The sequence below is a fragment of the Allobosea sp. 10L417 genome (assembly GCF_056395485.1).
In genome coordinates this window covers 1-55,157 of sequence record NZ_JBFTJP010000010.1, presented here as the reverse complement: position 1 = coordinate 55,157, position 55,157 = coordinate 1, and the positions used below count along the sequence as shown (strand labels likewise).

Annotated in this window: 53 protein-coding genes, 1 tRNA gene and 1 pseudogene (1 of these 55 running past the window's edge); 34 read left to right on the top strand and 21 right to left on the bottom strand. The window is 66.4% G+C overall.

Going from position 1 to position 55,157, the window contains the following annotated elements:
• The 4 genes from AC1DE3_RS21755 to upp form a co-directional block, all read left to right on the top strand.
• Positions 1–83: the 3' portion of a Thivi_2564 family membrane protein gene (locus tag AC1DE3_RS21755; protein WP_091855869.1), read on the top strand. 79 nt of this gene lie to the left of the window's left edge; only the last 83 of its 162 coding nucleotides appear in the window; its start codon lies off the left edge, out of view; its stop codon occupies positions 81–83.
• A 102-nt stretch (positions 84–185) separates the two neighbouring features.
• Positions 186–1,448 (top strand): GTP cyclohydrolase II, encoded by a 1,263-nt coding sequence (locus AC1DE3_RS21750; protein ID WP_441510944.1) that lies wholly within the window; start codon positions 186–188, stop codon positions 1,446–1,448.
• A 28-nt stretch (positions 1,449–1,476) separates the two neighbouring features.
• Positions 1,477–2,694, top strand: coding sequence for a URC4/urg3 family protein (locus AC1DE3_RS21745; protein WP_441510945.1), 1,218 nt, complete (start codon positions 1,477–1,479; stop codon positions 2,692–2,694).
• A gap of 37 nt (positions 2,695–2,731) precedes the next feature.
• Positions 2,732–3,373, top strand: coding sequence for a uracil phosphoribosyltransferase (gene upp / locus AC1DE3_RS21740; protein ID WP_441510946.1), 642 nt, complete (start codon positions 2,732–2,734; stop codon positions 3,371–3,373).
• A gap of 146 nt (positions 3,374–3,519) precedes the next feature.
• Here upp and AC1DE3_RS21735 read toward each other — a convergent pair whose 3' ends face one another.
• From AC1DE3_RS21735 to AC1DE3_RS21700, 8 genes are all read right to left on the bottom strand, one after another.
• A complete protein-coding gene (locus AC1DE3_RS21735; protein WP_441510947.1) occupies positions 3,520–3,945 on the bottom strand; it encodes a DUF1236 domain-containing protein in 426 nt (141 codons plus the stop codon).
• A gap of 125 nt (positions 3,946–4,070) precedes the next feature.
• The gene (locus AC1DE3_RS21730; RefSeq protein WP_476852781.1) at positions 4,071–4,502 is read right to left on the bottom strand and encodes a DUF1236 domain-containing protein; all 432 of its coding nucleotides are present in this window, start codon (positions 4,500–4,502) and stop codon (positions 4,071–4,073) included.
• A gap of 239 nt (positions 4,503–4,741) precedes the next feature.
• A complete protein-coding gene (locus AC1DE3_RS21725) occupies positions 4,742–5,716 on the bottom strand; it encodes a tripartite tricarboxylate transporter substrate-binding protein (protein ID WP_441510949.1) in 975 nt (324 codons plus the stop codon).
• 65 nt (positions 5,717–5,781) lie between these two features.
• Entirely contained in the window at positions 5,782–7,293 is a 1,512-nt protein-coding gene (locus AC1DE3_RS21720; RefSeq protein WP_441510950.1) for a tripartite tricarboxylate transporter permease, read from the bottom strand.
• A 3-nt stretch (positions 7,294–7,296) separates the two neighbouring features.
• Entirely contained in the window at positions 7,297–7,815 is a 519-nt protein-coding gene (locus tag AC1DE3_RS21715) for a tripartite tricarboxylate transporter TctB family protein (protein WP_441510951.1), read from the bottom strand.
• Positions 7,815–8,798 (bottom strand): LysR family transcriptional regulator, encoded by a 984-nt coding sequence (locus AC1DE3_RS21710; protein WP_441510952.1) that lies wholly within the window; start codon positions 8,796–8,798, stop codon positions 7,815–7,817. The genes AC1DE3_RS21715 and AC1DE3_RS21710 overlap by 1 nt, the downstream gene beginning before the upstream one ends.
• A 127-nt stretch (positions 8,799–8,925) precedes the next feature.
• Positions 8,926–9,852 carry a DMT family transporter gene (locus AC1DE3_RS21705; protein WP_476852780.1) on the bottom strand — a complete coding sequence of 309 codons (927 nt, stop codon included), beginning with the start codon at positions 9,850–9,852 and terminating at the stop codon, positions 8,926–8,928.
• Between the two features lie 73 nt (positions 9,853–9,925).
• Positions 9,926–10,588 (bottom strand): glutathione S-transferase family protein, encoded by a 663-nt coding sequence (locus tag AC1DE3_RS21700; protein WP_441510954.1) that lies wholly within the window; start codon positions 10,586–10,588, stop codon positions 9,926–9,928.
• 335 nt (positions 10,589–10,923) lie between these two features.
• On the opposite strand from AC1DE3_RS21700, the gene mgtE reads away from it, so the two are divergent.
• On the top strand, positions 10,924–12,291 hold the full coding sequence (gene mgtE, locus AC1DE3_RS21695; RefSeq protein WP_476852779.1) for a magnesium transporter: 1,368 nt from the start codon (positions 10,924–10,926) through the stop codon (positions 12,289–12,291).
• 10 nt (positions 12,292–12,301) lie between these two features.
• Here the strand turns inward: mgtE and AC1DE3_RS21690 are convergent, their stop codons facing one another.
• The gene (locus AC1DE3_RS21690) at positions 12,302–14,014 is read right to left on the bottom strand and encodes a GGDEF domain-containing protein (RefSeq protein ID WP_441510956.1); all 1,713 of its coding nucleotides are present in this window, start codon (positions 14,012–14,014) and stop codon (positions 12,302–12,304) included.
• 170 nt (positions 14,015–14,184) lie between these two features.
• Positions 14,185–17,130, bottom strand: coding sequence for a sensor histidine kinase (locus tag AC1DE3_RS21685; RefSeq protein WP_476780568.1), 2,946 nt, complete (start codon positions 17,128–17,130; stop codon positions 14,185–14,187).
• Positions 17,131–17,353: 223 nt separating this feature from the next.
• On the opposite strand from AC1DE3_RS21685, the gene AC1DE3_RS21680 reads away from it, so the two are divergent.
• The 5 genes from AC1DE3_RS21680 to AC1DE3_RS21660 all read left to right on the top strand — a co-directional run bounded on the left by AC1DE3_RS21680 (position 17,354) and on the right by AC1DE3_RS21660 (position 19,999).
• Positions 17,354–17,752, top strand: a complete 399-nt coding sequence (locus AC1DE3_RS21680) for a phasin (protein ID WP_441510958.1) — start codon at positions 17,354–17,356, stop codon at positions 17,750–17,752.
• Between the two features lie 90 nt (positions 17,753–17,842).
• Positions 17,843–18,781: a phasin family protein gene (locus AC1DE3_RS21675; protein WP_441510959.1), complete on the top strand. Its 939-nt coding sequence runs from the start codon at positions 17,843–17,845 to the stop codon at positions 18,779–18,781.
• A gap of 151 nt (positions 18,782–18,932) precedes the next feature.
• Positions 18,933–19,009, top strand: a tRNA-His gene (locus AC1DE3_RS21670).
• Between the two features lie 184 nt (positions 19,010–19,193).
• Positions 19,194–19,622, top strand: a complete 429-nt coding sequence (locus AC1DE3_RS21665; protein ID WP_441510960.1) for an Hsp20 family protein — start codon at positions 19,194–19,196, stop codon at positions 19,620–19,622.
• Between the two features lie 110 nt (positions 19,623–19,732).
• On the top strand, positions 19,733–19,999 hold the full coding sequence (locus AC1DE3_RS21660) for a BQ00720 family protein (protein ID WP_441510961.1): 267 nt from the start codon (positions 19,733–19,735) through the stop codon (positions 19,997–19,999).
• Positions 20,000–20,020: 21 nt separating this feature from the next.
• On the opposite strand, the gene AC1DE3_RS21655 is transcribed toward AC1DE3_RS21660, so the two are convergent.
• Positions 20,021–20,797: an alpha/beta hydrolase gene (locus AC1DE3_RS21655; RefSeq protein WP_441510962.1), complete on the bottom strand. Its 777-nt coding sequence runs from the start codon at positions 20,795–20,797 to the stop codon at positions 20,021–20,023.
• A 107-nt stretch (positions 20,798–20,904) separates the two neighbouring features.
• On the opposite strand from AC1DE3_RS21655, the gene AC1DE3_RS21650 reads away from it, so the two are divergent.
• Positions 20,905–22,122 carry a glycosyltransferase family 4 protein gene (locus AC1DE3_RS21650; protein WP_441510963.1) on the top strand — a complete coding sequence of 406 codons (1,218 nt, stop codon included), beginning with the start codon at positions 20,905–20,907 and terminating at the stop codon, positions 22,120–22,122.
• A 117-nt stretch (positions 22,123–22,239) separates the two neighbouring features.
• Positions 22,240–22,782 (top strand): translation initiation factor IF-3, encoded by a 543-nt coding sequence (infC, locus tag AC1DE3_RS21645; RefSeq protein ID WP_441468974.1) that lies wholly within the window; start codon positions 22,240–22,242, stop codon positions 22,780–22,782.
• Between the two features lie 60 nt (positions 22,783–22,842).
• Here infC and AC1DE3_RS21640 read toward each other — a convergent pair whose 3' ends face one another.
• Positions 22,843–23,439: a TetR/AcrR family transcriptional regulator gene (locus tag AC1DE3_RS21640; protein ID WP_441510964.1), complete on the bottom strand. Its 597-nt coding sequence runs from the start codon at positions 23,437–23,439 to the stop codon at positions 22,843–22,845.
• Positions 23,440–23,540: 101 nt separating this feature from the next.
• On the opposite strand from AC1DE3_RS21640, the gene AC1DE3_RS21635 reads away from it, so the two are divergent.
• Positions 23,541–24,749, top strand: coding sequence for an MFS transporter (locus AC1DE3_RS21635; protein WP_441510965.1), 1,209 nt, complete (start codon positions 23,541–23,543; stop codon positions 24,747–24,749).
• Between the two features lie 24 nt (positions 24,750–24,773).
• Here AC1DE3_RS21635 and AC1DE3_RS21630 read toward each other — a convergent pair whose 3' ends face one another.
• Positions 24,774–25,799 (bottom strand): amino acid ABC transporter substrate-binding protein, encoded by a 1,026-nt coding sequence (locus tag AC1DE3_RS21630; RefSeq protein WP_441510966.1) that lies wholly within the window; start codon positions 25,797–25,799, stop codon positions 24,774–24,776.
• 270 nt (positions 25,800–26,069) lie between these two features.
• On the opposite strand from AC1DE3_RS21630, the gene rpmI reads away from it, so the two are divergent.
• Both rpmI and rplT read left to right on the top strand, forming a co-directional pair.
• The gene (gene rpmI, locus AC1DE3_RS21625) at positions 26,070–26,270 is read left to right on the top strand and encodes a 50S ribosomal protein L35 (protein ID WP_066718776.1); all 201 of its coding nucleotides are present in this window, start codon (positions 26,070–26,072) and stop codon (positions 26,268–26,270) included.
• A 28-nt stretch (positions 26,271–26,298) separates the two neighbouring features.
• Positions 26,299–26,673, top strand: coding sequence for a 50S ribosomal protein L20 (gene rplT, locus AC1DE3_RS21620; RefSeq protein ID WP_265052281.1), 375 nt, complete (start codon positions 26,299–26,301; stop codon positions 26,671–26,673).
• Positions 26,674–26,733: 60 nt separating this feature from the next.
• Here rplT and AC1DE3_RS21615 read toward each other — a convergent pair whose 3' ends face one another.
• Entirely contained in the window at positions 26,734–27,510 is a 777-nt protein-coding gene (locus AC1DE3_RS21615; RefSeq protein WP_476780573.1) for an LOG family protein, read from the bottom strand.
• Between the two features lie 112 nt (positions 27,511–27,622).
• Between AC1DE3_RS21615 and pheS the strand changes: the two genes are divergently transcribed.
• The 7 genes from pheS to AC1DE3_RS21580 all read left to right on the top strand — a co-directional run bounded on the left by pheS (position 27,623) and on the right by AC1DE3_RS21580 (position 36,094).
• Positions 27,623–28,705, top strand: coding sequence for a phenylalanine--tRNA ligase subunit alpha (gene pheS / locus AC1DE3_RS21610; RefSeq protein WP_441510967.1), 1,083 nt, complete (start codon positions 27,623–27,625; stop codon positions 28,703–28,705).
• Between the two features lie 28 nt (positions 28,706–28,733).
• Complete coding sequence (locus AC1DE3_RS21605) at positions 28,734–29,915, top strand: ceramide glucosyltransferase (protein WP_441510968.1); 1,182 nt, start codon at positions 28,734–28,736, stop codon at positions 29,913–29,915.
• Between the two features lie 26 nt (positions 29,916–29,941).
• Positions 29,942–32,365, top strand: a complete 2,424-nt coding sequence (pheT, locus tag AC1DE3_RS21600) for a phenylalanine--tRNA ligase subunit beta (RefSeq protein WP_441510969.1) — start codon at positions 29,942–29,944, stop codon at positions 32,363–32,365.
• Between the two features lie 189 nt (positions 32,366–32,554).
• The gene (locus tag AC1DE3_RS21595) at positions 32,555–33,466 is read left to right on the top strand and encodes an alpha/beta fold hydrolase (RefSeq protein WP_441510970.1); all 912 of its coding nucleotides are present in this window, start codon (positions 32,555–32,557) and stop codon (positions 33,464–33,466) included.
• Positions 33,463–34,539, top strand: a complete 1,077-nt coding sequence (locus AC1DE3_RS21590) for a tartrate dehydrogenase (RefSeq protein WP_476852778.1) — start codon at positions 33,463–33,465, stop codon at positions 34,537–34,539. Before AC1DE3_RS21595 ends, AC1DE3_RS21590 begins: the two co-directional genes overlap by 4 nt.
• Before the next feature lie 88 nt (positions 34,540–34,627).
• Positions 34,628–35,332, top strand: a complete 705-nt coding sequence (locus AC1DE3_RS21585) for a TerC family protein (protein WP_441510972.1) — start codon at positions 34,628–34,630, stop codon at positions 35,330–35,332.
• Between the two features lie 21 nt (positions 35,333–35,353).
• Positions 35,354–36,094: a TerC family protein gene (locus AC1DE3_RS21580; RefSeq protein ID WP_441510973.1), complete on the top strand. Its 741-nt coding sequence runs from the start codon at positions 35,354–35,356 to the stop codon at positions 36,092–36,094.
• Positions 36,095–36,097: 3 nt separating this feature from the next.
• On the opposite strand, the gene AC1DE3_RS21575 is transcribed toward AC1DE3_RS21580, so the two are convergent.
• Positions 36,098–36,715 carry a 4'-phosphopantetheinyl transferase family protein gene (locus AC1DE3_RS21575; RefSeq protein WP_441510974.1) on the bottom strand — a complete coding sequence of 206 codons (618 nt, stop codon included), beginning with the start codon at positions 36,713–36,715 and terminating at the stop codon, positions 36,098–36,100.
• A gap of 126 nt (positions 36,716–36,841) precedes the next feature.
• Here AC1DE3_RS21575 and AC1DE3_RS21570 point away from each other — a divergent pair, with 126 nt between their 5' ends.
• The 4 genes from AC1DE3_RS21570 (at position 36,842) to AC1DE3_RS21555 (ending at position 39,855) form a co-directional block, all read left to right on the top strand.
• Positions 36,842–37,555, top strand: coding sequence for an AzlC family ABC transporter permease (locus AC1DE3_RS21570; protein WP_441510975.1), 714 nt, complete (start codon positions 36,842–36,844; stop codon positions 37,553–37,555).
• Positions 37,542–37,859, top strand: a complete 318-nt coding sequence (locus AC1DE3_RS21565; protein ID WP_476852777.1) for an AzlD family protein — start codon at positions 37,542–37,544, stop codon at positions 37,857–37,859. The genes AC1DE3_RS21570 and AC1DE3_RS21565 overlap by 14 nt, the downstream gene beginning before the upstream one ends.
• Before the next feature lie 126 nt (positions 37,860–37,985).
• Positions 37,986–38,858, top strand: a complete 873-nt coding sequence (locus AC1DE3_RS21560; protein ID WP_441468778.1) for a branched-chain amino acid aminotransferase — start codon at positions 37,986–37,988, stop codon at positions 38,856–38,858.
• Positions 38,859–38,874: 16 nt separating this feature from the next.
• Positions 38,875–39,855: an NAD(P)H-dependent flavin oxidoreductase gene (locus AC1DE3_RS21555; RefSeq protein WP_441510977.1), complete on the top strand. Its 981-nt coding sequence runs from the start codon at positions 38,875–38,877 to the stop codon at positions 39,853–39,855.
• A 3-nt stretch (positions 39,856–39,858) separates the two neighbouring features.
• Here AC1DE3_RS21555 and murJ read toward each other — a convergent pair whose 3' ends face one another.
• On the bottom strand, positions 39,859–41,385 hold the full coding sequence (gene murJ, locus AC1DE3_RS21550) for a murein biosynthesis integral membrane protein MurJ (protein WP_441510978.1): 1,527 nt from the start codon (positions 41,383–41,385) through the stop codon (positions 39,859–39,861).
• 115 nt (positions 41,386–41,500) lie between these two features.
• On the bottom strand, positions 41,501–42,532 hold the full coding sequence (locus tag AC1DE3_RS21545) for a glycosyltransferase family 2 protein (RefSeq protein ID WP_441510979.1): 1,032 nt from the start codon (positions 42,530–42,532) through the stop codon (positions 41,501–41,503).
• 123 nt (positions 42,533–42,655) lie between these two features.
• Here AC1DE3_RS21545 and AC1DE3_RS21540 point away from each other — a divergent pair, with 123 nt between their 5' ends.
• The gene (locus AC1DE3_RS21540; RefSeq protein ID WP_441510980.1) at positions 42,656–43,489 is read left to right on the top strand and encodes a ChbG/HpnK family deacetylase; all 834 of its coding nucleotides are present in this window, start codon (positions 42,656–42,658) and stop codon (positions 43,487–43,489) included.
• A gap of 120 nt (positions 43,490–43,609) precedes the next feature.
• On the top strand, positions 43,610–45,295 hold the full coding sequence (locus AC1DE3_RS21535) for a methyl-accepting chemotaxis protein (RefSeq protein ID WP_441510981.1): 1,686 nt from the start codon (positions 43,610–43,612) through the stop codon (positions 45,293–45,295).
• Between the two features lie 69 nt (positions 45,296–45,364).
• On the opposite strand, the gene AC1DE3_RS21530 is transcribed toward AC1DE3_RS21535, so the two are convergent.
• Positions 45,365–45,964 carry a superoxide dismutase gene (locus AC1DE3_RS21530; RefSeq protein ID WP_441510982.1) on the bottom strand — a complete coding sequence of 200 codons (600 nt, stop codon included), beginning with the start codon at positions 45,962–45,964 and terminating at the stop codon, positions 45,365–45,367.
• A 288-nt stretch (positions 45,965–46,252) separates the two neighbouring features.
• On the opposite strand from AC1DE3_RS21530, the gene AC1DE3_RS21525 reads away from it, so the two are divergent.
• Positions 46,253–47,611: a hypothetical protein gene (locus tag AC1DE3_RS21525; protein WP_441510983.1), complete on the top strand. Its 1,359-nt coding sequence runs from the start codon at positions 46,253–46,255 to the stop codon at positions 47,609–47,611.
• Here AC1DE3_RS21525 and AC1DE3_RS21520 read toward each other — a convergent pair whose 3' ends face one another.
• Positions 47,612–49,783 carry a S9 family peptidase gene (locus AC1DE3_RS21520; RefSeq protein ID WP_441510984.1) on the bottom strand — a complete coding sequence of 724 codons (2,172 nt, stop codon included), beginning with the start codon at positions 49,781–49,783 and terminating at the stop codon, positions 47,612–47,614.
• 334 nt (positions 49,784–50,117) lie between these two features.
• On the opposite strand from AC1DE3_RS21520, the gene AC1DE3_RS21515 reads away from it, so the two are divergent.
• The 3 genes from AC1DE3_RS21515 (at position 50,118) to AC1DE3_RS21505 (ending at position 51,900) form a co-directional block, all read left to right on the top strand.
• Positions 50,118–50,534 (top strand): Ros/MucR family transcriptional regulator, encoded by a 417-nt coding sequence (locus AC1DE3_RS21515; RefSeq protein WP_441511190.1) that lies wholly within the window; start codon positions 50,118–50,120, stop codon positions 50,532–50,534.
• A gap of 206 nt (positions 50,535–50,740) precedes the next feature.
• Positions 50,741–51,106: a helix-turn-helix domain-containing protein gene (locus AC1DE3_RS21510; RefSeq protein WP_441510985.1), complete on the top strand. Its 366-nt coding sequence runs from the start codon at positions 50,741–50,743 to the stop codon at positions 51,104–51,106.
• Positions 51,103–51,900, top strand: coding sequence for a DUF6456 domain-containing protein (locus AC1DE3_RS21505; RefSeq protein WP_476852776.1), 798 nt, complete (start codon positions 51,103–51,105; stop codon positions 51,898–51,900). The genes AC1DE3_RS21510 and AC1DE3_RS21505 overlap by 4 nt, the downstream gene beginning before the upstream one ends.
• Before the next feature lie 6 nt (positions 51,901–51,906).
• Here the strand turns inward: AC1DE3_RS21505 and AC1DE3_RS21500 are convergent, their stop codons facing one another.
• Together AC1DE3_RS21500 and AC1DE3_RS21495 are read right to left on the bottom strand one after the other, a co-directional pair.
• Positions 51,907–52,335 carry a SufE family protein gene (locus tag AC1DE3_RS21500; RefSeq protein WP_441510987.1) on the bottom strand — a complete coding sequence of 143 codons (429 nt, stop codon included), beginning with the start codon at positions 52,333–52,335 and terminating at the stop codon, positions 51,907–51,909.
• 103 nt (positions 52,336–52,438) lie between these two features.
• On the bottom strand, positions 52,439–52,705 hold the full coding sequence (locus AC1DE3_RS21495) for a hypothetical protein (protein ID WP_441510988.1): 267 nt from the start codon (positions 52,703–52,705) through the stop codon (positions 52,439–52,441).
• Between the two features lie 325 nt (positions 52,706–53,030).
• Between AC1DE3_RS21495 and AC1DE3_RS21490 the strand changes: the two genes are divergently transcribed.
• Entirely contained in the window at positions 53,031–54,833 is a 1,803-nt protein-coding gene (locus tag AC1DE3_RS21490) for a sensor histidine kinase (RefSeq protein WP_441510989.1), read from the top strand.
• 14 nt (positions 54,834–54,847) lie between these two features.
• A pseudogene (locus AC1DE3_RS21485) lies at positions 54,848–55,157 on the top strand (hypothetical protein); the annotation flags it as partial.

Here is a 55,157-nt window from a genome sequence, read left to right as displayed (position 1 = left end):
ACGGGCAGATCAAGAATGTCGTGCAGATCATCGTCATTGTGATCGGCATCATCTCTCTGCTGCGCTATCTCGCTGTTTTCTAAGGCGATTGACGGCGTCCACGCGCTGGTACAGACTTCTTGAGGTCCAGAGGGCCCCGGACGCTCCCGTCCCGGGGCCCTTCCTGTTTCAGGGCGAGACCTGCGATGAACGCGCCGAACCGTAACGGCCATATCAGGCTGACCTCCCATCCCGAGCCCGGCAGCGCTGCCGTGCGCTTCCCGATCCGGTGGGGCGCCCCCACCGCCGCCGAGCGCGGCCCGATCATCGCCTCGACCACCAACCCGGCCGACCGCAACGTCATCGGCGCCCATGGCGGCTCCTATTCGGTCTACCGCGCGCTGGCGATCTCGGCCCGTGCGATGAACCCCTCGCAGCGCCCGGACCTGACCAACACCTATCCGACGGCCGAGATTTCGCCGCAGCCGCAATGGGCCGATCCGAAGAAGATCGTTTCGCTCGATCCCTTCGGCCATACCGTGGCGAAGGATTTCGGCAAGCTGATCGGGGAGGGCATCGACATCCGCCCCTCGATCGCGATCACCAAGGCCAGGCTCAACCTGCCCGAGATTCTCGCCGCCATGGGCGCGCATCGCCTCGCCGCAGACGGCAACATCCTGCATCCGTCGGGCGACATCTCCGTCACCAAGATCGCGGTCGATCCGGTCTGGTATCTGCCGGGCATCGCCGAGCGCTTCGGCGCCACCGAGAACGAGTTGCGGCGCACGCTTTTCGAGCAGACCGGCGGCATGTATCCCGAGCTGGTGACGCGGCCGGACCTCAAGGTCTTCCTGCCGCCGATCGGCTCGATCACCGCCTATGTCATGGGCGAGGTCTCCGCGCTCGCCGACCCAAAGAAGCGCATCGCCTGCCGCGTCCATGACGAGTGCAACGGTTCAGACGTCTTCGGTTCGGACATCTGCACCTGCCGGCCCTATCTCATCCACGGCATCGAGGAATGCGTGCGGGAAGCGCAGAGCGGCGGCGTCGGCCTGATCGTCTACAACCGCAAGGAGGGCCGGGCGCTCGGCGAAGTCACCAAGTTCCTCGTCTACAACGCGCGCAAGCGCCAGGAGGGCGGCGATTCCGCCGCGACCTATTTCGAGCGCACCGAATGCGTCGCCGGCGTGCAGGATGCCCGCTTCCAGCAGCTCATGCCGGATGTGCTGCACTGGCTCGGCGTCACCCATATCGACCGGCTGATGTCCATGTCGAACATGAAATATGACGCCATGGTCGAGAGCGGCATCACCATCGGCGAGCGCGTCGCGATCCCGCCTGAGCTGATCCCGCCCGACGCATCGGTCGAGATCGAGGCCAAGAAGGCTGCGGGCTATTATTCGCCGGACGGCACACCCGGCGACAATGCGCTCAAGGCCACCGTCGGCCGTGGCCTCGAGAAGTTCTGATCCTGCCCCGCATCTACCCGAGTTGACGATGCCCGACCGCGATACCGAGGCGTTCCGCGCCCTGTTGAAACCTGCTGCCGTCCGCGAGCGCGCGCGGGAGATGCTGGAGCTCGGGCTTGCCGGCCAGCTGCTGCATTTCAGCGTCCAGACCGAGCGGCTGGAAGCCTGCGCCGACTATGTGCTTGAGACAATCCGGGCGAACTATCCCACGCTCGAAATCCCCTTCCATGCGCGCTGGCGCCACTTCGTCGTCGCGGGCGATGATCGCTGGCAACGGCTCGATCAGGCCGCCGGCTTCGCGGACTCCGCCGCTCGCGGCCGCGCTGCCTATGATCTTGCCGTGGTCAGCGTCCTGCTCGATGCCGGTGCGGGCCCCGACTGGCGCTACCGCGATCCTGCTACGGGCCGCGAGATCGGCCGGTCCGAGGGGCTGGCGCTGGCTTCGCTCGACATGTTCGCCGCCGGCCTGTTCTCCAGCGATCCTGCCGATCCGCTTCGCGCCGACGCCGCAGGGCTGAAGCGGCTCGATGCGGCGACGCTGGCACAAGGTTTTCAGGTGGGTCCGGACAATCCGCTCTTGGCGCTGGAGGGGCGGGCCGCTCTGCTCAACCGCCTCGGCGAAGAGCTGGAGCGACAGGGCCTGTCGCGCCCCGGCGAACTCTTCGGCCGTTTCGCAGCTGCCGCCGACACCGGCACGCTGCGAGCTGCGCATATGCTCGGCGAGGTGCTCGCGACCTTCGGCGGCATCTGGCCCTCGCGCCTGACGCTCGCTGGTGTTGCGCTCGGCGATACCTGGCGCCATCCCCTGATCGCGCCGGGCGAGGTCACGGAAGGGCTCGTGCCTTTCCACAAATTGTCGCAATGGCTGACCTACTCGCTGATCGAACCGCTGCAATGGGCCGGCATCGCCGTCATCGACATTGACGATCTCACCGGCCTGCCCGAATACCGCAATGGCGGGCTCTTTCTGGATAGCGGCGTGATCGCGCTCAAGGACGAGGCGGATCGGGCGAAGGCGCATGAGGTTTCCTCGCCGCTGGTCGTCGAATGGCGAGCTTTGACGGTGGCGCTGCTCGACGAAATCGGACTCTTGATCCGCAAGCGCCTCGGCCGCTCACGCGAGGATTTGCCGCTCGCCAAGGTGCTCGAAGGTGGTACCTGGGCTGCCGGCCGGCGGATCGCGCGTGAAAAGCGTGTGGATGGCGGTCCGCCCTTGACCATTGTCAGCGATGGCACGGTATTTTGACGAGCAGAGTTTCGAGAGAAAAAGGGGTAGCCGGCGTATGACTTCGAGCCAGGACGGCGTCACCGTCGTTGATCACCCGCTCGTCCGCCACAAGCTGACGCTGATGCGCGAGAAGGACCGCTCCACCAAGAGCTTCCGCCAGCTTCTCAATGAGATCGGCATGCTGCTCTGCTATGAGGTGACGCGCGATCTCCCGACCGAGATGATCGAGATCGAGACGCCGCTGCAGAAGTCGATGCAGCCGGTCATCTCTGGCAAGAAGATGGTTTTCGCGCCGATCCTGCGGGCGGGCGTCGGCTTCCTGGACGGCATGCTGGAGCTGGTGCCGGCCGCGCGCGTCGCCCATATCGGCCTCTACCGCGATCCCGATACGCTCCAGGCGGTCGAGTATTATTTCAAGGCTCCATCCGACATCGCAGACCGCATGATCGTGGTGATGGACCCGATGCTCGCGACCGCCAATTCCGCCGTGGCGGCGGTGGAGCGTCTGAAGGAGCGGGGCGCCCGGGATCTGCGGTTCGTCTGTCTGCTGGCGGCGCCCGAAGGCATCGCTCATCTGCGCAGCGCGCACCCCGATGTCCGAATCTGGACCGCCGCGATCGATGAGCGCCTCAACGATCACGGCTACATCGTGCCGGGTCTCGGGGATGCAGGCGATCGCATGTTCGGTACGCGCTGAGCACCGGGAAGGCCCATGCCGCCACGGGCAAGGGCCTTTCCGGCCTTCGCACCGGGCGAAAAGTGGACGTCACTTTTCGGAATCGATGCGACAACAATGGATTGATCGCCGTCATCGCGTCCGGCCGGACGCGCGGCAATCCAGCGTCATTCGATGATTTCGACCACGCGGCGGGTGCGCGGCTCGACGACGACGGCTTCGCCGTTCACGATCGTGTAGTGATAGCCGGGTGCGCCATATGCCGCGGGCACATTGCGATAGACCATGCCGCGCGCCGGTAGCACCGTGCCGATCACGACCGGTTCGCCATAGCGATATGACCGCATATGCTGCGCCGTCACATAGTTCCGGAAGCCTGCGTCGTCGTTGATCATCGTGCCGCCGGCGGGATCCCGCCGAAGAGGTGGCGCGAAGACGTCGAACGGCATCATGTTCGTCTCGGTGCCGACAAGGGCCGGGTCATGAGTGAAGCCGCCGCTTGCGGGGTCGCGGATGATAGGCCCCATGCTTTGTGCGAAAACGGTTGCGGGAATGGCTGCAAAAGCCGCAGCCAACAGAATCCGCTTGATCATGATCGACCTCCGATAACTGCCTAGCCCCAAAGCCAGAATGCGCGCCTTCTGCGGCAGTTCCGTGCCGCGGCGATCACAAAAGCGAGAATGGCCCGCCGAGGCGGGCCATTCCGTAGAGACTGGCGTCACTGGATGATCTGGACCACGCGGCGCGTCTGCGGCTCGACGATCAGGGTGCGATCGTTCACCACCGTGTAGTTGTAGCGCGAGGCGGACGCTCCGTACTCGGCCGGTACGCGGTGATAGACGACGCCCTGCGCCGGCAGGACGGTGCCGAYAGCCACCGGCTCGGCATAGCTATAGGACGGAACGCGCTGCTCGACGACATAGGTGCGGAAGCGGGGCTCGGCAGCATCGCCGACGATCGCGCCGACCACGGCGCCGCCGACGCCGCCGACGACAGCGCCCACCGGGCCGCCGACCACAGCGCCGCCAACCGCACCGGCCGCCGCACCGCTGGTCGCGCCACCGACCGCACCGCCCGAAGGCTGGCTCTGGGCGAAGGCAACGGCAGGCGTAATGGTCAACGCGGCAACAAGAGCGAGCTTCTTGATCATGGCTTTCTCCTTTCGAAGTGAACTTCGGGAAGGAAAACTGCAGCAAGCCGAAACAGTTCCCCAAAAATGGGGTCACGAGATGTTAACGTTTGCGATCGTCGGCGAGAAGATGAGCCGCAGCAATGACTTGTCAGTTCATTGCGGAAGGCGGCGGGTTCGCCCATCGGGCGCAGATTATCGCTCAAAATGAAAACGGCGGGCACGAGGCCCGCCGCGAAGACGATCGAACTGGGTTGGCCTCACTGCTTCGGGGCGGCCGAGAGAGCAGGCGTCAACTTGTCGGCATCGCGCTTGATCAGCGTGGCGAAGCCGGCCGGGGTGCGCTCCTCAGCCGTCGGCAGAACGGTGCCGAGGTCGAGCAGGCGCTTCTTGGTGCCTTCGTCGTTGAGCGCCTTGTTCAGCGCGTCGACCAGCTTGTCCACGGCCTCCTTCGGCATGCCCTTCGGGCCGGCGATGCCGTTCCAGGCTTCGATCTGGTAGTCGGGCAGGCCGGCTTCCTTGGTGGTGGGAACATCGGGCAGGGCCGGCGAGCGCTGGGCCGAGGCGACGGCATAGGCCTTGATGGTGTTGGCGCGGACCTGCTCGGCAACGGAGACGATCTGGTCGCACATGAAGTCGACCTGGCCGGAGACGAGGTCGTTCAGGGCAGGACCCGTGCCGCGATAGGCGACGGCGTTGATCTTCGGCGTACCGAGGACGCCCTTGAGCAGGGTGCAGGTGGTCCAGGAAACCGAGCCGAGCCCGGCATGGGCTTCGTTCACCTTGTCCGGGTTCGCCTTCACATAGTCGGCGAACGCCTTGAGGTCCTTCGGCTCGAAGCTCTTCCGCGCCACGATCAGGATCGGCGTGCCGCCGGCGAGCCCGATCGTCTGCATGCCGTTGATTGGGTCGTATTTCAGTCCGGGATAGGTGGCGGGCGCCGCCGAGAAGGTGCCGAGATGGCCCATCGCGATGGTGTAGCCATCGGGCGCGGCCGTCACGGCGCGCGCGATGCCGGTCGTGCCGCCGGCGCCTGCGACGTTCTCGATGACGATCTGCTGGCCGAGCGTCTTGGACATGTGGTCGGCGACGATGCGGGCGATGATGTCGGTCGGGCCGCCGGCCGCGAAGGGCACGATCATGGTAATCGGCTTCGTCGGATAGCCCTGCGCCTGCGCGCTGCCGGTAAAGGCCAGCGCCGCTGCCGCGACGAGGCCGAGAACGAACTTCTTCATCAGCATTCCTCCCAGAGATTGCTTGAAATGAAATTGATGGGGTTGGCGCCGGGGCGGCAACCCCGTCATTCGGTGAAGACTTCGTCGCGCTTCTTCGAGATCGCAGGCAGCAGAGCGATCGCGAGCACGAGGACGGCGACGATCAGCAGGCCGAGCGAGATCGGCCGGTTCTGATAGTCGATGAAGGTGTAGAACGAGCCGCGCGAGATGATCAGCGCCTGCCGTAGCTTCTCCTCCATCAGCTTGCCCAGCACGAAGCCGAGCAGCATCGGGGCGGGCTCGAAGCCGAGCTTGATCAGCAGGTAGCCGAACAGGCCGAACAGCGCCGTGAAGGCGACGTCGAGCGGCTGGTTGTTCACCGAGTAGATGCCAATGCAGCAGAAGATCAGGATCGCCGGGAACATCAGCCGGTATGGCACCTGCAGCAGCTTCACCCACATGCCGACGAGCGGCAGGTTGATGATGAGCAGCATGAGGTTGCCGACCCACATCGAGGCGACCATGCCCCAGAACAATTCGGGGTTGCGGGTCATGACCTGCGGGCCGGGAATGATGCCGTGGATCGTCATCGCGCCGACCATCAGCGCCATCACCGCATTCGGCGGGATGCCGAGGGTGAGCAGCGGGATGAAGGCGGTCTGGGCGCCGGCATTGTTGGCCGATTCCGGCCCCGCCACGCCCTCGATCGCGCCCTTGCCGAAGCGCGAGGGATCCTTGGCGATCTTCTTCTCGACGGTATAGCTGGCGAAGGGGCCGAGTACGGCGCCATTGCCCGGCAGGATGCCGAGGATGCCGCCGATGAAGGTACCGCGCAGTACCGGCGCCGCCGATTGCTTGATGTCCTCCCAGCCCGGCAGCAGCCGGCCGATCTTGTTTTTGACGACGTCGCGCGCCTCGGGGCTCTCGAGGTTGCGCAGCACTTCCGCGAAGCCGAACACGCCCATCGCGAGCACCGAGAAGTCGATGCCGTCGGAGAGCGCCGGTATGCCGAAGGTCAGGCGTTCCTGCCCCGTCTCGAGATCGGTGCCGACGGTCGAGAACAGCAGGCCAAGCATGATCATGCAGAAGGCCTTCAGGATCGAGCCGCGCGCCAGAACCACCGCGAAGCACAGGCCCATCACCATCAGCGAGAAATACTCCGCCGGGCCGAAGAGCAGCGCCATCTTGGTCAGTGGCGCGCCGAGCGCAGCGATGAACAGGGTCGCGACGCAGCCGGCGAAGAAGGAGCCGAGCGCCGCGGTGCCCAGCGCGACGCCCGCACGCCCCTGCTTGGCCATCTGGTGGCCGTCGAGTGTGGTAACGACCGAGGTCGCCTCGCCCGGGATATTGACAAGGATCGCGGTGGTCGAGCCACCATACTGCGCGCCGTAGTAGATGCCCGCGAGCATGATCAGCGCGCCGGTGGGATCGAGGCCGAAGGTGATCGGCAGCAGGATCGAGATCGTCGCGATCGGCCCGACGCCGGGTAGGACGCCGATCAGTGTGCCGACAAGGCAGCCGACGAAGCAGAGAGCGATGTTCTTGAGCGTCAGCGCGACGCCGAAGCCGAGCGAAAGATGGGCAAGCGTATCCATCATCGCTCAGATACCCAGTAGCCAGGGCGCGAGCGGGATCGGCAGGCTCAACGCGTATTTGAAGAGAAGAATGCAGGCGGCCGACATCGCCAACGCGAAGATCAGCAGCTCCTTGAACTTGCGGTCATCTGCCGCCAGCCCTGAGAAAAAGATGAGTAGCGGCCCGGAGACGAGCAGGCCGAGTGCCGGGATCTGGATCGGGCCGAACTCGAAGCCGCGGATGGTCAGCCCGAACAGGCAGGCGCCGCCGAGCGCGAAGAAGATGCCCTTCCAGGACCAGCCCGAGAGGCTCTCGCCGTTGTAGCGCAGCGAGGCGACGGCCAGCATGATGCCGAGCGCGCCGCAGATGGCCGCGAAGGCTTTCGGCAGCATGCCGGGACCGAGCTGGCGCAGCGTGCCGACCGGAAGATCCCAGGCGAAGATGTAGGCACCGATCGCCAGCACCACCATGAACAGGCCGCCGGCCAAATCCTGCGTCGATCTTATGCGCAAACCCTGCGCCCGTTCTATCTGATTGAGACTCATCAGGCTCCTCCGACTGGCGATCCGGGGCGGGTGTTCCGCTTCTGCGTTTTGGGGGAAGGGGTGAGGACGCTGTGGCGCTCGTCGAGCAAGGTCACGCTTTCCCGCAGGATCGCAAGGAAATCGTCGCGTGCAGGCAATTTCTGCTGGGGACGCCAGGCGACGCCGACCAGTGCGCCCGGCGGTGGCGGATCGAGCAATGCGCCGCGCAGACGCCGCATCGTCACGCCGGGGAAGGAGAGGCGCGAGACCCAGTCCGGCGCCAGCGCCATGCCGAGCCCGGCCGCCACCGCGGACATCATCGCCGGCTTCTCGGTCGCCTCGATGGTGACGTTCGGCACCGCGCCGACGCTTTCGAAATAAGCCATGACCAGATCATAGGCGTAGGGCCGGATGCGCTTGGACGGCACCACGAAGGGCTCGCCGACGAGATCGAGCATCGTCAGGTGTTCGCGGGCGGCGAGCGGATGGGCCTCGTTGAGCACCACGAGCGGGCGCTCCACCCGCAGGATCTCGAAGGCGCAGTCCGTCGGCTTGCGCGGCGGACGGGTCAGCGCGAGGTCTAGCTTGCCGGACTCGAGCATTTGCACGAGTGCGGCCGTCATCGCCTCGACGAACTTGATCTCGATGCCCGGGAAGCGGGCCCGGAAGGCCACCAGCGCTTCCGGGACGAAGCTGGAGGAGGCCGCGTCGATCGCTCCGACGCGCAGGACCTTGCCCGAGGCGAGCGAGGCCTCGCGCACGGCGCGGGAAGCGTGCTCCATCTTGACGAGGATGCCCTTGGCCTCCTCGAGCATGATCAAGCCGGCGCGGGTCATCGCGACCTGGCGGGTGGTCCGTGTCAGCAGGCTGACGCCGAGCTCGTCCTCGAGAGCGCTGATCTGGCGCGACAGGGCAGGAGGCGCGACGCCGAGCCGCTCGGCCGCGCGGCCAAAATGCAGCTCTTCCGCGACCGCGATGAAACATCGCAGTTGCCGCACATCCATGGCCGTCCCCTGTTCCCCAGTATCGCTTCCCGCGATATCTCTGTCAGTGGCACGTGCCCTTAGCGCCTCCAGCCGACAAGTCGACCCTACCGTAATTCATAATTTTTTGGCAATAAACTCTTCGGGCTCATGCCGGCCGCGTGCGCCTCATGCGAAACAGCCTGCCGTCGATCAGGGCAAGCCCGGCGAAGATGGCCGCCATCCCCAGGAAGTGCCGCGGCTGCAGTGCCTCGCCGAGGAACAGCGAACCCAGCAGAATGGCGCTGACCGGGATCAGGAACGTCACCAGCATGGCGTTGGTGCCGCCGGCGCGGCGCATGATCCGGAAGAAGATGACATAGGCGAGAGCCGTCGAGAGCAGCGCGAGCCCAATAAGCGAGAACATGACCTCGGCGCGTGGTGCGGGCAGCAGCCAGGGCGGGTCGAAGAGGATCACCAGCGGAATGGTCATCAGCGTGGTCGCGCTGACCTGACCGGCGGCCGTGACCAATGGCGGCAGGCTGCGGAAGCGCCGGCCGAACAGGCCCGCGAAGGCATAGGACAGGGCGGCGGCGAGGCAGGCGAGTTGCGGCAGCAGCGCTCCCGAGAGCCCCCCGATCGCATCGGGGCCCATCAGGATCGCGACACCGACGATGCCGGCGCCCACGCCGGCGAGCTTGAGCCCCGTTGCCTTCTCGTCCTGGCCCAAGAGATGGGCGACGACGACGCCGAAGAGCGGCGTCGTGGCGTTGAGGATCGAGGCGAGGCCGCTGGCGATCTGGGTCTGTCCCCAGAAGATCAGCCCGAACGGAATGAGATTGTTGAGCAAGCCCATGCCGAAGAAGGCGAGCCACATCGGCCTGCCGACACGCATCGACAATCCCGAAATCCGGACGACCAGAAGCAGCGCCGCTGCAGCCATGCCGACGCGCGCAAGCACCACGGCCAGCGGCGGCCATTCGGCGACGGCGATCTTGCCGAAGAAGAAGGCGCCTCCCCACAGCAGCGAGAGCAGCAGGAGCAGCAGCCAGTCGCTGAGATCCATGGCAGGCTGCGCGGCGGGGGAGGCGKACATGGCGAACCTGCTGAAAAAGGAACGAGCCGGAGCGATAGGCTCGCCCCGGCTCGTGCTCCACCCGTTTCCTGTCTCAGGCGGCTTCGGCGTCGCGCGCCTGCCACATCGCCTTGAAGGCCGGCCGCGCCTGGCAGGCATCGAGCCAGGCCTTGACGCGCGGCGCGGCGTCGAAGAGCTGCGTCGCCGGCTTCGCATAGCGGATGATCTCCGCGACATTGATATCGGCAACGGTGAAGCGGCCGCCCATGACATAGCCGTTGCCTTCGGCCAGCGTCTTGTCGAGCACCGCGAAGGGGCCGGGCAGGGCGGCAAGGGCCGCCTCGACCAGCTCCGGCCTGCGCTTCTCCGGCGGATAGGCGGCAAGGTGGAACTGCAGGTTGAGCGCATGGGTCTCGCACTCCGTCGCCGCCCAGAGCGACCACATCACCGCGAGGCCTTCCTCCTGTGCGTTCTGCGGTGCCAGGGGCCCGCCATGCTTGCGCGCGAGATAGAGATTGATCGCCAGCGATTCGTGCAGCTTGAAGCCGTCATCGTCGATGCTCGGGATGTGGCCGTTCGGATTGATCTTCAGGAACTCGGCGCTGCGGGTGTGCAGCGGCACGCCGGGTGCGTTCTGATCCGGCACGCGATAGGCCTGGATAACCGGCACATGCGTGAAGGGCAGGCCAAGCTCGTTGGCGAGCCAGATGACGCGCGTCGCGCGTGAACGATAGCAACCGTAGATCGTCAGGGACATCGGCGGGATTCCGGTGAGAGATGGCGTGCGGGCGACCTGATCCGGCGAGCAGGCCGATTCCGTCGCAGCGACCTTAGGCGCACGCTGGCGTCGCGCCAATGCGGGATGCCTCGGTCGCGGCATCGAAAAAACCGTTTGACGCAGGCGTTTGGCGGGTGCATTGGCCTCCTGCTTCCGGCCTTCGCGGCCGGCTGCTCACAGGAAACCCCGACCCGATGCCAAGCGACAGTCCCAGCCGACAGTCGAAGCCGTCTGCCGCCGCCTCGCGCGCCTGACCGGGTTACCCGGCTCGCCTGCGATCCGGCCCTGACGGCCCGATCGCAAGGAATAGAGCCATGAATGATACTGTCGCCACGACGGACCTCCTCGCCGTGACGCTGGCCCAGACGCTGGCGCAAGAGCACGTCGCCGACATCGTCGAGACGCTGAACGAACAGGACGAGGCGACGATCGCCCATGTCCTGGCGGAACTGCCTTTCGACCGCGCCGTCGAGGTGCTCGATCAGCCCGAATTTACCGCTGCGGCCGAAGCGTTGGCGATGCTGGCGGACGAGCGCGCCGGTGCGCTGCTCTCCGCCATGTCGGCGGACCGCGCGGCCGACGTCTTCCAGGAGTTCGACGAGGAGACACGTCAGCGTTTGAGCGGCCGCATCGACCGCCAGACCCGCTCCGATCTCAAGAAGCTGCTGGCCTATCCCGAGCACAGTGCCGGCTCGATCATGACGACCGAGTTCGTCAGCGTGCCCAGCAACTGGTCGGTGCAGCAAACGCTCGATCATATCCGCCGCGTCGAGCGCTCGCGCGAGACGGTCTACGCGATCTACGTGCTCGATTCGGTGACGCGCAAGCTGGTGCGCGCGGTCTCGCTGCGGCGCCTGATCGCCGGCGATCCCGAGGCGCCGGTCGAGTCGGTCGTCCCGGCGCACAAGCCGATCACCGTCGCGCCCGAGGTCGATCGCGAGGACGTGGCGCGGCTCATCACGAAATACGACCTGCTCTCCGTTCCGGTCGTCGATGCGGACGAGCACATCATCGGCATCGTTACCTTCGACGACGTCATCGACGCGATGATCGCCGAGACGACCGAGGACGTGCAGAAGCTCGGCGGCATGGAGGCGCTCGACCAGCCATATAACGAGATCAGCTTCCTCTCGATGATCCGCAAGCGCGCGGGCTGGCTCTCGATCCTGCTGGTCGGCGAGATGCTGACCGCCTCGGTCATGCAGTATTTCGAGGGCGAGCTCGAGAAGGCGATCGTGCTGACGCTGTTCATCCCGCTGATCATGAGTTCGGGCGGCAATTCCGGCTCGCAGGCGACCTCGCTGATCATCCGCGCGCTAGCGCTGCGCGAGGTCACGCTGAAGGATTGGTGGCGGATTGCGCTACGCGAATTGCCGACCGGTCTCACGCTCGGCGCCATTCTCGGCGTGATCGGCGTGGTTCGGATCATGGTGTGGCAGTGGCTCGGTCTCTACGATTACGGGCCGGACTGGATGCTGGTCGCCGCGACGGTGGGCGGCGCACTGGTCGGCATCGTCACCTTCGGCTCGCTTGCCGGCTCGATGCTGCCCTTCGCGCTGAAGCGGCTGGGCTTCGACCCCGCCAGCGCCTCGGCGCCTTTCGTGGCGACGCTCGTCGACGTTACCGGCCTAGTCATCTATTTCGGCGTCGCTGCCGCGATCCTGACCGGCACCCTGCTGTAACCGGAGGGGGTCAGCCCGCCGTCGCCACGCGGTTGCGGCCTTCCCGCTTCGCGCGGTAGAGCGCGGCATCGGCAGCCTCCAGCAACTCCGGCCACATCTCCGGCCCGACGCTGGCGGCGGCGATGCCGATGCTCGCGGTGATCGCGACCTCCGCGCCGGTATCGAGCAGAACGGGCTCGGCTTCGATCAGACGCCGAAGCCGCTCGGCCAGCTCGACGAGCATGTCGGGATCGGCCGCGCTGCCATCCAGGACGAGGACGGCGAACTCCTCCCCGCCAAAGCGGGCGATGACGTCCTCCTCGCGCAGTCCGTCCTGTAGGCGCTGGGCGAGCGCCCGCAGGGCGGCGTCGCCGGCAATGTGGCCGAGCTCGTCGTTGATAGCCTTGAAGTGATCGATGTCGAGCAAGATGAGCCCGATCTGCCGGTCCTTTTTGGATGTACGAGCGATTCGCTCGACGAGTCTTTCGAGGGCGCCGCGGTTCATGACGCCGGTCAGCCCGTCGGTGTCGGCCTGGCGCCGGAGGCGGGCCGTCAGCCGCAGTCTTTCGGTGTCGAGCTGCTCGCGTTCGATCAGCCGCCGACGCAGGGTTTCCAGCGCCTGGAACAGGTCCCGCATCTCGCTGCGCAGCTGGCCCGGCGCGGCGGGTTGGTGCAACCTGCCGTTCGCCAAATCGACGACGCGGGCGCGCGCAAGCATGAGCGGCCGGAAAAGGAAGCGCCGGCTGACGAACAGCAGCGCCAGTTCGACCGCGACCACCAGCGCCATGCCGATGGCCGCAACGATGAAATCCGCCCGGGCATGGCGATAGGTTGCATTGAAGCGGTCGGCGACAGCAGCGATGAAGCGGTCGCGCAATTGCCCGATAGGCTGGAAGCTCGGCACGAGCACATCGGTGAAGGATTCCGGCGTTCCGCGATATCGGCCCGCGTCGAGCTGCTGCCGCGTGTCGTCGAGCAACCGTATTCCCTGGTTGAAGAAGAGCTCTTCGGTGGCCTGATGAGCCTGAGCGACAAGCGGAGCCGCACGCGTGCTGGTTTGCGAGCTGGTGAGCCGCCACAGCTCGAGGACGCGGCCGCGCACCTGGTCGAAGGCGGCTTGCGACGGGCCGGCCAGCGGTTCGCCGCGCACGATCGAAATGACCAGATAGGAGCCCAGACGGCCGGCATAGTCGCGAAGCTCGCCGAGCATATAGGCCACCAGAGCCTGGCCGATCAGCGCTGAATCGCCTGCCAGAAGCTTGTCCATCGCGGCATTGGTGAGCGGGTGGGTCGCGTCGTAAACGGCGAACATCGAGAAGATCGCCTTTTCCACGGCATCGTGGTCACGTTGCGTCAGCGGACGCGCCAGCAGAGCGTCGACCTGCCCGCGAGCGCCGTCGAGTTGCGCGCGCATAGGCGCGACATCGGGAGCGAGCGAAGCCGGGATCCGCGCGATCGCGGCGTCGCTCGACGTTCGGAAGGCTCGCAGCCGCTCTCGCACCGGGTCCGGCTCCGTCGGCTCGCGCCCGAGAGCCGAATTGGTTGGGCCTCGCTCGGCCGAGACATGGTAGGCGGCATCGAGCACCACCCGAAAGGCGTCGAGGCGGGCGAGCGTGCGGGCGCTGCTGCTGAGCGCGCCGTAATGATGCCAGAGCAGGCTCGCTCCCAGCATCATGGAGCAGGCGAGCACAAGCCCGATCGCTGCGAGCGCAGACTGTGTGAGGGTCAGTTGCCGGACGCGCATGATGCGACGCGTGGGTATCCTCGCTCTCGGGAACGGCTCCGTCAGCCTTCCGTGGGGTCGCGCTCCAGCTCGATATCACTCCGGACAGATTGTGGAAAGTGCAGTGCACAATGGATCCCTCAGGCGTCGTCGCGCGCCTGAGAGGTCGACGTGGGAGCCGGGCGGCGGCCTCAGCTCGCGAGCACGCGTTGGGGCGGGAACGTGATCTCGACCAGCGTGCCTTCCTTCTTGACGCTGGTGATCGACATCGCCGCGCGATTGGCCTCGACCAGCGCCTTGGTCAGCGGCAGGCCGAGCCCGGTGCCGCCGGCACGGCGCGTCGTCGGCACCTGGCGGAAGGGTTCGAGCGCGAGCTTCAGCTCGTCGTCATCCATGCCGATGCCGGTATCGCGCACCCGCAGGATCGCCTCGCCCTGGTCGCCGAGCGCGGTCGAGATGATGACCTGGCCGCCGGCATCGGTGAACTTCACCGCATTGGAAAGCAGGTTGATCGCGATCTGGCGGATCGAGCGCTCGTCGGCGACGACGGGCGGCAGCTTCGGCGAGAGCCCCGAGCGCAGCACGACGCGGCCGCGTTGCGCTTCAGGCTGCAGCAGCGCCACGGTCGACAGCGCGATCTCGTTCAGATTGACGCTCGCGAAGTCGAGATCGAGCTTGCCCGCCTCGATCTTGGCGAGGTCGAGCAGGTCGTTGACGAGGCTGATGACGTAGCCGCCCGACTGATGGATGTCGCGCAGATATTCCTTGTAGCGCTCGTTGGCGATCGGGCCGAAGCGCTCTTCCGCCATGACTTCGGCGAAGCCGATGATGGCGTTGAGCGGCGTGCGGATCTCGTGGCTGATCTTGGCGAGCACGTCGGATTTCTGCGCGCTCGCCATCTCCGCCGCCTTGCGCGCATCGACCAGCTCGCCCTCGGTCTTCTTCCAGGCGGTGATGTCGCGCAGCACCGCGCAGAAGCGCGGCTCGGCACCATGCGCGATCTGCCCCATGGTCATGAACAGCGGGATCTTGCCGCCCTGGCGCACCCGGCCCTGCACCTCGCGCCCATCGTTCAGCACCGAGGCGACGCCGCCGCCCTTCAGGCCTTCGAGATAGTCGAGGGCCGGGGCATGGCTCTCACCGGCGAAGAGCAGCGTGAACAGTTCGCCGGTCACCTCGCGCTGATCGTAGCCGAACAGCGCCTCGGCCGCCTTGTTGAGCGACAGGATGCGCCCGCGATCATCCACCGTGACCACGCCGTCGGTCGCCGTGTCCAGCATGGCGGTGAGCTCGGCGATGCGGCCGTCGCGGGCCTCGGCATCGAGCTGGAGTGCCTCGACGCGCGCCGCCGATTCGGCCTCCTCAGCGGCAAACTCGGCCGCGAGCTCGGCTTCTTCCGCCTCTTCCGGCGTCAGCACCTTGACCTCGCCGCCGCCATTCGGATGGCGGAAGGCCATGAGCGTCGCCGGCTCGTCCAGCCAGCTCACGCTGGAGAGGACGGCATCGACGCTGACCAGATGACCGAGGCGATCGATCAGCTTCATCGCGCCGCCTTCTGCGCGCGATGCTTCCTTGATCAGGCGGCTGACATTGCCGCCGGCCTTCAGATCGGCGAGGTCGGCGAAGTCGAGCAGATCGAGCAAGGTGCGGTTGGCATAGAGCGCCTCGTCGCCGCGATTGACCAGGACTGCGATGGGCAGTCGGTCGAGTACGTCGGCATGGGAATTACGTTGCCGTGCCGGGGCCGGGGCCGAGTCGGCTTCGACCGCCGGCCTCTCGGCGGCGGCCACCTCTGCCTGCTCCTTGACCTGCAGCGGCGCGACCGGCGGCAGGCGCGGGCCGCCCGGCTCCTCGTCGCCGGCCAGGCGGGCGCCCAGCGCTTTGGCGATCTCGCGGAAGGCATTGCGCTCGGCCGAGCTCAGATGCGGCTTCGACGGCTCTAGAAGCGGACGTAGCGCCGTCACAGTGCCGCCGTTGCGCAATGGAACGATGTTGTCGGCAGGGGGCACCGACCCCGCAGCGGGCTGCTCGTCGTCCGGTCGGTCGGCGGAGGGAGCTTCGGATTCGTCGCGCGCTGCCGCGAGCGGCAACTCGTCGCTATCCTCAGGGCGGTTTTCCGCTTCAGGCGCCGCTTCGCGTTCCGCCGTGCTCACCATGGACGACTCGGCCGCCTCATCGGCTTGCGGCAGTTCCGCCTCTACGTCCGCGATGGTGTGCATTTCCCCGGCAGGTTCATCCTGCTGCTTCGCATCCTCTTCCGCCAGGGCCTCCGCTGGCCCAGCAGGGGCGTTCGCAGCAGCCTGTTCGGGCGCGACAGCGGCTGCAAGGAACGGCTCGCGCTCGTTCAAGCGGGCAATGCCGAAGCCGCGGAAACCGGCGAGTGCGCGGGCCGCATCGAGGACAGGCACGCCAGACAGCTCGACGCGCGCGCCTTCACCGGCGGTGTCCGTCTGCCAGAGCAGATTGTGGCCGCTCCAGGTCGTGGCCGTGCCGAGCCGCTCGATCAGCCCGCCATCGCGGTCGAGAATGGTGGAGCCGACGAGATCCTGCCAGCGTCGGCCGATCAGCCTGTCTGCAGCGTCGGCACCTGTCAGGAAGACGATCTGGTCGGACAGCTTGGTCAGCCGGGCTTCGCCGTCGCTCTGCCAGAGGAAGCGGATCGTCGACGGGCGGGGCGGGGCGGGCGAATCGGTCCCCTCGGACGGAGTGGCCGTCGCGGTTATGGTCGGCGTCGACTCAGCCTTCGGGGGTATCGTGATGCCGAGCCGGCGCAGCTCGGCAGCGGGGATGGCGATCGCCAGGACGGTCTGACCGTCCGGGCAGGGCAGGAGCTTGCAGCCGCAGGTGAGGGGGATGGCTGCGAAGCCGGAGGTCAGGCGCAGTCGTTCGAGGCGGATGCCAGCCGCGGAGGCAAGGCCACCCGCGAGCGCATCGAGCCGCTGACGCGCCTGATTCGGAACCGCGGCATCTGCCCCCTTGCCGCCGAGCAATGCCCACCCGGCGTCGTTCGCAAATCCGGGGCGCCCGGCGGTCGCGTCCCAGAGCAGCAGGGCGCCGCCCGCGGCAAAGGACGCAAGCGCAGCGTCTTCAGCCGCCGCCACGCCCCGTCGCGCCCAGTCCTCTCCGGATTCGCTCATGCCTGCCCGCTCGTTCGATCCGCGCCCGTTATGCCTAATGAAAGCTTAATAGCTCCCAAACGGCGGCGAATCCATGGAGCCGAAGATTGCTCTCCCGCTTCTCCTCGAAACAGCGTTAACATGCGCGGCGTCGCAGATGTCACGTTATTGTCATTGCGATGCAACAATGATATTGCAGTGCACAATTACGTAGGATTGGCTGACGAGGCGACAGGAGGATCCCATGAACGGCAAGCTGCCTTATGAAGTTCCGACCGAGATGAGAGAATTCGCTGAGCGTAGTGTCGAACAGGCTCGCAAGGCCTTCGACGGTTTCATTGGCGCGGCTCAGAAGGCTGTTGACAGCGCCCATGGCTCCGCCGAGAGCGCCCGAGCCAACACCCATGATGCGACCCGCAAGGCCATAGCCTATGCCGAGAATAACGTCGCGGCGGCCTTCGACTTCGCCCAGAAGCTGGTGAAGTCCAAGGATCTCACCGAAGTCATGCAGCATCAGTCGGATTTCCTGAAGTCGCAGATGGCGGCGTTGCAGGACCAGCTCAAGGATGTCGGCGCTGCCGCGCAGGAAGCTGCGGCCAAGGCTGCCGAGACCGTGAGCAAGGCCACCAAGGGCGGCCGCTGAGCCGCATTGGCCGGCGCTGATCGCGCCGGCACCGTATCGGGCCGGGCCTTGCGCCCGGTCTCCGCTGTTTGCTGCTGAAGGAGAGCCGTCATGGTCAAGCCTGCTCCCACCAGGACGACGTCCAAGGTCCCGGTCAGCCTGCCCCCGGTGAGGGCGCTATCGTCCTCATCCGCCGAGCCGCTTGCTGAAACGCCGCCGTCGGCGAATGCCGAGGCCCGCCCCGTCGCTGGCGCGGCGGTTCCGCCTCCAGCCGCTCCTGCGAGCCAAGCCGCTGCGAAACCCGCTTCTCCGACCGCTGCCGCTCCGGTGGTGACCCAGACGCCATTGGCGCCCGAGAAGCCGGCTTCACCCGCCATTCCGGCGCCGGCGCGGACCGATGCAACTGCTCCGGCCAAGGCGAATCAGTCTGATGAAGCGCCGGCTTCCGCGCTTGCGGTGAAGTCTGCCCCCGCCGAGAGGCGCATTGAGAAGCCGGCGGCGAAGATCCTTGCGCCCAAGATTTCGGCCAAGGCCCCGGAGGCCGCGCCGAAGGCAGAGGTCGCCAAAGCTGCCGTTTCTCCGAAGACCGCCCCGCAAGAGATCGCCCCGCGCGGCAACGCCGCGCCGGTCGGGGCGAAGCCGGCTCCAAAACCGGCGCAGGCGGTCGAAGCCGCCGCGCCGTCTGCCCCGGCGGTCAAGCCGGCCGAGCCGGTCTCCGCGCCCGTGGCGGCCAAGCTGATCCAGCCGGTTTCACTCGATTCGCTGCCGCTGCCGCGTCCGCCCGAGGCTGCCGCCGTCGCATCCGCGACCATCATGAGCCAGGCGCTGACGATGGCGCGGGCCTTCGGCGCCTTGCAGGCCCATATGCTCGACCATGCCTGCGCCGAACTCGAGGCGACGTTGCGCGATGCTCAAACCCTGGCGCGCAGCAACAGCGCCTCTGAGGCGATCACGCTTCAGGCCAAGGCAGTCCGCCGCAGCTACGAATCCTATGCGGAGCACCTGAAGGAGCTCGCCCGCGTCGCCAATACGGCGCTGCGCAAGGACTAGGCGCGACGACATCATCGGCGCACTGACGGGTGCGCCGAAATTCCTGCGGAAGAAATCGAATTCCGCGGTTGCAAAAACGGAACGTCGGCACTAGGGTCCGCGCCGCTGGTGACCCCCGCTGCGGCGGCAGTGTCCCATGCCCCGGGTACGGGCAGCCATAGCTCAGTTGGTTAGAGCGCTAGATTGTGGATCTAGAGGTCCCCCGTTCAAGCCGGGGTGGCTGTACCACCTTTTTGTTTTTCTCTCATCGTCATGCGGTGCGGTTCGCTGCCGCCGCATCCTCCCTCCTCTTGAAGAGCGGCCACGGCTTCGCCATATCGTGGACAAGCGAAAGGGTTCGCCTTTCGCCCGCGGGATGCTGCCGGCTGCGGGTCCCGATGTTCGTGAGGCGCCTTTCGAGGGCCTGGTAGAGATGACGCGTACGCCTAGCCTGTCCCACCCGTTCCTGCTCGGCTTCGACGATATCGAGCGTGCGCTCGATCGCGTCGCTAAGGGCGCGAGCGAGGGTTACCCGCCCTATAATATCGAGCGGTTGCCTCGGACGGAGGACGAGCCCGACTGTCTGCGGATCACGCTGGCTGTAGCGGGCTTCTCGCGCGAGCAGCTCGAGATCACGCTGGAGGAGAACCAGCTGACGATCCGGGGCCGGCAGAGCGATGACAAGAATCGGCAATTCCTGCATCGCGGCATCGCTGCCCGGCAATTCCAGCGGAGCTTCCTGCTGGCCGAAGGAATGCAGGTTCTCGGCGCCGATCTGTCGAACGGCCTGCTTGCAATTGATCTCGTCAGGCCGGAACCGGAACGGCTCATCCGGCGTATCGATATCATGAGCCGAAAGTAGAGGACGGGTCGCCGTCCGGCGTTGAAGGATGCGGCAGCGGTTTTCGCATCTGTTCATAATTGAAGGCGCAGTATCAGAACCGCATTCGCACTGCTCTGAAGGAGGGCGCGATGAAACAGGACAGAATCCTAATCCAGGCCGACCCGCTGACCCCTGCGGAATTCGCCGCGCTCGGCACCGGCGAGGTCGCCTACGTCAAGTCGATGACCTCTGACGAGCTGATGCGGATCTTTCCGCAGGCTCCGAAGATCGAGTCCGGCTTGCTGCTCTTCACCTTGCTCTCGGCCGACGGCGCGCCGATCCTCGTCACGGATTCGCGCGAGGCCGCGACGGCCAATGCCTGGGAGCATGATCTGAAGATGGTCAGCGTTCACTGACGCTGACCAGGCTCCTGCCGCTCAGGGCGCGGTCGCCATCCCGGCGACCGCCGATTGCAGCCTCACAATATCGTCCGGCATGGACAGGCGGTGATCGCCGTCCTTGATCAGCGTCAGCACCACCGGATCGCCGCTGAGATGTTCGACGAGCTTCAGCGCCTGGCGCCATGGCACGTCGGGATCGCGCATGCCCTGCAGGATATGGACAGGGCAGCCGGCCTTGATCTCGCCGCCGAACATCAGGTGCCGGCGCCCGTCCTCTATCAGGGCGCGGGTGATCGGTGTCGGATCGGGTGAATACTCGGAAGGGCGGTGCCAGACGCCTTCGTCGAGGATTTCCCGGCGGATGGCGTCAGGCATCTGTGCCCACATCAGCTCCTCGGAGAAATCGACGGCGGGCGCGATCAGCACGAGGCCTGCGGGTTGCAGCGGCGTGCCGAACAGGCGGCGCGCCGCGAGCAGGGCAATCCAGCCGCCCATCGAGGATCCCACGAGGATCGGGCTCTGCCGGCATTGGGTCTGGATGACCGCAAGCGCGTCCGCCAGCCAATCCGACAGGGTGAAGCCGGCGAAGTCGCCTTCGCTCTCGCCATGCCCGCCATAGTCGAAGCGCAGATAGGCTCTCCCCGTGTCGCGGGCCCAGTCCGCCAGCGCCTCGGCCTTGGTCGCGCGCATGTCGGACCGGAAGCCGCCGAGCCAGACCACGGGCGCTCCCGTGCCGTCCTGGATGAGATAGGCGAGGCGGCGCCCGGTGGGGCCGTCTCCGACCTCGAGCCATTGCGGCGGCTGGCGCTCCACGGCAAATCTCCTGTGACGAATCACGCGGCCGCGGCGATTAAAGGCTGCGGCGGCTCTCCGATAGGGGCATATTCGCCCCAACGAATGAAAGTCCAGACCAAGAGAGCATGTCCTTCAAACCGGGTGCCCATCTTTCGCTGCCTTCCACCGAAACGCATCCGCTGGCGGGGCGGACGATCCTGCAGATCATTCCGGAGCTCGAGGCGGGCGGTGCCGAGCGGACTGCGGTCGACATCGCCAAGGGGCTGACCGATGTGGGCGCCCGCGCGCTAGTCGCGACCGAGGGCGGGCGTCTCGTCGCCGAGCTGCAGGCCAAGGGCGGGGTCTGGCTGCCTTTCCCCGCGGCCTCGAAGAACCCGATCGCCATGGCGCTCAACATTCGTAAGCTCCTGCTGCTCTGCCGGCAGGAGGGGGTGGAATTGATCCATGCCCGCTCGCGCGCCCCTGCCTGGGTCGCGCTCGGCGCGGCGCGGCTCCTGAAACTGCCCTTCGTCACCACCTATCACGGCTCCTACAACAGCCGCTCGGCGGTGAAGACGCTCTATAATTCGGTGATGGCGCGCGGTGATGTCGTCATCGCCAATTCCGGCTACACGGCTGAGCTGATTCTCTCGAAGCATCCGATGGCGCGGGACCGGATCAGGGTGGTCAATCGCGGCACCAATTTCTCGGCCTTTGCACCGGCGGCGGTTGGGGCGGATCGGATCCAGGCGTTGCGCAAGGCCTGGGGCGTCGAACCGCATCAGCGCATCGTGCTGCTGCCCGGCAGGCTGACCGGCTGGAAGGGCCAGCGCGTCCTGATCGAGGCTGCGCGCCTGATGCGTGACGGCGGTGATACCGATACCGCCTTCATCCTCGCCGGCGACGCCCAAGGGCGCGACGGCTATGTGAAGGAACTCGACGGGCTTATCGCCAAGGCCGGGCTGGAAGGCCGCGTCCGGCGTGTCGGCCATTGCACGGATATGCCGGCGGCGATGCTTTCGGCTGCGGTCGTCGCCGTGCCATCGACCGAGCCCGAAGCCTTCGGACGCGTCGCGGTGGAGGCACAGGCGATGGGCGCGCCCGTCGTGGTCTCCGATCTCGGTGCGGTGCCCGAAACGGTGCTCGCCCCGCCGCAAGTCACTCCCGGCGAGCGCACCGGGTGGCGCGTCCCGCCCGGCGATGCGTCCGCTTTGGCGGCCGGTCTCGCCGAAGCGCTGTCGCTGCGGCCTTCCGCGCGCGATGCGCTGGCGAGGAGGGCGCGCGAGCATGTCGAGAAGCATTTTTCGCTGGAAGCGATGGTAACCGAGACCCTCGACGTCTATTGCGCGCTGCTGGAGCGTTGAGGCGTCAAGGCGCGGGCGAATGCCTGTCGCAGCGGTGTCATGCATTGACATCGCGCCTCTTTATGCAATGTGTCTGAATCAACGGCGCGGACTGCGCCAAATACAGGAGAATACCCCATTCGTCGCCCTTACCGTGCTGCCCCGGCCCCGACCAAGGAAGGCCCCCGCTCGAACCGTGATATCCGCGGAGTTCGCGAGGTACAGCTGATCGACGACACGGGCGCCAACCGTGGCGTGGTGTCGTTCTTCGAGGCGCTGAAGATCGCTGAGGATGCCGGTCTCGATCTGGTCGAGATCGCCCCGAATTCCGTTCCGCCCGTCTGCAAGATCCTTGATTACGGCCGCTTCCGCTTTCTCGAGCAGAAGAAGGCTTCCGAGGCGCGTAAGAAGCAGCGCACCATCGAGATCAAGGAGATCAAGCTCCGGCCCGGCATCGACAAGCACGATTACGATGTGAAGATGAAGGCCATGCAGGGCTTCTTCGAGGAAGGCGACAAGGTGAAGGTCACCCTGCGCTTCCGCGGCCGCGAGATGGCGCATCAGGATCTCGGCGTGAAGGTGCTCGAGCGCGTCAAGGCCGATCTCGTCGAGATCGCCAAGGTCGAGAGCGACTGGCAGCTCGAAGGCCGCCAGATGGTGATGGTGCTCGCGCCGCGCTGAGGCGTGACCGGGCGCGTTTCTGTTCAGAATGCGGAAAAAGGGCGCCTCTGGCGCCCTTTTTCATGCGGGCTTGAGCAGAAGCCCGTCGAGCATGGCGTTGAAGGCGTCGGTCGCCGCCAGCAGGGCGGATTCGGGTTCGGGTGCATGCGCGATCCATTGCGCCGCATGCTGGGTCGCGCCGACGATCAGCCGCGCGATGGCCTCCGGATCAAGCGGGGCCAGCACGCCTTCGGCCACCAACTCGCCGAGCCCGTGCGTCATCATGCGGATGCAGTCGTTCTGGATCGGCCAGTTCCAGGGATCGCCGAGGACGGCGGGCCCGTCGCGCAGCACGATCTGCTGGATTTCCGGTTCGCGGGCCATGGCGAGATAGGCTGCGCATTCGTCGCGAAAGCCGGTCCAGCGATCCTGCGCCTTAGCCGAGACGGCACGCAGCCGCACCGTCATCTCGGCATCGATCTGGTCGAGGACGGCGGCGAACAGGCCCTTCTTGTCGCCGAAATGATGATAGAGCGCGCCGCGGGTGAGCCCCGCCGCAGCGGTCAGATCATCCATCGACGCAGCCGCATAGCCGACCGTGCCGAACGCCTCGCGTGCGGCGGCGATCAGGCTGGCGCGGGTTTCCGCGATCATGTCGGCGCGAAGCCTGCGAGCCATCATTTCCCTTTCACATACGTCTCGTACGTTAATTGACATACGAGATGCATGCAATTATCCATTCGCATACGCGGCGTATGTCCGCTTCCTTCGGGACAATCATGCCTAATCCCTACCGTGAGATCTTCCGGGTGCCCGGCGCCCTCGCTTTTTCGTCCGCCGGCTTCGTTGCACGCCTGCCAGCCTCGATGGTCGGCCTCGGCATCGTGACGATGCTGTCGGAGCGGCGCGGCGAATATGCCATCGCCGGTGCCGTCGCCGCGACCTTCGCGCTCGCGAGCGCGCTGATCACGCCGCAGGTCTCGCGCCTCGTCGATCGCTATGGCCAGCGCCGCGTGCTGATGCCGGCTGCGACTGCCGCTGTGCTTGCGCTGAGCGGCCTCATCCTCGCGACCTGGGCGGGCGCGCCGAGCTGGCTGCTCTTTGTCTTCGCGCTGCTCTCCGGGCTGATGCCGAGCATCGGCGCGATGGTCAGGGCACGCTGGACGGAGTTCTACCGGGATACACCGCAGCTGCGCACCGCCTTCGCCTTCGAATCGGTGGTCGACGAGGTCATCTTCATGGTGGGCCCGATCGTGGCGATCGGGCTCAGCGTCAGCCTTTTTCCCGAGGCCGGGCCGCTCGCCGCCATGATCTTCCTGATCGTCGGCGTGCCGCTGCTCTGCGCCCAGCGCCGTACCGAGCCGCCTGTCCGTGCCGACTCCGTGGGGATGGATGCCTCGGTCATCCGGCTCGGCGGTGTGCGGGTCGTGGTGCTCGCGATGATTGCGGTCGGCGCGATCTTCGGTACGGCCGAGATCACCGCCGTCGCTTTCGCCGAGGCGCAGGGGCAGAAGGCGATGGCGAGCGTGGTGCTGGCGATTTACGCGGCTGGCTCTCTCATCGTCGGCCTGGTCTTCGGGGCGCTCAGGCTGAGGGCGTCGCTCGCTACCCAGTTCGTCGCTGCCATAGCGCTCGCGGCGGCGACCACTCTGCCTTTGCTGGCGGTGACCGGCCTGACCTCTCTGGCTCTGGTCTTCTTCATGGCCGGCGCGGCCGTCTCGCCTACGATCATCATCGCCATGGGGCTGATCGAGCGGCTGGTGCCGCCGCGCCAGCTCACCGAGGGCATGACCTGGGGCATCACGGGCATCGGCATCGGCATGGCCTTCGGCGCCTCGGCCGCCGGCGCTCTGATCGATGCTTTCGGCGCCCGCAGCGGCTTCTGGATCTCGGTCGCGGCCGGGGCCGTCGCGCTGCTCGTCACGCTCGCCGGCTACAGCCGGCTGCTGGGCGAATGGAAGGAGACGGCGGTTTGCGAGCCGGCCTGATCGGCCGGCCCGCTTGTCGGCAGGTCAGCGGATCGGCGGGCCGTATTGCAGGCCGCCCTGCGTCCACAGCTTGTTGACGCCGCGCGGCAGCGGGTTGCTGGTCTTCGGGCCGAAATGGCGGTCGAAGCTCTCGCCGTAATTGCCGACGGCCTTGATGATGCGCACCACCCAGTCATTGGTCAGGCCGAGACCCTCGCCGAACTTGCCCTCGGCGCCGAGCATGCGGCGGATTTCCGGGTTCTGCGAGGTCTTCGCCAGCTCTTCGACATTGGCCTGGGTGACGCCGAGTTCCTCGGCATTGATCGTCGCGAACACGGTCCAGCGCACGAGATCGAACCAGGCCGGGTCGTTCTTGCGAACCCAGGGGCCAAGCGGCTCCTTGGAGATGACCTCCTGAAGGAGCATGTGCTCGTCGGGATCCTTCAGCCTGCCGCGCGTGCCGGCGAGTGCGGAGAGATCGGTGGTATAGGCGTCGCAGCGGCCGGCCTCATAGGCCTGCACTGTATCCTCCAGGGTTGCGAAGGCGACGGTCTCGAACTTGATGCCGTGGGTGCGGCCGTAATCGGCGAGGTTCAGCTCCGTGGTCGTGCCCTGCGCGACGCAGACCGAGGCGCCGTTCAGGTCCTTCACCGTGTTCACGCCGAGCTTCTTGCGGACGATGAAGCCCTGGCCGTCATAATAGTTGATGGCGGTGAAGCTGACGCCCTGGCCGATGTCGCGGCCGAGCGACCAGGTCGTGGTGCGGGCGAGCACGTCGATCTCGCCCGATTGCAGCGCGACGAGGCGGTTCTTGCTCGAGAGCGAGAGATAGCTCGCCTTGTCCTGGTCGTTGAAGATCGCCGCGGCCAGCGCCCGGCAGACATCGGTGTCGAAGCCGCGCCAGATGCCGTTCTTGTCCTGCAGGGAGAAGCCCGGCACGCCTTCGCTGGTGCCGCAGATGATGTTGCCGCGCGCCTTGATCTTATCGAGGGTCGATTGGGCAAGCGCAGGGGCACAGGCTGCTGCCGTCAGGGCGAGGCCTGCGGCGAGGCTGAGCAGAAGCTTCTTCACGGGGGATTCTCCAGATGCGGAACGCGCCTGTTGACCTTACGTTGTGACAGGCGTCTGAAGGAAGTGCGCGGATGGCTGCTGTTTTTATCGGCAGCCTCGCTCGGCATTGCCGGCTTCGCACTTGCCAGAACGGCACTTTTCTGCGATAGGGCCGGCCTTCGATCGCCCGGCTGATAAGGGCTGCCGTGGCGGTCGTGCTTTGCTTCCTGAAAGCAAGACATTGGCGACGCGTTCAAAAAAGCGCGATGCCGCGACCATTGAGGAGCTGAAATGCCCAAGATCAAGACTAAATCGGCCGCCAAGAAGCGGTTCAAGATCACCGGTACCGGCAAGGTGCTCTACGCCCAGGCCGGCAAGCGTCACGGGATGATCAAGCGGACCAACAAGCAGATCCGCAATCACCGCGGCACGACGACCCTCTTCGAGGGCGACGCTGCCAACGTGAAGAAGTACTTCCTCCCCAACGGCTGACGCCACCTGACATTCCGGAGATCATGACATGGCTCGCGTGAAACGGGGCGTTACTGCCCACGCCAAGCACAAGAAGACGCTGAAGGCCGCCAAGGGCTTCTATGGCCGCCGCAAGAATACGATCCGCGCCGCCAAGGCGGCCGTCGATCGCTCGATGCAGTACGCGTATCGCGACCGCAAGAACAAGAAGCGCTCGTTCCGCGCTCTCTGGATCCAGCGTCTCAACGCTGCGGTGCGTGAGCACGGCCTGACCTATTCGGTCTTCATCGGCGGCCTGATCAAGGCCGGCATCGAGCTCGACCGCAAGACCCTGTCCGCGATGGCGATCGACGACGTGGCCTCGTTCACGGCCGTGGTCGAGACCGTCAAGGGCGCGCTGGGCGCCGAAGCCAAGGCCGCCTGAGCGGACTGGCATCGCTGAATTGGAAAAGGCCGGCGGTGACGCCGGCCTTTTTCTTTGAATTCAAGTCTGCACGCTGCCGTTGCCAGGCGGGTTCCAGCCTTCGCCTGCGCCCTCGACGATGCGGTCATATGCCTGCTCGGGCGTGTCGGCGTAACTGAACAGCTTCAGATCCTCCGGGCGGATGAAGCCGGCGGCCTCCATCCGGTCGAGGTTGAGCAGGCCCTGCCAGTAACCGGAATCGTAGAGCACGATCGGCACTGGGGCCATCTTGCCCGTCTGCACCAGCGTCATGATCTCGAACAGCTCGTCGAGCGTGCCGAAGCCGCCGGGGAAGACCACCAGGGCGGCGGCGCGCATGGCGAGATGCATTTTGCGCATCGCGAAGTAGTGGAAGAGGAAGGTCAGGTCGGGTGTCGACCAGGCATTCGGCTCCTGCTCATGCGGCAGGGTAATGTTGAAGCCGATCGAGATGGCGCCTGCTTCGGTGGCGCCGCGATTGGCCGCTTCCATGATGCCGGGTCCGCCGCCCGTTGCGATGACGTGATGGCGTCCGGCCTCGCCATCCAGCAGCGCGCCGCCCCGTTCGGACGCGATGCGGCCGAATTGCCTTGCCGCTTCGTACCAGGGATTGCCCTCGCGCACCCGCGCCGAGCCGAAGACGACGATGGTCGAGACGACCCCGCGCGCCCTCAGATGATCTTCCGCCTTCTGGTACTCCAGCATGAAGCGCACGCCGCGGGTCGAATCGCCCAGGATGAAATCCGGGTCGAGCGCGGCGAGCCGGTAGGACGGCGCTTCCTTCTGATGGGTGTTGTCGGGCAAGGCATCCTCCTGCATCGGCACCGGCCAAGTTCGACCGGTTCGGCAAAGCGTCGCTTCGCTCTGGCATATGCCGACCGTTCCCGCTAGAACGCGCCGTTCCCACGCCTTCAACGCTTGCGACCCGTTCATGACCGATATCGCCACCCTGGAACGCGACGTCCTCGTTGCGATCGACACCGCCGCCGACGAAGCCGCCGTCGAGGATGTGCGGATTGCCGCGCTCGGCAAATCGGGCTCGATCTCGGCGCTGCTCAAGACTCTCGGCGCGATGACGCCGGATGAGCGCAAGGAAAAGGGGCCGCTGATCAACGGCCTGCGCGACCGCGTGCAGGGCGCGATCGCCGCCCGCAAGGAGGCGCTGGGCGAGGCGGCGCTGGAGGCCAGACTGGCCTCAGAGCGCGTCGACGTGTCGCTGCCGGTGCAGGACGGCCCGGAGGCGCGGGGCCGTATCCATCCGATCAGCCAGGTCATCGACGAGATCACCGCGATCTTCGGCGATATGGGCTTCGCCATCGCCGAAGGGCCGGATGTCGAGACCGACGACCTCAACTTCACCAAGCTGAACTTCCCGGTCGGTCACCCCGCCCGCGAGATGCACGACACTTTCTTCTTCGAGCCTGACGCCAATGGCGAGCGCAAGTTGCTGCGCACTCACACCTCGCCGGTGCAGGTCCGCACCATGCTGGCGCAGCAGCCGCCGATCCGCGTGATCTGCCCGGGCAGGACCTATCGCAACGATTCCGACCAGACCCACACGCCGATGTTCCATCAGGTCGAGGGGCTCGTCATCGACAAGTCGGCCCATCTCGGCCACCTGAAGTGGATATTGGAAGAGTTCTGCAAGTCGTTCTTCGAGATCGACGACGTGAAGATGCGCTTCCGCCCGTCCTTCTTCCCCTTCACCGAGCCTTCGATGGAGGTCGACATCCAGTGCTCGCGCAAGGGCGGCGAGATCCGCTTCGGCGAGGGTGACGACTGGCTGGAGATTCTCGGCTGCGGCATGGTCCACCCGAACGTGCTGCGCAATTGCGGGCTCGATCCCGAAGTCTATCAGGGCTTCGCCTGGGGCATGGGCATCGACCGCATCGCGATGCTGAAATACGGCATGGCGGACCTGCGCCCCTTCTTCGAGGCGGATGTGCGCTGGCTCGCCCATTACGGCTTCCGCCCGCTCGACCTGCCGACGCTGACGGGCGGCCTCTCCTCATGATGCTGCTGGCGGGGCAGGGGAGGGCGCGATGACGCCTGCAGGCTGGGCGGCGCTGTTTGCCGGGCTGCTGAGCGCGACGAACCTGGCGAGCCAGGCGATCGCGCTGTGGCGCCTGCGTTGGCCCATGCAGCGCTCCGCCCTGCTCGCCGAGCTGCCGCCGGTCACGATCGTCAGGCCGGTGCGCGGCATCGAGGCCTTCAGCCGCGAGACGGCGGTCTCCGGCCTGGAGCTCGACTATCCCCGCTACAGCACGATCTTCTGCGTCGCCGACGCGCATGATCCGATCATCCCGCTGATCGAGGAGCTGATCGGCATCTATGGCACCGAGAAGGTCCGGCTGATCGTCGGCGACGTCCCCGTCAGCGCCAATCCCAAGCTCAACAACTGCGTGCGCGGCTGGGAAGAGGCGACGACCGACTGGGTCATCCTCGCCGATTCCAACGTGCTGATGCCGAAGGACTATATCCAGCGCATGCTCGCCGCCTGGCGGTCCGATACCGGCCTCGTCTGCTCGACGCCGGCGGGTTCCCGGCCACAAAGCTTCGGCGCCGAGGTCGAATGCGCCTTCCTCAACGCATTCCAGGCGCGCTGGCAATATGTCGGCGAAGCGCTGGGGCTCGGCTTCGCGCAGGGCAAGTCGATGCTCTGGAACAAGCCCTTCCTCGATGCGAATGGCGGCATCGCCGCGCTCGGCGCCGAGATTGCCGAGGATGCCGCTTCCACCAAGCTGGTGCGCGCGGCAGGCAGGCGCGTCCATCTCGTCGGGCAACCCTTCGAGCAGCCGCTTGGCCCACGTCGTCTCGCGGATGCGGTGCAGCGGCAGTTCCGCTGGGCACGGTTGAGGCGCGTCACCTTCCTGCCCTTCTTCATGCTGGAGCTTCTCTCCACACCGTTCCTTGCGGCCGTGCTGGCGGCCTTTGGTGCCTCCGCCGTGGGCTTGCCATTCTGGGCGCCGCCGCTGCTGGTGCTGCTGCTCTGGTATGCCGGCGACATCATTCTGTCGGCGAGCGTCGGCTGGTTCCTGAACTGGCGCACGCCGATCGCCATGCTCGCGCGCGACATCGCCTTCCCCGGCGTCTGGGCCTATGCCTTCGTCGGTGGCGAGGTGAGCTGGCGCGGCAACGCGATGAAGATCCGTGCCGACGGCGCCAACGAGCTCAACGATACGGCCCCGAAGCTTTCGGCGGCGAACGCGAAGATTTCCGACTGATCCGAAGATACTGACCCGATAGCGCGATGAAATTCACGATTTCCTGGCTCAAAGAGCACCTCGACACCGACGCCTCCGTTGCCGAGATCGCCGAAACCCTCACCCGCATCGGTCTTGAGGTCGAGGCGATCGAGGATCGCGCCGCCGCGCTCTCGGCCTTCACCATCGCCTATGTCATCGAGGCGAAGCAGCATCCGAACGCGGATCGCCTGCGCGTTTGCATGGTCGACACCGGCACCGGCGAACCGGTGCAGGTGGTGTGCGGCGCGCCGAATGCCCGCACCGGCATGAAGGGCGTGTTCTCGCCGCCGGGCAGCTACATCCCCGGCAAGAAGGTCACGCTCGGCAAGGGCGTGATCCGCGGCATCGAATCGAACGGCATGCTGGTCTCGGAAGCGGAACTAGAGCTCTCCGAGGATCATGACGGCATCATCGAGCTGCCGGCCGACGCGCCGGTCGGCCAGCCCTATGCGGCCTATGCCGGGCTCGACGACGCCGTGATCGAGATCGCCGTGACGCCGAACCGCGCCGATGCGCTGGGCGTCGCCGGTATCGCGCGCGACCTGGCAGCCGCCGGCCTCGGCAAGCTCAAGACGCAAGCCATCCAGCCGGTGGGCGGCTCTTTCCCGTGCCCGGTCAAGGTCACGCTCGATTTCGCCGACGAGGACCGCAAGCTCTGCCCGGCCTTCGCCCTGCGTCTCGTGCGCGGCGTGAAGAACGGCCCGTCGCCGGATTGGCTGCAGGCGCGGCTGCGGGCCGTCGGTCTGCGTCCGATCAATGCGCTGGTCGACATCACCAATTTCATGACGCTCGACCGCAACCGGCCGCTCCACGTCTTCGACGCAGCCAAGGTTACGGGCAATCTCACCGTGCGCCGCGCCAAGGCGGGTGAGACGATCCTCGCTCTCGACGGCAAGACCTACACACTCACCGACGAGCAGGTCGTGATCGCCGACGAGCATGGCGTCGAGTCGCTTGCGGGCATCATGGGCGGCGAGGCCTCGGGCAGCAGCGAGGGCACCACCGACGTGCTGATCGAGAGCGCGCTCTGGGACCCGCTCAACGTCGCCCGCTCCGGTCGCGCGCTCGGCATCAACTCGGATGCGCGCTACCGTTTCGAGCGCGGCGTCGATCCCGATTTCGCGCGACCCGGCCTCGATCTCGCGACCGCGATGGTGATCGAGCTCTGCGGCGGCGAAGCCTCCGAGATGGAATTCGTCGGCGAACTGCCCGCCAGCACGGCCGCCATCGAATTCCCCTGGTCCGAGGTCAAGCGCCTGACCGGGCTCGATCTGCCCCAAGTCGAGATGGAGCTGGCGCTAACCTCGCTCGGCTTCCACGTCTCGGGCGCGGGTGACCGCGTCAAGGTCGCTCCGCCGTCCTGGCGCGGCGATGTCGGAGGCAAGGCCGATCTCGTCGAGGAGATCGTCCGGATCGCCGGTCTCGACCGCGTCGCCTCGACGCCGCTGCCGCGTATCAAGGGCGAGGTCGTCAAGCCGGTGCTGACCGTGCTGCAGAAGCGCACGCGCATCGCCAAGCGTACGCTTGCGGCGCGCGGTCTCGTCGAGGCCGTGACGTGGTCCTTCATCTCGCATGACGAGGCCAAGCTCTTCGGTGGCGGCTCGCCCAAGCTCGCCCTCGCCAATCCGATCGCCGCGGATCTCTCCGATATGCGCCCCTCTCTGCTGCCGGGCCTGATCCGGGCGGCGCAGGCCAACGCCGATCGCGGCTTCCCCGATGTCGCCCTGTTCGAGGTCGGGCAGGTCTTCAAGAGCGATGAGCCGGAAGGCCAGCTCATCGCGGCGACCGGGCTGCGTCGCGGCACCGCCCGCCTCGACGGCGTCGGCCGCCATTGGGATGGCGGCGCCAAACCCGTCGACGTCTTCGACGTCAAGGCCGATGTCCTCGGCCTGCTCTCCGGTCTTGGCATCGCGACCGGCGGTTTGCAGATTGTTGCGGGCGGCCCGGCCTGGGCTCATCCCGGTCGCTCGGCCACGCTGCAATTCGGCCCGAAGGGCATCGTCGGTGCCTTCGGCGAGGTCCATCCCCGCATCCTCAAGGCGCTCGACGTCAAGGGGCCGCTTGTCGCCTTCGAGATCCATCTCGATGCGCTGCCGCTGCCCAAGTACAAGCCGACCAAAGTCAAGCCGAAGCTCGCTCTTTCCGACTTCCAGCCGGTGACGCGCGACTTCGCCTTCATTGTCGACAAGGCGGTGGCGGCCGGCGACATGGCCAGGACGGCGCAGGGCGCCGACCGCGCGCTGATCGCCAATGTCGGCGTCTTCGATCTCTATGAGGGGCCGGGTGTCGAAGCCGGCAAGAAGTCGGTCGCGCTCGCGGTGACGTTGCAGCCGACCGAAAAGACCCTGACCGAGGCGGAGATCGAGGCGGTCGGCGCCAAGATCGTTGCGGAGATGGCCAAGCGCTATAGCGCGACGCTCAGGGGCTGATAGTCCGGCGCGCACGTCATGCTCGGGCTTGACCCGAGCATCTCCTGCCAGAGATTCTGGGGTTTGCGCTTCGCTCCGCCCGAGAATGACGCATGCGCCACCATTGATCAGGATTATGTAATAATCCGCCAAAGCAATCCGTGAGCTTTCAGGGTATCGGCTGGCGCATTCTTGCATCGCCACGGTCCTATGAGCCTCACCGAACGTCCCGTTGCGGACAATCTGTTTCCCGGTTTTCGCCTGCTCGACGTCGAGACGTCGGGCGCGCGCATCCGTGTGCGCACCGGCGGGGAGGGGCCGCCGCTTCTGCTGCTGCACGGCTATCCGCAGACTCACGCGCTCTGGCACAAGGTGGCGGAGCGGCTGAGAGGGAGCTTCACACTCGTCTGCGCCGATTTGCGCGGCTATGGCGACAGCGAGAAGCCGAAGACCGACACCGAGCACACCCCTTATTCCAAGCGCGCCATGGCGCGGGACATGGCGGAGGTGATGACGGCTCTCGGCCATCACAGCTTCTTCGTCGGGGCCCATGATCGCGGGGCGCGGGTCACGCATCGCCTCGCGCTCGACCATGCCGAGCGCGTCATCCGCCTCGCGACGCTCGACATCGCGCCGACGCGCGAGATGTACGCACATACGACGGACGCCTTCGCCCGCGCCTATTGGCACTGGTTCTTCCTGATCCAGCCGGCCCCCTTCCCGGAGCGGATGATCGGCGCCGATCCGGAGGCTTACTGGCGCAAGAAATGCGGCTCGGGCTCGGCCGGGATGACGCCCTTCGCGCCGGAGGCGCTTGCCCACTACCTGCGCTGCTTCGCCGACCCGGCGACGATCCACGGCTCCTGCGAGGATTACCGCGCCGCCGCGACTGTCGACATCCGCCATGACGACGAGGACGAGGGCCGCAAACTGACGCAGCCGCTGCTCGCGCTCTGGGGCGCCAACGGCATTATCGGCAAGTGCTTCGACCCTCTGGCCTTGTGGCGCGAGCGTGCGCAGGATGTGCGCGGCCGCGCCCTCCCGGGCGGGCACTACCTCGCGGAAGAGGTCCCCGACCTCGTTGCCGCGGAATTCAAGGCCTTTTTCGGAGCAGCATCATGAGCGGGACCAATCGCGTCTATCGCATCGCCGTCATCCCCGGCGACGGCATCGGCAAGGAAGTCATGCCCGAGGGCCTGCGCGTGCTGGAGGCCGCTTCCAAGAAGTTCGGCTTCGAGCTGCGGCTCGACGAGCTCGATTTCTCCTCCTGCGATTACTACGCCAAGCACGGCAAGATGTTGCCGGACGACTGGAAGGAGAAGATCGGCGGTCACGACGCCATCTATTTCGGCGCGGTCGGCATGCCCCAGCAGGTGCCGGACCACATCTCACTTTGGGGTTCGCTGCTGCTGTTCCGGCGCGAGTTCGACCAATACGTCAACCTGCGCCCCGTGCGCCTGATGCCGGGCGTTCCCGGGCCGCTGGTGGGCCGCAAGCCCGGCGACATCGACTTCTTCGTCGTGCGCGAGAATACCGAAGGCGAATACTCCTCGGTCGGCGGCCGCATGTATGCCGGCACCGAGCGCGAGATCGTCATCCAGGAGACGGTGATGAGCCGCGTCGGCGTCGACCGCGTGCTGAAATACGCCTTCGAGCTGGCGCAGCGCCGGCCGCGCAGGAAGCTGACCTCGGCCACCAAGTCGAACGGCATCTCGATCACCATGCCCTATTGGGACGAGCGGGTGAAGGAAATGGCCAAGAGCTATCCGGATGTCGCGGTCGATCAGTATCATATCGACATCCTGACCGCGCATTTCGTGCTGAACCCGGACCGCTTCGACGTGGTCGTCGCTTCCAATCTCTTCGGCGACATCCTCTCCGATCTCGGGCCGGCCTGCACGGGCACGATCGGCATCGCGCCTTCCGGCAACATCAACCCGACGGGCGATCATCCCTCGCTGTTCGAGCCGGTCCACGGCTCGGCGCCGGATATCGCGGGCCAGGGCATCGCCAACCCGGTCGGCATGATCTGGTCGGGCGCGATGATGCTCGACCATCTCGGCGAGCGCGAGGCGGCGCAGGCGATCGAGGCCGCGATCGAGCGGGCGCTGGGCGATGCCCGCACCCGCACGCGTGATCTCGGCGGATCGCTTGGAACGGAGGCCGCCGGCCGGGCGGTCGAACAGGCTCTCTGATCGGCGACGAACAGGGACGTCAGGTTGCAACAAGACGAGCCCCGGCCGCTTCGACCGGGGTCATGTGGCTGAGAACGGATTTGAGCTCATGGATATTTCGTCGATTTCCATCGTCGACCCCCGGATGTGGGGTAAGCTTGCCGAAATCATCGCCCTCAACATCGTGCTCTCGGGCGACAATGCGGTCGTGATCGCACTCGCCTGCCGCGCACTGGCGCCGGCGCAGCGGACCAAGGGGATCGCGCTCGGCGCGGGCGTCGCGGTCGTGCTGCGCGTCGTCTTCACGGTACTGATCGCCTCGCTGCTGAACGCGCCCTTCCTGCGCATCATCGGCGCGGGGCTGCTGATCTGGATCGCGGTGAAGCTTATCGTCGAGGACGAGGGGCAGGACGAGAACTCCGTCGCCGCCAGCAGCAAGCTCTGGAAGGCGGTGCAGACCGTCGCCATCGCCGACATCGTCATGAGCCTCGACAACGTGCTGGCCATCGCCGCCGTCGCCAAGGATTCGATCCCGCTGCTCGTCGCCGGGCTGATCATCTCGATCCCGCTGATCGTGCTCGGCGCATCGCTCATCACCAATCTCCTGAGCCGCTTTCCGATCCTCGTCTGGGCCGGCGCTGCGCTGCTGGGCTGGGTCGCGGGCGAGATGTTCGAGAGCGATCCTTGGCTGGTCGAGCGGTTCGGCGCGGAGTTGCTGCACAAGCTCGAATATCCGGCCGCGATCCTGGGCGCTTTGCTCGTGGTCGGTCTCGGCTACTTCATCAAATCGCGCCGGCCCGATCCGGCTCACTGACGAAAAGAGGCACTCTGACCGATGGATTTTTCCTCCTCCACCTTCTGGATATCGCTGCTGCAGATCATCTGGATCGATTTGCTGCTCTCCGGCGACAATGCGGTCGTGATCGCGCTCGCCTGCCGTTCGCTGCCGGAGAACCGCAAGAAGGTCGGTATCTGGCTCGGCGCCGGTGCGGCCGTCGGCCTGCGCATCATCTTCGCGCTGGTGGTGACCTATCTGCTCGGCGTGCCCTATCTGAAGGTGATCGGCGGCGTCCTGCTGTTCTGGATTGCGATCAAGCTGGCGGTCGGCGAGGAGGAATCGCACGGTAAAATCGAGGCGAGCGAGAGCCTTTGGAAAGCCGTCCGCACCATCGCCATCGCAGACGCCGTGATGAGCCTCGACAACGTCATCGCCATTGCGGCGGCGTCGCGCGGACATGCCGAGCTGTTCATCTTCGGCCTGCTGCTCTCGATCCCGCTGATCATCATGGGCGCGCAGCTCCTGACCTCGATCATCGAGCGTTTCCCGATCCTGATCTGGCTCGGTGCCGCGCTGCTCGGCTGGATCGCTGGCGAGATGATCCTTGGCGATATTGCGGTGCTGCAGTGGCTGCAGGTGAACTGGCCGGATTGGGTGAAGCCGGTTTCGACCGATGTCAGCCCCATCGGCATCGGCCCGGCAAACCTGCCGCACTATGCGGCTGCCGTCATCGGCGCGCTCTTCGTCTGCGTCGTCGCCTATGTGCTGAAGCGCAAGCCGGTCGATCAGCCGGGCTGAGCTTCAGCCTCCGTCGAGGACAATTGCTGCGGCGGCCAGGATTTCCTGGCCGCCGTTTTTCATGGTGCGCAGGTGCCCGCGCGCTTGTGTCGGGTGCGACGGGTCGTCCACGCGAAAGGCTGTTTCCGACAGGAGCGATACCGCAAAGCTCTCCGGCGCTCGCCGGAAGCCGACGCCGAGTGCTTTCACATAGGCTTCCTTCGCCGCCCAGATCTGCGCGAAGGCGAGTGGGCGCAGGGCGAGGGGCATCGCTGCGAGGCGCTTGCGCTCGTCGGCATGCAGCACATCGAGCGGCGGAGCGGTCGGCGCTTCGATGCGCTCGACATCGACGCCGACCGGCTGACGCGCCAGCGCGATAGCAACAATGCCCGCCCGCGTCGCGACAGAAAGCTCGATCCCCGATGCCGCGGGCAGGCCGAGCAGCGGTCGCCCGGCCGGGTCATGCGCTATGGCGACATCCTCTTCCGTGCAGCCGAGCTGTCGGGCCAGCAAACGCCGCGCCGTTCCACGTCTCAGCTCGGAGCGCTCCGCCAGGTTACGCGGGCTTGCCCCCGTTGGGATCAGCCAGACGGCCGGGAGGGCAGGGGCCGCGCTGTCGGCGGAATCGAGCCAGAGCATCATTCGACTCTACCGGCACCGCCGCATGCTGTCGCGTTCTGCGCGCCATTCATGCGCCCGTCCCGGTGATGCGCGTTGACGAGCGCTGGGTGTTTCCCCTTTTGGAGGGCGATGCCGCCAGATCAGAACATGGAACCGACTGCCCAGAGGGCCCCGATCACGGGCACCGGCATGGTGCTGGGCATACGCAAGGTGTCCGTGCTGATGCCGGGCATCGTCGTCTTTGCGGTCGCCTTCGGAGCGGCCGCGGCGGCGAAGGGACTTTCCATGCTCGAGACGCTGTCGATGAGCGCCTTCGTCTATGCCGGCGTCGCGCAGTTGGTGTCGCTGGAGCTCTGGCGCCCCGAATGGAGCTGGGGCGCCATCGTCGGCGTTGCCGTAGTCACGGCGACGGTCAATGCGCGCATGGTGCTGCAGGGCGCGTCCCTCCAGCCCTGGTTCGCGAAGTACCCCAAGGCGCTCAACGCCTTCCACCTGTTCTTCTTCACCGATGCCAACTGGCTGATAGGCACACGCTACCAGGCCGAGGGCGGGCGCGATCTCGGCGTGCTCGTCGGGGCTGGACTTGCGCTCTGGCTGGTCTGGGTCGTGGCGACGGGCGGAGGCTACATGCTCGGCGCGCTGGTGAGCGATCCGCGCCGTTACGGCATCGACCTCGTCATGCCGATCTTCTTCGCCGCGATGATCGTGCCGCTCTGGCGTGGCCGGCGCGGCATGGTGCCTTGGGTCGTCGCCGGCCTCGTCGCGCTGGTCACGGCCAAGCTCGTCGACGGCTATGCCTTCATCATCGTCGGCTCGCTCGCCGGCGCCGTCACGGGAGCGTTCCGCGATGACGCTGCCTGATCCCGGAACCTGGGGCGCCGTCCTCGCCATCGGCGCGACGGCGATCGCGACCTATCTCTGCCGCATCGCCGGCGTCGTCCTGATGAGCTTCATCCCGCTGACGCCGCATGTCCGGCGCGGGCTCGCAGCGCTGCCCGGCTCGATCGTTGTCGCGACCGTGCTGCCGCTGATCGAGCGCCTCGGGGCGGCCGCGGCCGTTGCCTTGCTGGTCGCGATCGGCACCATGATCCTGCGGCGCAGCGAGTTGCTGGCGCTGCTGACCGGCATGGCCGCGATCTCCGCCCTGCGCGCGTTCGGCTTCTGATCCATCACCCGCGCCGATTGCTTCCATCACATCACGTCATCCCGATATGCACCGGCGCATGTTGACGACGAAGGGCGGGGGGAGGACGGTGCGTCACAGTAAAATCAGCTAAAATGGAGCGCCGTCATGGCATGGTATTCTCAGACGTGGACCTGGTTCGATGGCGCCTGGCATGAGGGCAACCCCGGCCTCGTCGGTCCGCGCAGCCATGTGCTGTGGCAGAGCTCCTCGGTCTTCGACGGCGGCCGCTATTTCGACGGCGTCGCGCCCGATATCGATCTGCACGCCGCCCGCGTGAACCGCTCGGCGCTGGCGCTCGGCCTGAACCCCACGGTCACCCCGGACTTCATCGTCGAGAAGATGTATGAAGGCGCCAAGAAATTCGCCCCCGGCACCGCGCTTTACGTCAAGCCGATGTACTGGGCCGAGGCCGACGGCCCGTCCACCATCATGCCCGATCCGGAATCGACCCAGTTCGCGCTCTGCCTGTTCGAGGCGGCGATGCCGCAGCCGACCGCCGGCTTCTCGGTGACCAAGGGCATCTATCGCCGCCCGAGCTACGAGACCGCGCCGACCGATTCCAAGGCGGGCTGCCTCTATCCGAACAACGCCCGCGTGCTGAAGGCCGCGAAGGCCGCCGGCTTCGACAATGCGCTGGTGCTCGACATGCTCGGCCATGTCGCGGAGACCGCGACCTCGAACATCTTCCTCGCCAAGGACGGCGTGGTGAAGACCCCGGTGCCGAACGGCACCTTCCTGAACGGCATCACCCGCCAGCGCGTCATCAAGCTGATGCGCGAGAGCGGCGTGCCGGTCGAGGAGTGCAGCCTGCGCTACGAGGATTTCGAGCAGGCCGACGAGATCTTCATGTCGGGCAACTATTCGAAGTGCATGCCGGTGACGCGCATCGACAACCGCACGCTCCAGCCCGGCCCGCTCTTCCGCCGCGCCCGCGAGCTCTACATGGACTTCGCGCACAGCAAGGCCAAGGCCGCCTGAGAAGGCGGTTCGCCCCGTGACGGCGCGCCTCGCCACGCGGCTCACCGAGCGGCTGGGCATCGTCCACCCCATCCTGTCGGCGCCGATGGCGCTGGCAGGCGGCGGGGCGCTGGCAGCCGCGGTGAGCAACGCCGGAGGCCTCGGCCTCATCGGCGGCGGCTATGGCGAGGGCGCCTGGATCGAGCAGCAATTCGCCGCTGCCGGCAATATGCAGGTCGGCTGCGGCTTCATCACCTGGTCGATGGCGCGGAAGCCGGAGCTGCTGACGCAGGCGCTGGCTCACAGGCCCGCCGCACTGATGCTCTCCTTCGGCGACCCACGCCCCTTCGCCGCCGGGATCGCCGCGGCCGGTGTGCCGCTGATCTGCCAGTGCCAGACGCTCGATCATGTTCGGCAAGGGCTGGAGGCCGGTGCCGCGATCGTCGTCGCGCAGGGTTCCGAGGCCGGCGGGCATGGCGCCAGCCGCGCGACGCTGCCCTTCGTGCCGGAAGCGGCCGATCTCATCGCACGCGAAAGCCCTGACACGCTTCTGCTTGCAGCGGGCGGGATCGCGGACGGCCGCGGCCTCGCCGCCGCGCTGATGCTCGGCGCCGATGGCGTGCTGGTCGGCACGCGCTTCTGGGCGAGCCGGGAGGCGCTGGTCCACGAACGCCACCATGCGGCCGCGGTGGCGGCGACTGGAGACGAGACCGTGCGCTCCTCGCTACCCGACATCGTCCGCCAGCTCGATTGGCCGAAGCCCTTCGACATCCGCGTTTCCAACAACGCCTTCATTGCCAAATGGGCTGGGCGTGATGCCGAGCTGATGGGCGCTATCGAGACGGAGGCACCCACCTATCGGGAGGCCGTGACGGCGGGCGATCCCGACAAGGCTGCCGTCATATTCGGCGAGGCAGCCGGTCTGATCTCCGATATTCCAAGCGCCGCGGAGATCGTCGAGCGGATGGCGGCGGAAGCTGCGGCCCTGCTCGGGCGCGCGGGCCGATACCTCGCCTGAGCGTCAGCGCAACAGCTTCAGCAGGCCCGTCGCCTTCAGGCCGCCGATGGCGAGCAACGCGTAGAGCACCGCGGCGGCGGTCGAGATCAGCAGGACTGCCATCAGCAGCGGCTCGAAGGGAAGGGACGCCGTGAGCTTGATCACGAGCGGCGCGCCCCACCATGCCAGGAGGCCGCAAAGGGCCGCAGCGCCGCAGACGATCGCCGCGAACCCGGGCAGGCGTCGGTCGGGCACCGTCCAGTCGCGCCGCCGCGCCAGCACGAACAGCGCCAGCAGATTGACCCAGGCGCCGGCCGCTGTCGCGAGCGCCAGGCCCGGAGCGCCCCAGTCGCGCCAGAGCAGGAGCTTGAGCGCGAGGTTGCAGGCGATGGCGGCGAGCGCCACCAGCATCGGGGTCGTCGTGTCGCCGCGGGCCTGGAAGGCGGAGACCTGCGTGCGGATCATTACGATCGCCGGCAGGCCGAGCGCATAGGCGAAGAGCACGGCTCCGGCGGCGGCGCTTGCCTGCGCGCCGAAGGCGCCGCGCTGGAACAGCCCCGCGACCATCAGTTCCGGCACCGCGACGAAGGCGGCGACGAAGGGGGCGCTGGCGACGAGCGAGATCGCGATGGCGCGGTTCTGCGCCCGGTTGGCGGCAGCCTCGTCGCCGCGCGCGATCGCGCGGCTCATCGCTGAGAGCGCGACGGTGCCGACCGCGATGGCGATCAGCCCGAGCGGCAGCTGGTAGAGCCGCTCGGCATAGTAGAGCGCCGCATAGCCGCCGCGCGGCAGGAGCGAGGCGATGATCGTATCGGCGAAGATCGCGATCTGCTGCCCGGCCGAGCCGATCACGGCCGGGCCGAAGGTCTTGAGGAAGCGCCGGACGCCGGGATCCATATGCGGCCGCACGATCGTGCTGGAGACCTTGGCCCGCTTGGCCGCGATATAGAGCAGGGCCCATTGAGCCACGCCCGAGACCGCGACGCCCCAGGCCGCGGCATAGGCGGCGCTCGGGAACAGGAAGGGCACGGCCAGCGCCGCCATGATGAAGAGGTTGAACAGGATCGGCGCGGCGGCAAAGGCGGCGAAGCGGTCGACTGCGTTCAGTGTCGCGCCCAGAAACGTGACCATGGTCACGAACAGCAGATAGGGGAAGGTGATCCGCGTCAGCGCGACGGCGAGGTCGAAGACGGCGGGGTCGTTGACGAAGCCCGGCGCCAGCAGCGCCACCAGCCAGGGCATCAGCGGCAACGCCAGCACCAGCAGCACGATCTGGATCACGAGGAGGACGGTGAAAAGTCGGTCTGCGAAGAGATTCGCCGCCTCCTGGCCCTGGCGCTCGGCGACATGGGCATAGGTCGGCACATAGGCCTGGTTGAAGGCGCCTTCGCCGAAGATGGCGCGGAAATGGTTGGGCAGGCGCAGCGCCACCGAGAAAGCGTCCATCATCGCGCCGGCACCGAGCACAGCCGCCAGCATGACGTCGCGGGCGAAGCCGGTGAAGCGCGAGATCAGCGTGTAGCCGCCGACCGACAGGATGTTTCTGAGCATCTGCAACCTCGTCATGCTCGGCTTGACCCGAGCATCTCGGGACAGTGAGGCGCCTGAGCCTCTTCCTGAACGAGATTCGCGGGTCAAGCCCGAGAATGACGCCCTGTCATGTTCATCAACGGATCAGCGGCGGCAGGGCGTCGCCGCGCGGATGGTCGACGGTGCGCGCATCGAAGCCGACGCGCTCGCCGATCAGATAGAGCGGGCGGCGCTTCACCTCTGCGAAGATGCGCCCGACATATTCGCCGATCATGCCGAGCGACAGCAGCTGGATGCCGGAGAAGAACATGATCGAGACGATCAGCGACGGGAAGCCTGGCAGGTCGGTGCCGAACAGCAGCGTGCGCAGCAGGAAGTAGACCGCGCTGAACGCGGCGATCACCGCGATGGCAGCTCCCGACCACGTCGCGATCTTGAGAGGGACCGTGGAGAAGGAGGAGAGCCCGTCGAAGGCGAAGGAGAACAGATTGCGATATTTGAACTTGGATTGGCCGTGCTCGCGCTCGGCGACATGGAAGGGCACGCCGATCGAACGGAAGCCGACCCAGGCATAGAGCCCCTTCGAGAAGCGCGCCCGCTCCGGCAATGCGCGCAGCGCATCGACCGCCTTGCGGTCGAGCAGCCGGAAATCGCCGGCGCCTTCCGGCAGGTCGGTTTCGCCGAAATAGGAGAAGATCCGATAGAAGGCCTTGGCGAAATTGCGCTTCAGCGGGGTTTCATCCTCGCGGTCGGTGCGCTGTCCGTAGATGTTGAGATAGCCCTCGTGCCATTTCTCGAGAAAGGTCGGGATGACTTCCGGCGGGTGCTGGAGATCGGCATCCATGATGACCACGGCATCGCCCATCGCGTGGTCGAGGCCGGCGGCGATCGCGATCTCCTTGCCGAAATTGCGGCTGAAGGAGACGGCGCTGATTCGCGGATCGGCGGCGTTCAGGTCTCGGATGACCGGCAGCGTGTCGTCCCGGCTGCCATCGTCGACGAAGACGATTTCCCAGGAGGACACCTTACCTTCGAGCACGCTGCGCAGCCGGCCGACCAGCAGCAGCAGGTTCTCGGCCTCGTTGTGCACGGGCACGACGATCGAAAGCTCCGGCCAACGGGCCGCCCGGGGCGCGCGCTGAACCGGCTGAGATGCGGAATCCGACACGAACAACCTTTCCACGCGCCTCCTCGCCGAGGTGACGCGCGACGCACAGAACCTTAAAGCTTGCCGGCCGACAAGCCCGCCGCGCTATACCGCGATCCGGCTGAACGAGGGACAACAAACGGCATGGCGAAAGGCTTCATCCTCTGCGCCGACGATTTCGCCATGACCGAAGGCGTCAGCCGCGCGATTCTGGATTTGCTGGCGCGCGGCAGGCTGACCGCCACCGGCGCCATGACCAATCGCCCGCACTGGCGCCGGCTGGCGCCGAAGCTCGCCGCTTTCGCCGGTACGGCCGATCTCGGCCTGCATCTGAACCTGACCTGCGCCGCCCCGATCGCCACCATGCCGCGCCTTGCACCCGGCGGCGCCTTGCCGGGGTTGAAGGACGTCGCGCGTGCCGCTGCGGTCTCGGGTGTGGTCAGAGCCGAGATCGCCAGCGAGATCGCGCGACAGCTCGACGCTTTCGAGGATGCGATGGGCCGCCCGCCGGACTTCGTCGATGGTCACCAGCATGTTCACGTCTTGCCAGGCGTCCGGCGGGCGCTGCTCGATTTGCTGGCCCGGCGCTATCCCGCAGGTTCGCTCTATGTACGCGATCCGGCCGATCGGATCGCGGCAATTCGTGCGCGCGGCGTGGCGGTCGGCAAGGCGCTCGTAATCGCCGGGCTTGCGGCGGGTTTCCGCAGCGCGGTGCTCAGGCGAGAGTTGCGCGTCAACTCCGGCTTCGCGGGCGTGGCACCCTTCGATCCGCATCGCGATTTCAGCGCTGACCTCGCCCGCTTTCTGATCAAGCCCGGCAAGGTGCATCTCGTCATGTGCCATCCCGGTTTCGTCGATGCCGAACTGGCGGGGCTCGACCCGGTCACCGCGACGCGGCCCATCGAGCATGCCGCCTTGGCCGCCTTCGAACCGCCGCCGGACATGCCGTTGCGACGCTTCCACGAACTGGCGGGCTGACTGGCGTTCCGGGCCGACGCGCAAGCGATTTGTTTACCCGCATCGGCCAATGTTGCCGGAGGATTGGCTTGGCGTGCTGCCGCAAAATGCGCGCGCCGGATTGCGAGGATGTTCGGGGCGATGACGTGGTTCAGACGCGCCTCGGTTGCGGGCGAGTTGGCGCAGCCGATCGGGCGGGACCTGGGTTCGCTCAGCCGAAAGATCGCCGCTGCCGCCGTTGCGATCGTCGCGGTGACGGTTGTCCTCGTCGTCATGGCGATCGCGCGTTATAACGATGCACGCACCCGCGCCGATCTCGATCAGAAGGTCACGGCGCTGACCCTCATGGTGGTCAATGCGGCACCGTCGCTCATCCTGTCGCGCGACACGAACACCCTCGGCTACATCCTGAACTCGTTGCGCCGCGACCCCGATTTCGACGCCGGCGTGGTCGGGGATGATCTGTCCGCCCTGGCATCGGCGGGGCGCACCGAGGAGGCGCGTCTCGCGCTGACACCTCGCTGGTTGACCGCCGCCGTCGGCCAGGAGCCCTGGAAGGCCTTGGAAGGCCGCGACGAGATCGCAATCGAAGACGACGTCTTCGTGACCAAAATCCATGCCGTGCGCGTTGGCGGCCAGCAGAAGCTGATCGGCTATGTCGCCTTGCGCTTCGACAAGACCCGGCTCGTGGCACGCGCCGCCTGGGAGCAACTCGTCACCATTGGGCTCGGCCTTCTCATTCTGGTCGTGCTCGGGCCTCTGCTATGGATCTCGCTGTCGCGGACGATGCGCCCCCTGCGCAGCATGACGAAATCCATCGTCAGCATTTCCGACGGCAAGCTGGACACACCCATCGATGCGCTGGAACGGCGCGACGAGATCGGCGCGATCGCCCGTGCGCTCGGCGTGCTCAAGGTTCGTCTCGCCGAGCGTGCGACGCTGCAGGAGAAGCAGAGCGCGTCTGAGGATGAGCAGCGCGCGCGCCAGCAGGGCGTCGACATGGCCATCACCTCGTTCCGGAGCGAGGTCGGGCTCGCACTCGAAGCGTTCAAGAACAATGCGGAGCGGATGCGCGAGGCATCCGACGGTCTTGCACGGGTCGCGGCAGAATCGTCGCAGCGCGCTGCGCGCGCTGCCGACAACGCCCATGGTGCTTCCGGGAACGTCGAGAACGCTGCCCAGGCAGCCGAAGAGATGGGTGCGGCTATCCGGGAAGTTGAATTCCAGGTGCGGCGTGTCCGCACCGAGATCGTCGAGGCGGCTTCGGCCTCGCGCGATACGGCGGGTTCCGTGCGTGAACTTGACGAGACGGCGCGTGCGATCGGCGAGGTCGTCAACCTGATCCGTGACATCGCCTCGCAGACCAATCTGCTGGCGCTCAATGCCACCATCGAAGCTGCGCGCGCCGGTGAGGCAGGGCGGGGATTTGCCGTCGTCGCCTCCGAGGTGAAGTCGCTTGCGGCGCAGACCGCGGACGCGACCGACCGCATCGTTGCCCAGGTCGCCGCCATCCAGGGCGCCACCGGCCAGGTCGTCGGTGCGATCCAGAACATCGCCGAGCGCATGAATGCGATCGAGAAGTTCGCAAACTCGGTCGCCACCTCGATCGAGCAGCAGGCGATCGCTACCGGCGAGATCGCCAGCGGCGTTGCGATGGCGAGTTCGTCTTCGCTCTCGGTTTCCAGCGATCTCAGCGTGTTGGCCGATAGTGTCGAGGAAACCGGGCGCTCGGCCGAACAGGTGCGCGGCGCCGCCAGCGAGGTTTCGTCTCAGGCCCAGCGTCTCGATTCGACGGTCGACCAGTTCCTGCGCAGCGTCGCATCCTGAACGGCTGCAGGACCCGCTATAAAAAACGGGGCCGCGAGGCCCCGTCTGCATTTGGGCTTGCCGACAGACTCAGGCCTTGGCGGCGTCGTAGAGCTCCGCGACATACTCCCAGTTCACCAGGCTTTCGAGGAAGGCCTTGAGATAGTCCGGGCGGCGGTTACGATAGTCGATGTAGTAGGAGTGCTCCCAGACGTCGACGCCGAGGATCGGCGTGGCGCCGTGGACGAGCGGGCTCTCGCCGTTCGGGGTCTTGCTGACGGCGAGCTTGCCGCCCTTGACCTCGAGCCAGGCCCAGCCCGAGCCGAACTGGCCGATACCGGCCGCGACGAAGTCTTCCTTGAACTTGTCGACCGAACCGAAGGAATCCACGATCGCCTTCTCGAGCGCGCCCGGCACCTTGCCGCCGCCATTCGGCTTCATCCACTTCCAGAAATGGAGGTGGTTGTAGTGCTGGCCGGCGTTGTTGAAGACGGCCGGGTTCTTGCCGTAGGAGCCCTTGACGATCTCTTCGAGCGACTTGCCCTCGAATTCCGTGCCCTTGATCGCGTTGTTGCCGTTGGTCACGTAAGCGAGATGGTGCTTGTCGTGATGATACTCGAGCGTCTCCTTCGACATGAAGGGCTGGAGAGCATCATGAGCGTAGGGCAGATCAGGAAGAGTAAAAGACATGAGGCCTCTCCTTGGGCTATGAAAATCGCTTGAATGAGAATGGCTTGCCGTCGACGGACGGGGGCAGGGAGGCCCTGCCATTCCACGCGATAGTTAAGCCTCCCGGTGCCGGCCGACAACCGCTTCCACGGCGAAATGCGCATGTCTTCTCGACAGGCGGCCACAATCGCGCCAATTTCCTGCGCCTAAGCGGTCCGGATTGGAAACTCTCCCTTATTCAATACGTTAGATAGTCGCACGGCTTTGCGTCACTTCAGCGCCGGCGCGGCTCATGCCAAGGATGCGAAATTGATCGCGATATTTACCGTTCTGGGCTTCGTTCTCTTCGGCGGCGGCGTCTACGCCATCTATGACGGCTGGCCCTATCTGGTCCTCGAACGCGGCTTCACCCAGGTCATCATCGGTACGATCGCAAGCGGCACCGGGCTTATCCTCCTGTCGCTCGCCTGGGTGCTGCGCGAGGTTGTCGCGCTCAAGCGGTCGCTGGCGGAAGGCGCGCAGATGCGCGTGGATGTGCACCCGGCGCAGGCTGCCGCCGAGCCCGTCCGCGCGCCTTGGGAGGCTGCGCGCGAGGAGCGCATCGCGAAGCAGTCGGCGTTCGTGCCCGCGGCGGTTGGAGCAGCGGCCGGCGCCGTCGCTGTCGGTGCGGTGGCCGAAGCGCTCGTGGCGCCGGCACCGGAAACGGCGGCGCCTGCTGCCGATCGCGCGTCGCCCCCGGATCGGGACCTGTTCGGAGCACTCGTGGCAAAGCGTCTCGAAGAGACGGAGCCGCCGCATGGCAGCGAAGGGGACGCTGCGTCCCCGGAGCCTGCGGAGCCGCTCCCCGACATGTTCGAGGAAATCTCGTCCGGGCATGCCGAAGAGCCGAAGGACGCTCCGATTGCGATCGAGACGGAGAGCCCTGAGCCGGCTGAAATCGTCGCCGCGAAGATCCAGCCGATGGGCGAGGATGAGGCGCTGGCGCATGCGGTCGAGCCGGCTCACATTGATGCCGGGCCTTCGCCGGAGCACGAGACGACGCCCCCGGCTGGGCAGGACGAGGGCAAGCCTGCCGAACGCGATGCCGATCTCGACGAGTTCAGCGCGTTGCGCGAGAGCCTGGCCGGCCACCTGAACGAACCCGCCCAGCCCGGTCTCCGGGTCGAGCCGAGGCTCGAACCTGAGACCGATCCCTTCGCTGAGGCGGAAGCCTGGATGGACAAGGCCTCGCCCCGCAAGGAGCCATGGTTCGAGACCCCCGCACCGGCGGAGGAAGCCACTGCCGAGGCCGCTTCGCCGCCATGGCCGCCGCGGACGGAGGCGCCGGAGTTTGCTTCTGCTCCCGCGCCGGCAGGGGTGGAGCCCGATCCCGAACCTCACGCCGAAACCGCTCTGGAAGATGCCGCCCCGGGCGAAGGCGCACAGACGACGGCCGCCACGCACGCTGAGGCCGTCGAGGACGAGGCGGAAGACGATCAGGCTGCCGCGCCGGAGCGAGCCGCTTCCGATGAAGGCGTCGTCGGCGCCTATCAGGTCGGCGACGCCCATTTCACCATCTATGCCGACGGCTCGATCCGGGCGCGCACCCCCGACGGCGAATATAGCTTCGCCTCGATGGACGAGCTCAAAGTCTATCTCGCCAGCGAGAAGAGCCGGTTGGGCATGTGATCAGGCATCACCGGCGCCCGGCCAGCCTTCGCCAACCGTCTGGATTGCGAAGGCATAGGCCAGCGCCGTCTCTTTCAGGGAGTCGAAGCGGCCGGCGGCGCCGCCATGGCCGGCTTCCATGTTGGTGTGAAGCATGATCGGCCCGCCGCCTGTCATCGTGGCCCGCAGTCTCGCCACCCATTTCGCGGGTTCCCAATAGGTCACGCGAGGATCGGTCAATCCGCCCATGGCGAGGATCGGCGGGTAATTCTGCGCCGTCACGTTGTCGTAGGGCGAATAGCTGCGGATCGTCTCGAAGGCCTGCACGTCGCGGATCGGGTCGCCCCATTCCGGCCATTCCGGCGGCGTCAGCGGCAGGGTGTCGTCCAGGATCGTGTTGAGCACGTCGACGAAGGGCACCTCCGCCACGATACCGGCGAAGAGCTCCGGCGCCATGTTGGCGATCGCGCCCATCAGCATGCCCCCGGCGCTTCCGCCCTCGGCCACGATGCGGCCGCGGCTGGTGAAGCCCGCTTCGGCCAGAGCCTCCGCCGCAGCAATGAAGTCGGTGAAAGTATTGCGCTTGTTCTCGCGCTTGCCGTCGAGATACCAGCGCCAACCCTTGTCTGTGCCACCGCGAACATGGGCGATCGCATAGAGGAAGCCGCGATCGACCAGGCTGAGCGGCCGTGTCCGGAACGAAGCCGACATCGCCGAGCCATAGGATCCATAGCCGTAGAGGAGGCATGGCGCGGAGCCGTCGAGTGGCGTGTCGACGCGGTGCAGGATCGAGATCGGCACGCGCTCGCCGTCCTTCGCCGTCGCGAAGATGCGGCGCACCTTGTAGGTGGCGGGGTCATGGCCGGACGGAATTTCCTGCCGCTTCAGCAAGGTCCGCTCGCCGGTGGCGAGGTTGTAGTCATAGGTTTCGGCCGGCCGGGCCATCGACGCGTAGATGAACCGCAGCGTATCCGTGTCGAACTCGTAGCCGGGGTCCATGCCCAGGCCATAAGCCTCCTCGTCGAAGGCGATGCTGCTCTCCACTCCGTTGGCGAGATCGCGGATGACGATGCGGGGCAGCCCGTCTTCGCGTTCCAGCCGGATCAGGCGCCCCTTCAGGCAGACATGGCTCAGCATCAGCCGCCCCGGCCTGTGCGGCACGAGATCGTGCCAGTTCTCCGGCGCGGGCCCGGAGAGGGGCGCGCTGACGATCTTGAAGTCCTCGGCGTCGTCGGCATTGGTCAGGATCAGGAAGTCGTTGCCATGATGCTCCAGCGCGTATTGCCGCCCGACGAGACGCGGCGCGATCAGGGCAGGCTTGGCGTCGTCCTTGTCGAGATCGACCACGCGCGTCTCGGACGTCTCGTGATCGCTGATGGTAATCAGCAGGAAACGGCTGGACTGCGTCCGGTCGATATCGACGAACATGCCGGCATCCGCTTCGTCATGCAGCAGTTCGTCCGCGCTGCCGGGCGTGCCCAGGCGATGGCGCAGCACGCGCGACGGACGATGATCGGCATCGAGCGCGACATAGAAGAACGAGCGCGAGTCATTCGCCCATACGATGTCACCGGTTGTATCCTCGACCTGATCGGGCAGATCCGCACCGCTCTCCAGGTTACGGATGCGGATCGTATGTAATTCCGAGCCGGCTTCATCGGCGCTCCAGGCAAGCAGCTTGTGGTCTGGGCTGTGCGCGGTATCGCCAAGGTCGAAGAAGTCCTTCCCTTCGGACAATGCATCTGCGTCGAGCATGATCTGTTCGCGCGTCGCCTTCCGCTGATCTGACGGACCTCGCGCACGCCGGCAGATCAGCGGATGCTCTGCGCCTTTGCGGTAGCGTGAATAGTAGAGGAACGGACCATCCGGCTGCGGTACGCTGGAGTCGTCCTCCTTGATCCGCCCGCGCATTTCCTTGACGAGATCGCGCTGCAGCGCGCGCGTCGGCGCCATCAGCTTCTTGCAATAGGCGTTTTCTGCTTCGAGATATTCCCGAATGTCGGCTGGCAATGCATCGGGGCTGCGCAGGACGTCTTTCCAATTCGCTGCCCGCAGCCAATCATAGTCGTCGCGCAGGGGCACGCCATGAACGACGGTCTCCTTGGGCCTGATCTCGGCCCTTGGCGCCTTCGGCCGGCCGCCGCGGCGGGATGGCGGCGTGCCGCGAGCCTGACGATGCTGATCCGAGCGCATGGGAATTCTCCGATAGGGGCGGCGACAGGTAGAGAGCGGCGCAAGCCCTGGCAAGATGCCTGCGGAATCGTGTGTTTGATTTTGCGGTGCAATGAAATGAACTCGCGCAGGGGTTGAATTATAGAGCTTTCCAGAATTTCAATTGTTGGGAATTGTTCTCTTGCATGAATAGTCGGCATGGACTAAACGCTTATCTCGATCAGTCCGCGTTGTCCGATTCTGGGCGCGGTAGTGCTTGATCCGCTATCGCAAAGTTTGGTCAGAAAACAGGCAGAGCAAAACGGGCGATCCTCAGAAAAAACTGCTGCCAAGAACGATAAGGAGTGACATCGCCATGACCGAAAACGAGGGATCGGATTACATCGAGCTGACGGCGGATATCGTTTCCGCTTATGTTTCGAACAATTCCGTGCCTGCATCTGAACTACCTGCTCTGATCAGCGAAGTTCATTCTGCGTTGAATCGCGTCATCGGCGGGGCCGCCCCGGTTGTTCAGGTCGAGGCGCCGAAGCCCGCCATTCCGGTGAAGAAGTCCATCACGGCCGACTACCTGATCTGCCTTGAGGATGGAAAGAAGTTCAAATCGCTGAAGCGACATCTGCGGACGCAGTACAACATGTCGCCGGAGCAGTATCGCGAGAAGTGGGGCCTCCCGCCGGACTACCCGATGGTTGCGCCGAACTATGCCGAGGCGCGCTCGCAGCTCGCGAAGAAGATGGGCCTCGGTCAGCAGCGCCGGAAGCGCCGCTGAGCCGACATCCGGCCAGTCTGCTGGCCAGACGATCTGGCAAAGAGGAAGCCGCCGGGCACCCGGCGGCTTTTTTCATACCTGTCAGCCCGTGGCAGGAGCCGGGGATAGCGTGCCGCCAAGGCTTGTCAGTCTGGATTTAAGAATATAATCCTATTTCGGACGGCGACTCCCTAGCGGTGAGCGTCGTCTGAAATTGGGAACATATCATGAACATTCATGCTGAGAGTGAGGCTTCCCTGCGCGCCACGGCAGGGGCGCGGTTGGCTGAGGCCGCGGTTGCCGGGCTGGCACGCGTTCCTCTCGCCGCTCTGCGCGGCGCCACGCGTGGCCGCCAGCAGGTGGCGTTGGCGCGGCAGGTGGCGATGTATCTTGCCCATGTCACCTTTGGCCTCAGCCTGACGCGTGTGGGCGCCTGCTTTGGCCGCGATCGGACGACGGTGCGGCATGCTTGCGCTCTGGTCGAGGACCGCCGCGACGATCTGCGCCTCGAATGCGGGCTCAACGCGCTCGAAGCCGCGCTCCTGGCTGTGATGCACAGGCTGGAATGCCGGGCAAGGGAGGCGCGCCGATGACCGCTGGACAGGATCGCAACGAGCGGCAGCGGCTGCTCCGGCACCTCGCGCAGCCCGGATGCTATGCGATTGCGTCTCCGTTGGGATGCGGACGCATTGCGCTTTATCGTGAGGCGAGAGGTGCCAGCCTTGGCGCGGGCTACGCCTCGGCGGAAGTCGCCACCGCGCTGATTGCCGATGGTCTCGTCGGCTGGAGCGGCGCGGGCAAATCTGCAAGGCTCGCCCTCTGTGGGGAGGCGCAGGCTCGCCTGCCGGCTGAGGATACGGGCCCCCAGGCCGCAGATCCGAGCCGGCCCCTGCTGGATGAGCGCGAGAGTCCGTTGCTCTGGCTATATCGCCGTTCGGGGAAGGACGGGAAGCCGCAAGTGACTGACGAGGAATTCGCGGCCGGCGAACGTTTTCGCGCCGACATTACGCTGGCCCAGATGCTGCCGCGTACGACGATGAACTGGGACGCCGCCTTGACGCCGGAACAGCGGAGCCCGGGGCCCCGCGACACGGCAGGCGCGTCCGATACTTCGCTCGCGGCCCGTCAGCGGGTCAGGCTGGCCTGCGACAAGCTGGGGCCGGAGCTGTCTGGTTTGGTCATCGACATCTGTGGCTTTCTCAAGGGGCTCGATCTGGTCGAGAGGGAGCGACGCTGGCCGGCGCGTTCGGCCAAGGTCGTGCTCCGCATCGCGTTGGCGACGCTGGCGACGCATTACGGGCTGGCTCGCCCTGCGCGGCCGGCCGGCCTCAGAAGCTGGCAGGCTGCGGACTCTCGTCCAGCTCTCTTTCCGGCAGCGGCCGAATGACGCCGCTCAGCCTGCCGCGGCAGCGCCGGCGTCGCGCTTGATCCGGTCGATCATCGCGCGCACGCCGTTCGAGCGCTGCGGCGTGAGATGGGCGGCAAGGCCCAGCCGCTCGTAGATGGCGAAGGCATCGGTTGCGAGAACCTCGGACGCAGGCCGCCCCGAGAAGATCGCCAGCGCCAGCGCGACCAGCCCGCGCACGATATGGGCGTCGCTGTCGCCGCGGAAATGCAGCAGGGTCTGCGGACCTGGACCGCCCTCACGCCGCGCTTCAAGCCAGACCTGGCTAGCACAGCCCCGCACCTTGTTGGCATCGTTGTGTGCGGCTTCGGACAGCGGTTCAAGGCTCTTGCCCAGCTCGATCAGGTAACGATAGCGGTCGTCCCACTCGTCGAGCAGCTCGAAATTGGCGACGATATCGTCGAGGCTTGCTGTCATGTCCTGCCTGGCCGCGATTGTTCCCTTCAGATAGGGCGCGCGACCTCTTCCCGCGAGGGGAGTTCCGCGTCAAGCGCGTAAAGCCCGGCCTCTTTGTGCGTTGCTAGCGCGTCGCCGGCTTGGCGGTCGCGGTCGTCATTGCGGTATTCAGGATGCGCTCGCGCAGCGCCGGATCGAGGCCGGCGAGAATCTCCGCCGCTTCGCGCGCGGCCGTGAGGCTACCGGCAGCGTTGCGCGCGCTCGCCTGGGCGCTTTCGACGGCGTGACGGACGGTCTGCGGCAGCGTCGTCTCGGCGGGCTTGTTGCCGTGAACCGGAGAGTTCACCGCGATCAGCCCGATGATCGCGACCTTGCGCAGGAAGTGAGCCATCTCGATCTCCATCGCTGATGCGCCTTCGGCACCGGACAAGCGAGATTAGGCAGAGATCCGGAAAAAACGCGTCATTCCGAACGCTCAAATGCGAGTCGAATGCCACAGCCGATCTTCAGGTTCCATTCACCCTGCTGCGAACATCGAATATCGACGCGGAAACGTCAGAATTTCAGTTAAGGTCATGAAAAATCTGGGATAATTCTTCTTTTCCGCTTCCGATGGAGTATGTGGGAGCTTGCGCCTTAAGTCCCGCTTAAACCGCGCATGGCGAGATGCGTGACGCGGACGGGTGGTCCGCAGAGTTTTAGGCGTTGCGTTCCGTATGGCGATCACAGCACTGAGGACACAGGCGGCGGCATTGGTGCATGCATCGGTGCGGTCGAACCCGGCTGAACGTTTGCGCCACGAGCGCTTCGTTCTGTCGCGTCTGCTCGTCGGAGGCGGCGCGCTCAGCCTTGCACCAGCCTATCTTGCCTGGCGCGGCGCGCTCGGCGCTTTCGAGGCAGTCATGGTTGTGGCCGCGGCGCTTCCCGTCCTGGCCGTCGTGCTGCTCTCTCGCACCGGCCGGCTCGACATCGCGCACCTGATCTCGTCGGCGGCTCTGTCGCTCTTCATCATCGCGCTCGCCGGTGCGACCGGCGGCCTGTCTTCACCGTTGCTGCTGTGGCTCGTCGTCGTTCCGGTCGAGGCGGCCTTTTTCGGCTCGCGCGACTTCGTCTTGAGGGCGGGCTGGGTGGCCGTTGCGGCGCTGCTGGCCGCCATCGGCCTGCAGCATCTTGGCCTCCTGGCCGGGCCTGCCGTCTGGACGAGCGAAGCAATGTCGATGCTGGTCATCGTGGCCCTGGCGCAGGTGCTGATCGCGACCGCGATCATGCTGCGCCGGCGCGATGCCGAGCGACGCGCGCACCGCGCGGCGGATACGCGGGCGCAGCTCCTTCTCGATCATGTCGGCGATCTCGTGACCTGGCATGACGCCAACGGTTCCGTCGTCTTTGCGAATGCCGCCGCGCGCGCTCTCGCTGGCGCGGAGCCCCGCGAACTGCTGGGGCGCGGCTTGCTCGATCGCGTGCATGTCGCGGATCGGCCGCTCTTTCTGAAGGCGCTCAGCGATGCCGCCCACGGCGATGGCGCGGCGACCGCCTGCTTCCGCACGCTCTTCGTCCCGCGGGAGGGCGAGAATCGGCGGCCAGTCTCGCTCTGGCTGGAAATGCAGGCCTATCGCACCGGGGAGGCCGAGGGGAGGGACGGAACAGCCGTGGTCTGCGTGATGCGCGACGTCACGGCGCGCCGGGCGGCCGACGACGAGCGCGACCGCGGCCACGCCGAAGCCCTGCGGGCGAATGACGTCAAGGCGCAGTTCCTGGCGACTGTGAGCCACGAGCTGCGCACGCCGCTGAACGCCATCATCGGCTTCTCCGAGATGCTGGGGACCGAGGAGAACGGCTGGATCGATGCGGCCAAGCGGCTCGAATACGCCCGGATCATCCATGCGTCCGGCCACCACCTGCTGGAAGTCGTCAACACCCTGCTCGACATCTCGAAGATCGAGAGCGGCGCGATGGAGATCGAGCGGGACCCGCTCGATCTTGCCGAGCTTGCCCGCGACTGCTGCACGCTGATGGCGCTGCGCGCCCAGAACGGCGGCGTTGCGCTCGACCGTGTCGCGGGCCCGGCTCTTCCGCCGATCGAGGGCGACAAGCGTGCAATGAAGCAGGTCGTGCTGAACCTGCTGTCCAACGCGATCAAGTTCACGCCGGAAGGCGGGCGCGTCATGCTCGCCATCGTCCGCGACGGCGATATGATCGACCTGTCCGTTTCCGACACCGGTATCGGCATCGGGGCTGCCGACCTGCCGCGGCTGGGCGATCCCTTCTTCCAGGTCAAGGGCGCCTATGACCGCAACCATGAGGGCACCGGCCTTGGCCTCTCGGTCGTCCGTGGCCTGGTCGGCCTGCATGGCGGGCGCATGACTGTCGAGAGCGCTCTCGGTGTCGGCACGCGGGTCTCGATCCGGCTGCCGGTCGGCTGCTCTGAAGCCGTCGAGCCGCTGGCCAAGATCGTCACTTTCGCGCGCGCCCCGCGGAAGGGGCTCGAAACCAAAGAACCACTCCGTCTGACCGCCTGAAACCGAGCTGACCGATGTCCGTGACCATGGCCGCCCGTGCCCATTCCAGCGCTTCCCTGTCCGCCCCGGTTCGGCGCGCGCAGCCGGCGCGTCGCAAATCCTCCTGGCTCGGGCGGATCGGCCGCACAGTCGGACGGCGGCCGGGCCGGGCGATCCTGCTTCTCGCCTTCGGCATCGTTTCCTGTGCGATCGTCGCCAATGCGCTGATGTTCCAGAAGGCGCGCCATCCGGCGCCGATGCTCTCGGCTGCACCGGCCGCGCCGCCCCGCGCGGCGGCCGAACGCCGCGCCGAGCCGGCCCCCGCGTCGATCCCGGACGCTGCGC

What these genes read in the sequence shown, in the direction of transcription:
- AC1DE3_RS21750 (WP_441510944.1), top strand. Translation starts at nt 186, where the DNA reads ATGAACGCGCCGAACCGTAACGGCCATATCAGGCTGACCTCCCATCCC.
- AC1DE3_RS21745 (WP_441510945.1), top strand. Translation starts at nt 1,477, where the DNA reads ATGCCCGACCGCGATACCGAGGCGTTCCGCGCCCTGTTGAAACCTGCT.
- upp (WP_441510946.1), top strand. Translation starts at nt 2,732, where the DNA reads ATGACTTCGAGCCAGGACGGCGTCACCGTCGTTGATCACCCGCTCGTC.
- AC1DE3_RS21735 (WP_441510947.1), bottom strand. Translation starts at nt 3,945, where the DNA reads ATGATCAAGCGGATTCTGTTGGCTGCGGCTTTTGCAGCCATTCCCGCA.
- AC1DE3_RS21725 (WP_441510949.1), bottom strand. Translation starts at nt 5,716, where the DNA reads ATGAAGAAGTTCGTTCTCGGCCTCGTCGCGGCAGCGGCGCTGGCCTTT.
- AC1DE3_RS21720 (WP_441510950.1), bottom strand. Translation starts at nt 7,293, where the DNA reads ATGATGGATACGCTTGCCCATCTTTCGCTCGGCTTCGGCGTCGCGCTG.
- AC1DE3_RS21715 (WP_441510951.1), bottom strand. Translation starts at nt 7,815, where the DNA reads ATGAGTCTCAATCAGATAGAACGGGCGCAGGGTTTGCGCATAAGATCG.
- AC1DE3_RS21710 (WP_441510952.1), bottom strand. Translation starts at nt 8,798, where the DNA reads ATGGATGTGCGGCAACTGCGATGTTTCATCGCGGTCGCGGAAGAGCTG.
- AC1DE3_RS21700 (WP_441510954.1), bottom strand. Translation starts at nt 10,588, where the DNA reads ATGTCCCTGACGATCTACGGTTGCTATCGTTCACGCGCGACGCGCGTC.
- mgtE (WP_476852779.1), top strand. Translation starts at nt 10,924, where the DNA reads ATGAATGATACTGTCGCCACGACGGACCTCCTCGCCGTGACGCTGGCC.
- AC1DE3_RS21690 (WP_441510956.1), bottom strand. Translation starts at nt 14,014, where the DNA reads ATGCGCGTCCGGCAACTGACCCTCACACAGTCTGCGCTCGCAGCGATC.
- AC1DE3_RS21685 (WP_476780568.1), bottom strand. Translation starts at nt 17,130, where the DNA reads ATGAGCGAATCCGGAGAGGACTGGGCGCGACGGGGCGTGGCGGCGGCT.
- AC1DE3_RS21680 (WP_441510958.1), top strand. Translation starts at nt 17,354, where the DNA reads ATGAACGGCAAGCTGCCTTATGAAGTTCCGACCGAGATGAGAGAATTC.
- AC1DE3_RS21675 (WP_441510959.1), top strand. Translation starts at nt 17,843, where the DNA reads ATGGTCAAGCCTGCTCCCACCAGGACGACGTCCAAGGTCCCGGTCAGC.
- AC1DE3_RS21665 (WP_441510960.1), top strand. Translation starts at nt 19,194, where the DNA reads ATGACGCGTACGCCTAGCCTGTCCCACCCGTTCCTGCTCGGCTTCGAC.
- AC1DE3_RS21660 (WP_441510961.1), top strand. Translation starts at nt 19,733, where the DNA reads ATGAAACAGGACAGAATCCTAATCCAGGCCGACCCGCTGACCCCTGCG.
- AC1DE3_RS21650 (WP_441510963.1), top strand. Translation starts at nt 20,905, where the DNA reads ATGTCCTTCAAACCGGGTGCCCATCTTTCGCTGCCTTCCACCGAAACG.
- AC1DE3_RS21640 (WP_441510964.1), bottom strand. Translation starts at nt 23,439, where the DNA reads ATGGCTCGCAGGCTTCGCGCCGACATGATCGCGGAAACCCGCGCCAGC.
- AC1DE3_RS21635 (WP_441510965.1), top strand. Translation starts at nt 23,541, where the DNA reads ATGCCTAATCCCTACCGTGAGATCTTCCGGGTGCCCGGCGCCCTCGCT.
- rpmI (WP_066718776.1), top strand. Translation starts at nt 26,070, where the DNA reads ATGCCCAAGATCAAGACTAAATCGGCCGCCAAGAAGCGGTTCAAGATC.
- rplT (WP_265052281.1), top strand. Translation starts at nt 26,299, where the DNA reads ATGGCTCGCGTGAAACGGGGCGTTACTGCCCACGCCAAGCACAAGAAG.
- AC1DE3_RS21615 (WP_476780573.1), bottom strand. Translation starts at nt 27,510, where the DNA reads ATGCAGGAGGATGCCTTGCCCGACAACACCCATCAGAAGGAAGCGCCG.
- pheS (WP_441510967.1), top strand. Translation starts at nt 27,623, where the DNA reads ATGACCGATATCGCCACCCTGGAACGCGACGTCCTCGTTGCGATCGAC.
- AC1DE3_RS21605 (WP_441510968.1), top strand. Translation starts at nt 28,734, where the DNA reads ATGACGCCTGCAGGCTGGGCGGCGCTGTTTGCCGGGCTGCTGAGCGCG.
- pheT (WP_441510969.1), top strand. Translation starts at nt 29,942, where the DNA reads ATGAAATTCACGATTTCCTGGCTCAAAGAGCACCTCGACACCGACGCC.
- AC1DE3_RS21595 (WP_441510970.1), top strand. Translation starts at nt 32,555, where the DNA reads ATGAGCCTCACCGAACGTCCCGTTGCGGACAATCTGTTTCCCGGTTTT.
- AC1DE3_RS21590 (WP_476852778.1), top strand. Translation starts at nt 33,463, where the DNA reads ATGAGCGGGACCAATCGCGTCTATCGCATCGCCGTCATCCCCGGCGAC.
- AC1DE3_RS21585 (WP_441510972.1), top strand. Translation starts at nt 34,628, where the DNA reads ATGGATATTTCGTCGATTTCCATCGTCGACCCCCGGATGTGGGGTAAG.
- AC1DE3_RS21580 (WP_441510973.1), top strand. Translation starts at nt 35,354, where the DNA reads ATGGATTTTTCCTCCTCCACCTTCTGGATATCGCTGCTGCAGATCATC.
- AC1DE3_RS21575 (WP_441510974.1), bottom strand. Translation starts at nt 36,715, where the DNA reads ATGATGCTCTGGCTCGATTCCGCCGACAGCGCGGCCCCTGCCCTCCCG.
- AC1DE3_RS21570 (WP_441510975.1), top strand. Translation starts at nt 36,842, where the DNA reads ATGGAACCGACTGCCCAGAGGGCCCCGATCACGGGCACCGGCATGGTG.
- AC1DE3_RS21565 (WP_476852777.1), top strand. Translation starts at nt 37,542, where the DNA reads ATGACGCTGCCTGATCCCGGAACCTGGGGCGCCGTCCTCGCCATCGGC.
- AC1DE3_RS21560 (WP_441468778.1), top strand. Translation starts at nt 37,986, where the DNA reads ATGGCATGGTATTCTCAGACGTGGACCTGGTTCGATGGCGCCTGGCAT.
- murJ (WP_441510978.1), bottom strand. Translation starts at nt 41,385, where the DNA reads ATGCTCAGAAACATCCTGTCGGTCGGCGGCTACACGCTGATCTCGCGC.
- AC1DE3_RS21540 (WP_441510980.1), top strand. Translation starts at nt 42,656, where the DNA reads ATGGCGAAAGGCTTCATCCTCTGCGCCGACGATTTCGCCATGACCGAA.
- AC1DE3_RS21535 (WP_441510981.1), top strand. Translation starts at nt 43,610, where the DNA reads ATGACGTGGTTCAGACGCGCCTCGGTTGCGGGCGAGTTGGCGCAGCCG.
- AC1DE3_RS21530 (WP_441510982.1), bottom strand. Translation starts at nt 45,964, where the DNA reads ATGTCTTTTACTCTTCCTGATCTGCCCTACGCTCATGATGCTCTCCAG.
- AC1DE3_RS21520 (WP_441510984.1), bottom strand. Translation starts at nt 49,783, where the DNA reads ATGCGCTCGGATCAGCATCGTCAGGCTCGCGGCACGCCGCCATCCCGC.
- AC1DE3_RS21515 (WP_441511190.1), top strand. Translation starts at nt 50,118, where the DNA reads ATGACCGAAAACGAGGGATCGGATTACATCGAGCTGACGGCGGATATC.
- AC1DE3_RS21510 (WP_441510985.1), top strand. Translation starts at nt 50,741, where the DNA reads ATGAACATTCATGCTGAGAGTGAGGCTTCCCTGCGCGCCACGGCAGGG.
- AC1DE3_RS21505 (WP_476852776.1), top strand. Translation starts at nt 51,103, where the DNA reads ATGACCGCTGGACAGGATCGCAACGAGCGGCAGCGGCTGCTCCGGCAC.
- AC1DE3_RS21500 (WP_441510987.1), bottom strand. Translation starts at nt 52,335, where the DNA reads ATGACAGCAAGCCTCGACGATATCGTCGCCAATTTCGAGCTGCTCGAC.
- AC1DE3_RS21495 (WP_441510988.1), bottom strand. Translation starts at nt 52,705, where the DNA reads ATGGCTCACTTCCTGCGCAAGGTCGCGATCATCGGGCTGATCGCGGTG.
- AC1DE3_RS21490 (WP_441510989.1), top strand. Translation starts at nt 53,031, where the DNA reads ATGGCGATCACAGCACTGAGGACACAGGCGGCGGCATTGGTGCATGCA.